Consider the following 57,101-nt stretch of genomic DNA (forward strand, 5'->3'; position numbering starts at 1 on the left):
GCGGCTAAGGAGGCTGCGCATGAGCCAGGCGCCGACGCCGATGATGATTAGGGCGCCCACCAGCCAGGCGACGTTGAGCAAGGTGCCGTGGGCCTCGGCGGCCTCGGCGGAGGTGAACGCGCGCTCGAGCACGCCCTTCCACGAGCTGTTGGACTGGTAGGCGGTGCCGACGCCGAAATCGTCGCCGGAACCCATGGCGAGCATCTTGCCGAAGAAGAACTCGACGAAGACATCCCAGCGCACGGCCGCCGCCAGGGCCGTGGCGACGACGCCGGAGACGGCAGCGGTGACAATCGGCTTGACTTCCTTGCGGACCAGGAAATACAGCAGCATGGCCGCAGGGGTCAGCTTGATGGCGGCCGCGACGCCGATGAGCCAGCCCTGCGGCAGGTAGCGCTTGCGCGGCACGAGGTCGAAGACCACCAAGGCCATGACGGCGATGTTGATCTGCGCGAAACCGTTGTTCAGCTCCACCGGCTCGAAGCCCAGCACCACGGCCCAGACCACGAAGACGACCGCGAGGAAGTTGCGGCGCGCCATCGCCGGCAGGATGGCGCGGGCGACGAAGTAGATGCACGCGAGCAGCAGCAGGTCGGACAGCACGATCATGATGTCGCCGGCCAGGTCGTCGCTCATCCACTCGAAGGCGGCCAGCGGCACCATCACTAGGGCGCCGAAGGGAGGGTAGATGAACGGCAGGGCGATGTCGCCGGCATACATCGGCTGCGAGTAGACCTCGCCGCCCGACAGGAAGGCCTTGACCCCTTCCCGGTAGATGATCATGTCGACGGGGAAGTCGGTGATCAGGGTGTGGGCGATGGTCTTCCCGATGCCGCCGAGGAGCCCGGCGGCGATGAGGAGATAGGCCAGTAGTGGCGGTACGCGGCGTTGGGTATTCACCCCGGAGAGTTTAGGCGAGACGCCCGCGCCCCGGGGCGATCGACGTGGCCTAGTGGACGTGGCCGTCGACCACGCGGACGGCGCCGCGGTCGGCGGAGGTCGCCAGGGCGGCGTAGGCGCGCAGCGCCTTGGTCACCGGGCGGTTGCGGTCCACCGGGGTGAACGGGTGCTCCCGCTCCATCTGGGCGGCGCGGCGGCGGGCCAGCTCATCGTCGGCGACGGCCAGCTCCAGGCGGCGGGAGCGCACGTCGATGTGGATGGTGTCGCCGTTTTCGATCAGCCCGATGAGCCCGCCGTGGGCGGCCTCGGGCGAGATGTGCCCAATGGACAGCCCCGAGGTGCCGCCGGAGAAGCGCCCGTCGGTGATCAGCGCGCACTTCTTGCCCAGCCCGGCGCCCTTGAGGAAGGAGGTCGGGTGGAGCATCTCCTGCATGCCGGGGCCGCCGGAGGGGCCTTCGTAGCGGATGACCAGCACCTCGCCTGCCTGTACCTCCTTGTTGAGGATGGCGGAGACGGCCTGCTCCTGAGACTCGACCACGCGGGCCGGGCCGCTGAACCCCCACAGCTCCTCCTCGACGCCGGCGGCCTTGATGACGGCTCCGTCGGGGGCCAGGTTGCCGCGCAGGACCACGAGGCCGCCGTCGGCGGAGTAGGCGTGCTCGGCCGAGTGAATGCAGCCGTCCTGCTGGTCGGTATCCAGCGAGGACCAGCGGTTCGACGTCGAGAAGGGCTCGGTGGTGCGCACCCCGCCGGGCGCGGCGTAGAAGAGTTCCTCGGCGTCCGGGATGTGGTTCCCGCCGCGGATGTCCCAGTCGTCGAGCCACTGGTTGGCGTCGTCGTAGCAGACCGTGTGGACGGTGGTGTCGAGGTGGCCGGCGCGGCGCAGCTCGCCCAGGATGGCGGGGATGCCGCCGGCGCGGTGGACGTCTTCGATGTGCCACACGCCGTTCGGCGCGACCTTCGACAGGCAGGGCACGCGGTCGGAGATGGCCTCGATGCCGCGCAGGGTGAAGTCGACGTCGCCTTCCTGGGCGGCGGCCAGCGTGTGGAGGATCGTGTTGGTGGAGCCGCCCATGGCCATGTCCAGCGCCATGGCGTTGGTGAACGCGGCCTTGCTGGCGATGCTCCGCGGCAGCATCCGGTCGTCTTCCTCGCCGTAGTAGCGCTGGCACAGCTCGACGATCTTTTCGCCGGCCTGCTCGAACAGGCGCCGGCGCTGGGCGTGGGTGGCCAGGGTCGTGCCGTTGCCGGGCAGGGCCAGGCCCAAGGCCTCGGTCAGGCAGTTCATGGAGTTGGCGGTGAACATGCCGGAGCAGGAGCCGCAGGTGGGGCAGGCGGATTCTTCGACGGTGGTTAGGGCGGCATCGGAAACCGCGTCGGAGGCCGAGGCCGTGATCGCGGTGATGAGATCGGTGGGCTGGTGGGCCACGCCGTCGACGACGACGGCCTTGCCAGCCTCCATCGGCCCGCCGGAGACGAAGATGGTGGGGATGTTCAGGCGCAGGGCGGCATTCAGCATGCCCGGGGTGATTTTGTCGCAGTTGGAGATGCAGACCAGGGCGTCGGCGGTGTGGGCGTTGACCATGTACTCGATGGAGTCGGAGATGATCTCGCGGCTGGGCAGCGAGTAGAGCATGCCGGAATGGCCCATGGCGATGCCGTCGTCGACAGCGATGGTGTTGAACTCCTTGGGCACCCCGCCGGCGGCGCGGACGGCCTCGGCGACGATGTCACCGACGTTTTTCAGGTGCACGTGGCCGGGCACGAACTGGGTAAAGGAGTTGGCGATGGCCACGATGGGCTTGCCGAAGTCGTTCTCGGCGGTACCGGTCGCGCGCCAGAGGGCGCGGGCGCCGGCGGCTTGACGGCCTACAGTGGTGGTTTTTGAGCGCAGCGGGTACATGGGGGTCTAAAGCCTTGACCTTTCTACAGGCACACGGGGATATCAGGAAAGAAGAGGCAAAGCCGTACCGCGTGCGCGGATGGGGTGGCCGCGCGCCTAGTTGGGGTTGGACTCAGTGTGGGTGGCCGAGTCGCCCTCGGTGGCTTGGTAGGCAGCATACTCCTCCTTGGACATGAGAACCTGCTGCCCGTCGCGGTGGATGACCACGACCTTGTCGTCGGCGGCCTTCTTACCTGCGCTGAGCGCGTCCGGGATGCGCCCGCGGGAGGCCCGCGCCAGGTCGGGGAGTGAATTAAAGGTTACCCCCGGAAGGTTGAATTTCCGGCCCGCGTGGGTCGCGGCGAAGGCGTGCGCGCGCTTGAAGCCGATGCCTGCGAACTCGTCCCAGGACAGCCGGGCATCCCCGCGGAAGGCGTAGCGGATGGCGATGCCGGCCTCGCCCACCGTGGTGCGCGCCCGCAGCACCCACCAGAAGGCCAGCGCGGGGATGATCAGCAGCCAGCCCAAGACCAGCGGCTTCCAGGAGATGATGAGGATTGCGATGGCGGTGAGCAAGACGATGGCGAGCAGATTGGTGCGCTCCGGTCGAAAGACCGTGGTTTGCTCGGCCGTCCCGGCGGGTGCCTGGTTGGTGCGATTTTTATTCGCTTCCTCCGGGCGGGCCGGGCGGTTGTTACGGGAAGGTCGGCGCTGGGGTGTGCTCATGGCTATCCATGCTAGTGGACGGGGGTTAGCGTGGGAAAACCCGCGACGCGTTTCATTGTATGGTCAATCGTGACGGAATTAATTTCAAAGCGTGAGATAACCCCGGCTAGGGGTAAGGGGGTTGTCGCAAATTTTCGGCTGTGTATGATGCAGGACATGATCATTATTCGACTTCAGCTAGTACTCGTACCCGAGCGGCGCTCGCCGTAGCGGCTAACTGTTGTCGTATACGCCAAGCGCCCTCGACGCGGAACCACCAGAGGCAGGTTCCCGCCGGGGGCTTTGTCGTATCGGCAGACCCCGGCCGGCAATGATCATCGCCTCGCACCCAGGAGGTGGTAGCCGACAATCACCAACCACAACGACCAACAACCCAGACAACCTAGTCAACCCAGTCAACACTTAAATGCAAAAAGGAGCGAATCTACCGTGGCAGCTTCACCCACTCCCACGCCCGCTTCCGTGGCCGCTCGAACCGGCACCCCTGTTCGTGAAAGGCTCACCGGAGCCGAGGCAATCGTCCGCACGCTAGAGGATCTCGGAACCGAGCTGGTATTCGGCATCCCGGGTGGCGCTGTGCTCCCGTTGTACGACGCGCTGGCCCATTCGAGCCGCCTGCGCCACGTGCTGACCCGGCACGAGCAGGGCGCCGGCCACGCGGCCGAGGGCTACGCCCAGGCCTCCGGGCAGGTGGGGGTGTGTATCGCTACCTCCGGCCCGGGCGCGACCAACCTGGTCACGCCGCTGGCCGACGCCATGCTGGATTCCGTCCCCGTGGTCGCCATCACCGGCCAGGTCGGGTCCAACCTGTTGGGCACCGACGCCTTCCAGGAGGCGGACATCCGGGGCATCACGATGCCGATTACCAAGCACAACTTCATCGTCGCCACGCCCGAGGAAATCCCCGGGGCTATCGCCGCCGCCTTCCACCTGGCGTCGACGGGCCGCCCGGGCCCCGTGCTGGTCGATATCCCGAAGGACGTGCAAAACGGCACGTTGGACTACACGGCCCCGACGCGCCTCGAGCTGCCCGGCTACAAGCCGGTCACCCGCCCACACGCGCGCCAGATCAACCAGGCGGTCCAGCTGATTTCGGAGTCCCGCAAGCCGGTGCTTTACGTCGGCGGCGGCGTTATTAAGGCCAACGCTGAAAAGGAACTGCGGGAATTCGCCGAGTTCACCGGCATCCCCGTGGTCACCACGCTGATGGCGCTGGGCGCGTTCCCCGAGTCGCACCCGCAGCACCTGGGCATGCCCGGCATGCACGGAACGGTGCCGGCGGTCGCGGCCATGCAGCGCTCCGACCTGCTGATCGCCATTGGCGCCCGGTTTGATGACCGGGTGACGGGCGATACGGCATCGTTTGCGCCGGGGGCCCGCGTCATCCATGCGGACGTCGACCCGGCCGAGATTGGGAAGAACCGCGAGGTGGATATCCCCATCGTGGGCGATGCCCGCGAGGTCCTCCACCAGCTGCTGCGGGGGTTCCAGGGCCCGCGCCAGCCCGAACTGCCGGAGCTGGACCGCTGGCGTACTTACCTGGATGACCTGTGCGAGCGCTACCCGCGCGGGTGGGAGCCGACCGAGGACGGCCTGCTCAACCCGCAGTTCGTGCTCGAGCAGCTGAGCAAACTGGCCGGCCCGGAGGCAATCTATTGCTCCGGCGTGGGCCAGCACCAGATGTGGGCCGCGCAGTTCATCGACTTCGAGCGCCCGCGCAGCTGGATTAACTCCGGCGGCGCCGGGACGATGGGCTACGCGGTGCCCGCCGCCCTGGGCGCCAAGGCCGCCAGCCCGGACCGCGAGGTTTGGGCCATCGACGGCGACGGCTGCTTCCAGATGACCAACCAAGAGCTGACGACCGCGGCCATCGAGGGCTTTCCCATCAAGGTGGCGGTCATCAACAACGGCAACCTGGGCATGGTGCGCCAGTGGCAGACGCTGTTTTTCGACGGCAACTACTCGCACACCAAGCTGCGCGAGGGCGGCACCTTCCTGCCGGACTTCGTGCAGCTGTCCCAGGCGCTGGGTTGCGAAGCCATCCGGGTCACCTGCGAGGAGGAGGTCGCCCCGGCTATCGAGCGGGCCCGCGCTATCAACGACCGCCCGGTCGTCATCGACTTCATCGTCGGCGAGGACGCCCAGGTCTGGCCGATGGTCGGCGGCGGGGCATCGAACGAGGAAATCCAATACGTCCAGGGGCTGCGGCCCCTGTTCGCGGAAGAGTCCAGTAAGGACTTGGACGCGACCGGAAAGGAGAGTTAACCATGGCAGCAACCGATGTCACCCGGCACACGCTGTCGGTGCTCGTCCAAGACGGGGAGGGGATCATCTCCCGCGTGGCGGGAATGTTTACCCGCCGCGGCTATTCCATAATCTCCTTCGTCTCGGCGCGCACGGAGACCGAAGGCATTAACCGCCTGACTATCGTGGCGGATGCCAACGAGATTGTTATCGAGCAGATTACCAAGCAGCTCAACAAACTCATCCCGGTCATCAAGGTCGTCGAGCTGGAAGAGGATTCCTCGGTCGCGCGGGCGATCATGTTGGTCAAGGTCGCAGCGAACAACGCAAACCGGCCCCAGGTGGTCGACGCGGTCAACATCTTCCGCGCCCGCGTGGTCGATGTGGCGCCTGAGTCCGTGGTTGTGGAGGCCACCGGCACCCCCGGCAAGCTGCAAGCGCTGCTGGACGTGTTGGAACCGTTCGGAGTGCGCGAGCTAGTGCAATCTGGACATGTGGCGCTCTCGCGCGGCCCCAAGGCGATGGCCCCACCCAAATAAACGAATAATCACCCTGGCCGTTTAGGCCACAGTTTTCCACCCATCATCATCATTTTTGGAAAGTAGGTAAATACCTCATGGCAATCCAGACCTTCTACGACGACGACGCCGATCTGTCCATCATCCAGGGCCGCAAGGTAGCCATCATCGGCTACGGCTCCCAGGGACATGCCCACGCGCAGAACCTGCGCGAGTCCGGCGTCGAGGTCACCATCGGCCTGCGCGACGGCAGCAAGTCCGCCGTCAAGGCGGAGGAGGCCGGCTTCCGGGTGACCTCCGTCGCCGAGGCCGCCGAGTGGGCCGACCTGGTCATGCTGCTGGCGCCGGATACCTCCCAGAAGGAGATCTACGACAACCAGATCGCCCCGCACCTGCACGACGGCGACGCCCTCTTCTTCGGCCACGGCCTGAACATCCACTTCAAGCTGATTGAGCCGGCCGAGAACATCACCGTCGGCATGGTCGCCCCGAAGGGCCCGGGCCACCTGGTGCGCCGCCAGTTCCTGGACGGCAAGGGCGTTCCCTGCCTGATCGCCGTCGAGCAGGATCCGAAGGGCAACGGCCAGGACCTGGCTCTGTCCTACGCCGCCGCCATCGGTGGTGCCCGCGCCGGCGTCATCCCGACCACCTTCGAGGCCGAGACCGTCACCGACCTCTTCGGTGAGCAGGCCGTCCTGTGCGGTGGCGCGGAGTTCCTCATCAAGACCGGCTTCGAGGTCCTGGTGGAGGCCGGCTACGAGCCGGAGATGGCCTACTTCGAGGTCCTGCACGAGATGAAGCTCATCGTGGACCTGATGTTCGAGGGCGGCATCGCCAACATGAACTACTCGGTCTCCGACACCGCGGAGTTCGGCGGCTACCTGTCCGGCCCGCGCGTCATCGACGAAGGCACCAAGCAGCGCATGCGCGACATCCTGTCCGATATCCAGGATGGAACCTTTACCAAGCGCCTGATCGCCAACGTCGAGGGCGGCAACAAGGAGCTGGAGGGCCTGCGCCAGGAGTTCGCCGACCACCAGATTGAAAAGACCGGCGCGCAGCTGCGCGACCTGATGAGCTGGGTTAAGGTCGAGCTGACCGACACCGCTCGCTAGATTTTCAATCTATTTTCAATAGCCGGTTTTTCGGCTATACTCATTGAGTATGACAAAGCACGGCCACGGTCACAGTCGTGGGCACAGCCACGACCACTCGCACGGCATCGACGCGCAGAACACCCCGCTGCGGGCGCTGGTCACAGCGCTCGCCATCACGGGCACGGTGTTCTTCGCGGAGATTGTCGGCGGGGTGGTTTCCGGCTCGCTGGCGCTGCTGGCCGACGCCATGCACATGCTCTCCGATGCCACCGGCCTCATCCTGGCCGTTATTGCCGTGGTGATTGGCCGCAAGGCGGCCTCGGCTCGGGCGACGTACGGCTATCGGGGAGTGGAGGCCCTTGCCGCCGCGGTCAACGCCGTGGCGGTTGTTGCCGTCTCCGTGTGGATCGTGGTCTCCGCGCTGCTGCGCCTGGGCAACGACCAGGCGGTGGACCCGCACGTGATGGGCGGGGTGGCCATCGTCGGCCTGCTAGCTAACGCGGCCAGCGCCTGGGTGCTGCACCGCCAGCGCAGCGCCTCCCTCAACGTCGAGGGCGCGTTCCTGCACGTGCTAACCGATCTCTTGGGCTCGGTGGCCGTGATCGCGGGCGCCGTCATCATCTACTTCACCGGCTGGCGCGCCGCCGACACGATCGCCTCGTTGGTGATCGCCGCCATCGTCGCCCCGCGCGCCATCAAGCTGCTGGGCGCTTCCTTGTCCGTGCTGCTGGCCCGAGTGCCGGCCGGCTACGACGTCGCGGACATCGCCGCGGCGTTGGAGGAAATCCCGCGGGTGCGCGCCGTCCACGACCTGCACGTCTGGTCGGTCAGCGGCACCGAGGCGCTGGCGACCTGCCACCTGGTGGTCAACGACGATTTCTCCACCGGGCCGGTGCTGGATAGGGCGCAGGAGATCCTGCACGAGATGGGCATCGAGCATTCGACCATCCAGCTCGAGCACCCCGGGCACCAGGCGCACGAGACGACCTGTACTGAGCACTCGCACGGCGATTAGGGCGGGGTTAAGCTAGGCGGCATGGGTTTCACCACGCCAAGCTATGACCTGCCCGACCTGTTCGCCCGCATCGATCGCGGGGATATCCAGCTGCCCGATTTTCAGCGATCCTATGCCTGGGACGAAGACCGCATCCGCTCGCTCATCGTGACCGTCCTGCGCGGCTATCCCATGGGGGCGATGATGGCCCTGGATACGCGCAACGAGCCGCAGCGCTTCCGCCCGCGCCGGATTAGCGGCGCGCCGGCCACCGACAACGCCCCCGGCATGTTGCTGCTGGACGGCCAGCAGCGCCTGACCAGCCTCTACCACTGCTTCCGGGGCTCGGGGGAGGTGGAGACCACCGATTTTCGCTCCAAGAAGATTACCCGCAGCTTCTTCGTTGACGTGCGCAGCGCCGTGCGCGGGGACCTCCTGCCCGACGAGGCGGTTTTCGCCGTCAACCAGGCCGGGGCAGTGCGCTCCCATTTCGGTCCCGACATCGAGAGCAACCTGCACGAGCGCAGCCAGCAGGTGGCGAACCTTTGCCTGCCGGTCGCCGCGTTGCTGGGGGAGGAGGGCCCCGCGCTGCTTTTCGACATGGCCGCTCAGGCCGGCGACGGCGACCGGGCGCTGCTGGCAGCCTTCCAGCATCGGGTGATGGCCCCGCTGACCGGGTACAACACGCCGATTATCCGGCTGGCCCGCCACACGGCGCGGGCGGGCGTGGGCTCAATTTTCGCCCAGGCCAACGCCGCGGGCCTGCAGATGGACGTCTTCGACCTGCTCACCGCGGTTTTCGCCGCCGAGGACCCGGACTTCCAGCTGGCCCGCGACTGGGAGGAAACTGAGCGGGTGCTGCGGGACTACCCGGCGCTGGACGGCATCGGCCGTACGCAGTTCCTGTCGGCGGTCTCCTTGCTGGTGACCGGCTCCCGCGGTCCCGCGCGCGGGCAGCGCGAGGACATTCTGAACCTGCGCCTGGCCGACTACCGAAAGGCCACGGAGACGCTGCGGATTACCTTCCGGGAGGTCGCCGAGTTCCTATCGCAGCGGTGCATCTTCGAGCTGGCGCAGGTGCCCTATAGCGCCCAGATCGTTCCCCTGGCGGTGATTCTGGCCCAGCTTTCCGAGGCCCGCGGCGAGCACGGCCGGGTCTTGAGCGCCCAGGCGGCCTGGGACAAGCTCAACCAGTGGTTCTGGTGCGGGGTGTTCGGGGAGCTCTACGGCTCCTCGGCGGTCAAGCTGCGCTCGGCCCGGGACGTCGACGAGGTCACCGCCTGGGTCGAGGGTAAGACCGACCGGGCGCCGAAGACGGTGCGCGACGCGCAGTTTAGCGAGTCCCGCCTGCTGTCCGCCGGCCCGGACGATGGGGTCTTCCATGCCATCTACGCTCTGCTCATGGGCAGGGGAGCGCGGGACTGGCGCACCGCCCAGCCTTTCAACCGGGGGACCATCGGGGACCTGCAGCCGGGCTTCGAGCCGGTCTTCCCCCTGGCCTGGGCGAAAAAGCACGCGGTGCCGGCCTCCCTGGCGGCCTCCGTGCTCAACCGTGCGCCCATGGGCAAGCGCACCGAGGTGGTTCTGGACGGCTATTCGCCCGCGCGCTACCTGCCCCGAGTACAATCCAAGTCTTTAATGGAAGACCACGAGTTCGCAGCCGTTTTGGCCAGCCACGAGCTCGACCCGGAGTACCTGTGGGCCGCCGATTTCGACGGTTTCCTGCGGGATCGCCGCCAGCGCCTGGTGGCGATGATCGAATACGCCATGGGCAAGCCGGTGCGTCGGGACGTGGATGAGGCCGATCTGACTGCCGGAGAAGAAGGACCGCAAGCCTTTGTTCGTTAAAGGTGTTCGCACCCGCACTGCAGTCGTCGCCGCCCATGTCGCGTCGGTGGCGCTGTGCCTGACGCTTTCTGGCTGCCACGACGTGCTCCACCAGCCGACGGCGGTGCTCACGGATTCGGTGACCCCGGCCGAATCCGACATCAACTTAGACGACGCGGCGGCCGAAAACCGCAACCGTATGGTCAAGGAGGAGTTCAAGGGGCACTTCCACGTCTTCGAGGACCCGTACGGGTTGGAAACGCTCCGGTATTTCTTCCCGGAGTCGCCGACCCTGGTCATCAGCGATCAACGGGATTCTTCTAAGCTGCGCGCGGCGTCCATCGCGGTGTCCCAGCGCGCGCCCATGCTGGTCTACGACGAGTCCATCCGCAACGATATCTATACCGAGATGGCCCGGCTCGGCGTGGACCGGGCGCTGATGGTCGGCCAGGTGCCGATGACGGCCTCGGCCGGCTCCGTGCGCCTCATCCAGGACCCGGGCACCACCTGGGCGCTGGGGCAGATCACCGCCTTCCAGTTTGAGAGCAAGGTGGTGGCCAACCGGGAGAACATGGCGCGCGCGGTGGCGCACCTGGACGGGCGGACCCGCACGGAGCTGAAGGCGGCCTGGGAGCCGCTCGAGCGGCTCGAGGACGAGGAGGCTGTGCCGCTGCCGGCCCAGTCGCGGCGCGACGCGGACATGGCGCCCATTGTGGTGGCCACGGAGGCGGCCTCGGTGGCATCGGTAGCTAACGCCCGATCCTATGGCGCGGGCGTGCGGATGATGCCCACGGCCGACCCGCGGGAGTCCAAGGTTTCGCAGGCCATGGTCGAGGGGATGGAAGACGGCCCGTTGGTGGCTCTTGGCCCCGAATTCGGGGATGAAAAACTGTTAGCCGATAGAATTAGGGAAGGCTGGTCGGAACCGCGCCCTGCCAGTGGCGTTCCCGCTGCATAGCCAGGGTACTACAGAAGGCCAGCCGGATCCCTCTTTCTAAAAGACAACAACCCCAGGAGCCTTCAATGACCAAGCCCCTTGTAGTGATAGCCGACAAGCTTGCCCAGTCCACCGTCGACGCGCTTGGTGAGTCCGTGGAGGTCAAGTGGGTTGACGGCCCGAACCGGGCCGAGCTGCTGGCGGCCGTCCCGGCTGCCGATGCCCTCTTGGTGCGCTCCGCGACCACCGTTGACGCGGAGGTGCTCGCCGCCGCGACCAACCTGAAGATCGTCGGCCGCGCCGGCGTCGGCCTCGACAACGTCGACATCGACGCGGCCACCGAGCGTGGCGTCATGGTGGTCAACGCGCCGACCTCGAACATCCACTCCGCCTGCGAGCAGGCCATCGCCCTGCTGCTGGCCACCGCCCGCCAGGTGCCTGCCGCCGACCGCAGTCTGCGCGAGGGGCGCTGGGCGCGCTCCGAGTTCAAGGGCGTGGAGGTCTACGGCAAGACCGTCGGCATCGTCGGCTTCGGCCACATCGGCCAGCTCTTCGCCCAGCGCCTGAAGGCCTTCGAGACCACCCTGTTGGCCTACGACCCGTACGCCAACCCGGCTCGCGCCGGTTCCCTCGGGGTCGAGCTGGTGGAGCTCGACGAGCTGATGGAGCGTTCCGATTTCGTGACCATCCACCTGCCGAAGACCCCGGAGACCGCCGGGATGTTCGACGCCGAGCTGCTGGCCAAGGCGAAGCCCGGCCAGATCCTGATCAACGCCGCTCGCGGCGGGCTGGTCGACGAGGCCGCGCTGGCCGAATCCATCCGCTCGGGCCGCCACCGCGGCGCCGGCTTCGACGTCTATGCCTCCGAGCCGTGCACCGATTCGCCGCTGTTCGAACTGGACGCGGTCACCGTCTCCCCGCACCTGGGCGCTTCCACGGTGGAAGCCCAGGACCGCGCGGGCACGGACGTGGCGGCGTCGGTCCTCAAGGCGCTGGCCGGCGAATTCGTCCCGGACGCGGTCAACGTCTCGGGCGGGCGCGTGGGCGAGGAGGTCGCCCTGTGGCTGGAGCTGGCCCGCAAGGTTGGCCTGGCGGCCGGCAAGCTGCTGGATTCCCCGGCGGTGGCCATCGAGGTCCAGGCCTGCGGCGAGCTGGCCAACGAAGACCCGGATGTGCTGGGGCTGTCCGCCGTGCGCGGCCTGTTTAGCGGCGTGGTGGACGAGCCGGTCACCTTCGTCAACGCTATGCAGATTGCCGAGAGCCGCGGCGTCGACGTGCAGGTCGGCACCGGCGAGGTCGCCCAGGGCCACAGCTCCGTGCTGCGCGTCAAGGTCATCGGCTCCAACGGTGAGGTCTCCGTGCTGGAGGGCGCGCGCACCGGCATCGACGGCGTAGAGAAGATCGTGCGCATCGATGGCCGCGGCGTCGACATGCGGGCCCAGGGCCGGAACCTGTTCTTCCGCTACGCGGATGCTCCGGGCGCGCTCGGCACGGTCGGCACGGTGCTGGGCGGGGCCCGCATCAACATCGAGGCCGCCGCGCTGACCCAGGGCAAGGTGGCCGACGACGCCGTACTCATCCTGCGCGTGGACAACCCGGTCTCCAGCGAGCTGACCGAGGAGATCTGCAACAAGCTGGGTGCCACCTGCCTGCAGCTGAACTTCGACGCCTAGGCGTCAAAGGACGCCTAGGCGAGAGAAGGAGGCCTAAGCGCCAAGAGGAGGCCTACGGGCCAAAAGGAGGCCTCCGCAAGAAGGGCCGAATCCGGCCGGCGCACAAAAATGGCCGCCTAGCCGCCGGGGTTTGCTACACTGAGTCAAAGTCCATTATGCGGAATAGGAGTCTCAGTATATGAAACTTGCGGTTATTGGCGGCGACGGAATCGGCCCCGAGGTTACGGCGGAGGCCCTCAAGGTGCTGAAGGCTGTGCGCTCGGACATCGAGGCCACCGACTTCGACCTGGGTGCCTCCCGTTATGTGCGCTCCGGCGAGCTGTTGACCGAGGACGACCTGGCGGCCCTGCGCGAGCACGATGCCATCCTGCTGGGTGCTATCGGCGACCCGGCCCGGGTGGCGCCCGGCGTGCTGGAGCGGGGATTGCTGCTCAAGCTGCGCTTCGCCCTCGATCACCACGTCAACCTGCGCCCGTTTACGGCTCGTGCCGACGCGGCCAGCAGCCCGCTGGCTAACCCGGGCGACATCGACCTGGTGGTCGTGCGCGAGGGTACCGAGGGCCTCTACTGCGGCAACGGCGGCACCCTGCGCGAGAACACCCCGCACGAGGTGGCCTCCGAGGTCTCCCAGAACACCCGCTTCGGCGTTGAGCGGGTGGTGCGCGACGCCTTCGCCCGCGCCCAGGCTCGCCGCGGGCACCTGACCCTGGTTCACAAGACCAACGTCTTGGTCAACGCCGGCGGCCTCTGGCATCGCACCGTCGACGAGGTGGCTCGCGAATACCCGGACGTCACGGTCGACTACAACCACGTCGACGCGGCCACCATCTACCTGGTCACCGATCCGGGCCGCTACGACGTTATCGTCACCGACAACCTCTTTGGCGACATCCTGACGGACTTGGCCGGCGCGGTTACCGGCGGCATCGGCCTGGCGGCCTCCGGCAACATCGACGCCTCCCGGGTAAACCCCTCGATGTTCGAGCCGGTCCACGGCTCCGCGCCGGATATCGCCGGTCAGGGCGTGGCCGACCCGACCGCGGCCATCCTCTCGGCTGCGCTCCTGCTGCGCCACCTGGGCGACGAGGCCAACGCCGAGCGCATCGAGAAGGCCGTGGCCGCCGATGTCGCTGCGCGCACGGGTGCCCCCATCGTGACCACCGAGGTCGGTGACCGCCTGGCCCGAGCCGTGTGCGCTGGCTAAACCCGCGGGTTAACCGAACCGCAGGCTGGGCGAGGAATTAAGAATGCAGGAAACTGCATACCAAGCCCGGCCGGCTTGTAAGATGATCACGATGGCTACCAAGGCACTGAATTCTTTGTCCCCACGCTCCCGCCGCACCCCGCGGGCGGCGGCAGCGCTCATCGTCGCCGCGACCGCGCTGGGGCTGGCCTCCTGCGCCGGCGGCGACGGATCCTCCGGCTCGGAAGGCGGCACGCACGGGCCCGAGGGCGCGAAGGAACTGGCGGCCGATTCCCGCGAGCTCGTCGCGGACGAGACCGGTAACGGCGTGGCCACCACGCAGGCCTTCTTCGACTCGGCCGCCGAGGTCTTCGTCGCCGGCGAAGACCGCAACGCCCAGGCCAGCGCCGCCGATGCCGCCGTGGCCGCCGGCGCCCCCATGCTCGTCGTGCGTGGCGAGGGCTCGGACGCGGCCGCTGTCGCCGAGGAGATCCAGCGCCTCGGGGCGGAGACCGTCCACGACTACGGTGCCGGGTTGTCGGAAGAGGACCTGGGCGAGGGAGTCTCGATCGAGGTCACCGAGGACTTTGAGACCCAGGCGGCGGACGCGCAGGACCCCTTCGGTGAGTTAAAGCGCATCGCGGGCCTGGATAGCGACTACGACGTGCCGGCCGCCGCGCTAATCTCGGCCCAGACCGCCGAGGACGCCGGGGCCTCCGCGCTGGCGGCGACGGCCCGCTCGGCCGGGGCCGACGTGCTGGGCGTGCCGGTGGCCGACCCGCGCGCGACCAGCGAATCCATGCAGGCACTCGAGGACGGCGCCGTCGTCGGCCTGGGCAAGGACTTCGACTCCCAGGACGAATTCGATGCCAGCGCCGAGCTGGCGGCCGCCGGCGAGCTGCCGGGCGGCGGCGGGCTGCTCTTCCCGGGCCGCCGCATGGTGGCCCTCTACGGTCACCCGTCCGGTGGGGCGCTGGGGCTGATGGGGGAGCAGCCCCCGGCAGAGGCCGTCGACCGCGTGCAAAAGCTGGTCCACGAATACCAGCCGCACACCGACTACCCGGTCATGCCCGCCTTCGAGATCATCGCGACGGTGGCCTCCTCGGAACCGGGCCCGGACGGCGATTTTTCCAACGAGGCGGACCCGGAAGAGCTCATCCCGTATATCGACGCCATCACCGAGGCCGGCGGGTATGCCTTCCTGGACCTGCAGCCGGGACGGGCGAACCTGCTGGACCAGGCGAAGCTCTACGAGGACCTGCTCAAGCGCCCGAACGTCGGGCTGGCCCTGGATCCGGAGTGGAAGATCGGCCCGGACGAGCAGCCCATGGGGCGCGTCGGCCACGTTGAGGCCCACGAAATCACCGAGGTCGGCGACTGGCTGGCCGAGCTGGTCCGCGACAACGAGCTGCCGCAGAAGGGCCTTATCGTCCACCAGTTCCAGCTGCAGATGATCCGCGACCGCGAGACCATCAACACGGATCACCCGGAGTTGTCCTTCATCCTGCACGCCGACGGCCACGGCGGCCCGGACCAGAAGTTCGATACCTGGAACACCATGCAGCAGGGCTTGAGCGACGATTACTTCATGGCGTGGAAGAACTTCATCGACGAGGACACACCCACTTTCACCCCCGAGCAGACTTATGACATAGAACCGCGCCCCTGGTTCGTCTCATACCAGTAACCTAGCTCACATGAGCGTGGAGATTACTGAGGTCCGCACCTTCCTAGCCGCCCACGAGCCCTTCGCCCGCCTGCCGGGCGGGGAGCTCGACGCCCTGCCCACCAGCCTGACCATGCGCTACGCCCGCCGCGGCGAGGTCTTCGTGGAGCCGGGCGGGCCCAACGATTTTCTCTACGTCATCCGCTCCGGCGCCGTCGACATCATGGACGCCGACGGGGTGCTTTTGGACCGACGCGACGCCGGCCAGTGCTTCGGCTATTCTACGCTGGTGGGAGAAAACTCCCCGCGCTACCGCATGGAGGCGGTCGAAGACAGCCTGGTGCTGGCCCTGCCACGCGCGGACTTTAGCGAACTGGCGCAGCGCCACCCCGACGTGGACCGCTATTTTTCCTCCCAGTCGCGCCGCATCCGGGCGGAGGCCGAGAAGCTCACCGACACCGAGCACGCCGAGATCCTGCGCCAGCGCGTGACCGACCTGCCGCTGCAGGAGCCGGTGACCGCCGCGGCCGAGGAGGGCATCGCCGCTGCCGCCCGCCGCATGACCGAGCACAACGTCTCCTGCCTGGTGGTCACCGATCCCGCCGACGGCAGCGCGCACGGGATCGTCACCGACCGCGACCTGCGCGCCCGCGTGGTGGCGGCCGGCGTGGACCCGGCCCAGCCGCTTTCGGCGGTGATGACCGCGCCGGTGGCCACGGTGCGCCCCGACAGCCTCGTCATGGAGGCCCTGCTGGTCATGGCAGAAAAGTCCATCCACCACGTGCCCGTGGTCGACGGTCGGAAGGTGGTGGCGGTCCTGCTGCAGGCGGATATCGCGCGCACGCTGCAGGAGGACCCGCTCTACGTCGCCGCGGATTTCCACCGCTGCGAGACGGGCGAAGAGCTGGCCGACGCCTTCGCACACTCGCGCCAGCTAGCCGCCCGCTACGTGCGGCGCAACGCCTCCCCGGAGGAGACCGCCGGGGTGCTGACCCTGGGCGCGGACGCGCTGGCTAGGCGCCTGTGCACCCTAGCCGAGCGCGAGCTCGGGGCCCCGCCGGTGGAGTACGCGTTCGTCGCCGTCGGCTCCCAGGGCCGCCGCGAGGTCGGCTTCGCCTCCGACCAGGACAACGCGCTGGTTGTGGCCGACGACTACGACGAGTCCCGCCACGGCCAGTACTTCGCGCAGTTCTCCGAGCTCGTCTGCCAGGGTCTCGCCGCGGCCGGGCAGCTGCTGTGCCCGGGTGACATGATGGCGAGCAATCCCGAGTGGCGAATGTCGGTGAGCTCCTGGGAGGCGACGTTCCGCCGCTGGGTCCAGGCCCCGCAGCCGGAGGCCCTCCTGCACGCCCAGGTCTTTTTCGACCTGCGGGCGGTGGCGGGCAGTACCGAGCTAGCCGCCGGGGTGCACCGCGGGGCCGTGGCCGCCGGGCAGGCCTCCCGCCGCACGCACGCGCACCTGGCCAGCCTGGCCGCCCGCCGTGAGCCACCGCTGACCTTTTTCAAAGGCTTCGTGGTGGATCGCTCCGGCGACTACGCGCACACCCTCGACGTGAAGAAAGGTGGGCTCGCCGCCGTGGTCCAGATGGCCCGGCTGTACGCGCTGGTCTCCGGCAGCCGGGCCGTGGATACCCGCAGCCGGCTGGCCGATGCCGCCGGCCAGAGCGTCAGCCAGCAGGGCGCGGCCGATCTGCGCGACGCCTTCGACTACCTGACCAGCATCACCCTGGCGCACCAGGCCGCCCAGCACGCCCGTGGGGAGGCCACGGACTACTACCTGTCGCCGAAGGAGCTCAGCCGCAACCAGCGCGAGCACCTGCGCGATGCCTTCCAGATCATCAAGAGCCAGCAAAACGCGCTGGCCACCAAGTATCCCGTCCGCAATATCTAGCCCGCGCGCGAGAAGACAAGGAGGTATCCCAGCATGGCGCTCTTTCGCCGTTCCCGCCTGGATTTGGAGGCGCCCGCCCGGTCCACGCCGCTGGATGAGCTGGAGTTGCTGGCCGTGGACATGGAGACCACCGGGCTGGATCCGCGCCGCGACCGGATCGTCTCGGTCGGCTGGGTGCCGGTGCGCGGTCAGGTCATCGACTTGGCCGGCGCCGGCTACCACGTCGTGCGCGGGGCATCGGTGGGGCAGTCGGCCACCATCCACCTGCTTACCGACGACGCCCTGGCCGCCGGCGAGGCCGAAGACGACGTCCTGGAGAGCCTCTTTGCTGCCCTGCGAGGGCGGGCGATGCTCGCGCACTTCGCCGGACTCGAGGTCGGTTTCTTAAACGCGGCGGCACGGCGTCACCGCGGCCGCGTGCCGCACCTGGAGGTAGTAGACACCTTCGGGCTCGAGCGCCGCCACATGGAGCGCATGGGCACCTACCCGCGTGGGGAGGACTTGCGCTTAGCAAACGTGCGTGCGCGCTACGGTTTGCCGGCCTACGGCAGCCACAACGCGCTGGGCGATGCCCTCGCCTGCGCCGAGCTCTACCTGGCGATTGTCAGCGGCATGCGGGCGGACACACTCAAAGAGATCCAGCGCGGCGTGCAGATCAAAGGAACCTAACAGGGGGGATTAACAAAGTTGCAAAGGCGTCCATGAGTACACTATGCGTCATGCGTTTAGGACGAATTGCACACCCAGAAGGAATCTGTTTCGCCATCATCGAGGGCGAGGACGAACTCGTCGCGAAGGAAATCGCGGACACCCCGTTTACCACCCCGAAGCCGACCGGCCGGGAGTGGAAGCTCGACGAGGTGCGCCTGTTGGCCCCGACGCTGCCGACCAAGGTGGTCGCCTTGGGCCGCAACTACGCGGACCACGTGGCCGAGGTCTTCAAGGAGTCCGCGGAGCACCTGCCGCCGACGATCTTCGTTAAGCCGTCGACCGCCGTCATCGGCCCGGACAACCCCATCAAGATCCCGGATTTCGCCACCCGCGTGGAATTCGAGGGCGAGCTGGCCGTGGTCATCTCCAAGCCGTCGAAGAATATTAAGGCCGAGAACTGGCGCGACCACGTGCTGGGCTACACCATCTGCAACGACGTCTCCTCCCGCGACCTGCAGTTCTCCGACGGCCAGTGGGCCCGCGCCAAGGGTATTGACACCTTCTGCCCGCTGGGGCCGTGGATCGAGACCGACCTGGACACGCTGGATCTGGACAACACCAAGATCAACGCCTACCTGACCCACGAGGGCCAGCGGGAGCAGAAGCAGGACTCGAACACCAACCAGATGATCGTCAAGATGGGCGGCATCCTGGAAGAGATCTCCGCCTCGATGACCCTGCTGCCGGGCGACGTCATCACCACCGGCTCGCCGGCCGGCACCGCCCCGATGACGCCGGGCGATCACATCGAGATCGAGATCCCGGGCATCGGCTCGCTGTCCAACCCCATCGCGCGCGCTTAAAACCGCGTCGTTCCGCCGTCGGTAGGCTGGGGGCATGCAGCACGACGACAGCCCCGCCCGACCCCATGGCCCGCACAGCCGCGAGCATTTCGCCGCGGTCTACCAGGAATCCGATCGGGTCTGGTCGGGTAACCCGAATGCGGCGTTGGTGAGCTTTGTTAGCGATGCCCCCGCGCCGCCGGCGGGCACCGCCCTCGATATCGGCTGCGGGGAGGGCGCCGACGTCGTCTACCTGGCCAGCCGCGGCTGGCACGTGGTGGGCATCGACTTAGTCGACGTGGCCATCGAACGCAGCCAGCAACTCCTAGCCGAACAGGTCCCCGACGTCGCCGCCCGCGTCCAGCTAGAGGCCATCGATTTCCGCGATTTTTCCGCGCGCGGGGAGACCTTCGACTTGGTCAGCTGCCACTACAGCACCCTGCCCGCCGAAGCGGAGACCCTCCACGCGCTCGAAGACGCGGTCGCCCCGGGCGGCTACCTGCTCTTTGTCCACCACTATGCCGAGGGCGAAGGCGTGGCCATGCCGGCGTGGGTCCGTGACCGTCTGTCCGCGCTCGAGGTCTTAAGCTTCGAGTCCCGCCCGCGCAACGTCAGCCACGGCGCGGGCGCGCACCACCACGAGGACGTGGTGCTCATCGCCCAGCGGCCCGCGGAGGAGTCCTTCTAGAGGCCCAGCGTGGCCAGGATGGTGCGCAGCTTAGCCGTGGTTTCTTCCAGCTCTGTCTCGGGGTCCGAGTCCGCGACGATGCCCCCGCCGGCCCAGGCCCGCGCGCTCAAGCCGTCGCCGGCGACCTCGGCGCAGCGAATAGCCACCATGTATTCGCCGTCGCCGGACGAGTCGCACCAGCCGACCGCACCGGCGTAGAAGCCGCGGTCAGTCTCCGCGGTGTGGATGAGGGCTTCGGCCGCGGCCGTCGGGGTCCCGCAGATGGCCGGGGTGGGGTGCACCCGCAGGGCCAGTTCCAGCGCGTTGGTGGAAGAATCCGCCAGCGTGCCGGTAATCGGGGTGCCCAGGTGCCACATCTCGGTCGTGCTCAGCAGCTGCGGGGTCTCCGGGCAATCCAGGTGCGAGCACAGCGGCTCCAGGATGCGCCGCAGGTGGTCGACCACGAAGGCGTGCTCGGCCTGGTCCTTGGCAGAACCGCGCAGGGTCTCGGCGGCGCGGGCATCGGCGGCGGCATCGGCGTGCCGGGCCGCGGAGCCGGCCAGGGGGAAGGCGGAAACCGTCGAGCCCTGCTTCTTGATGAGGACCTCCGGGGAAGAACCGACCAGCATGGCGCCGGTGCGGCCCGCCGGGGTCAGATCCGCGATGAAGCCGTCGCGGTGGGAAGAATTATCGATAAGCCGCGCGGCGACCAGCCGCGGGTCGACCGGTTCCGCGAACGCGATATCGACGGCGCGGGCCAAAACGACCTTCTCCAGGCGGGAGTTCTGGATGGTGGATACGGCGGCCTCGACCCGGCGCAGGTGCTCCTGCGGCTCCGGGTCCACCCCGGAGATCTCCGCGTTGAGGTGGCCGCGCCGGTAGTAGGCGTGCGGCTCGAGGGGCCCGTCCTCGCGGATGATGGACCGCGGCACCGTCAGAGCGGCGGGTTCATCCGCGTTGAAGGGGATAGCCCCGACCACCATCTCGTGGCGGGACTCGCGCAGAGCCTGCGCCGCCTCCCACGGGTCCGTGTAGGACTGCGCGCAGCCCTGGGTGCGCACGGACCCCGTGGCGCGCGAGAGGAGGAAGTCGGGCGCGGTCGATGGCCGGTTTTCATGCATGAAAAAATATTTTAGTCATCCGGCTGCGCGACCGCGGAATCAGCTCATCGGTCCCGCGCCGGTAAGCGAATAGGACGTGAGCGGATTCGGCGTGCAGGCTTAGCGAAAAGGCGGGCGGCGCCTCGTCTACGATGGTGGGCATGAGTGATGTACGTGTACGATTCTGCCCGTCGCCGACCGGCACCCCACACGTGGGGATGGTGCGCACGGCCCTGTTTAACTGGGCCTATGCGCGCCACACCGGTGGCAAACTGATTTTCCGTATTGAGGATACGGACGCCTCCCGCGACTCCGAAGAGTCCTACCAGGCGATTATTGACTCCCTGACCTGGCTGGGGCTCGGCTGGGACGAAGGCATCGACGTGGGCGGCCCGCACGAGCCGTACCGCCAGTCCCAGCGTAAGGACATCTACGCCGACGTTCTGCAGAAGCTCAAGGACGCCGGCCTGGTCTACCCGGCCTATTCCACCGCCGAGGAGGTCGAGGAGCGCCACAAGGCCGCCGGCCGCGACCCGAAGCTCGGCTACGACAACTACGACCGCGAGCTCCCCCAGGAGCAGATCGATGCCTTCGAGGCCGAGGGCCGCAAGCCCGTCTGGCGCCTGCGCATGCCGGAGCAGGACTGGTCCTGGACCGACCTGGTCCGCGGCGAGATGACCTTTAAGGCCGAGACCCAGCCGGACTACGTGGTGGCCCGCTCCAACGGTGAGCCGCTCTACACGCTGGTTAACCCGGTCGACGATGCCCTGATGGGCATCACCCACGTCCTTCGCGGCGAGGATCTTCTGTCCTCGACCCCGCGCCAGCTGGCCCTTTACGAGGCCCTGAAGCAGATCGGCATTGCCGAGTTCACCCCGCAGTTCGGCCACCTGCCGTTCGTCATGGGGGAGGGCAACAAGAAGCTGTCCAAGCGCGACCCGCAGTCCAACCTGTTCAACCACCGCGACAATGGCATCATCCCGGAGGGCATGCTCAACTACCTGTCCTTGCTGGGCTGGTCCCTGTCCGCCGACCAGGACATCTTCGGCATGTACGAGCTGGTCAAAAACTTCGACGTGACCGACGTGCTGGGTAATCCAGCCCGTTTTGACCAGAAGAAGCTCGAGGCCATCAACGCCGACCACATCCGCCTGCTGGAGCCGGAGGAATTCGCCTTCCGCCTGCGCAACTACCTGACGGAGTACACCGACTTCCCGGCCGACTACGACCCGGAGAAGTTCGCCTTCGCTGCCGACCTCGTCCAGACCCGCATCAAGACGCTGTCCGATGCCTACGGCCTGCTCAAGTTCCTCGTCACCGCCGACGAGGACCTAGAGCTCGACGAGAAGTCCGCCCGCAAGAACCTCAAGGAGGAGGCCGTCCAGCCGCTCGAGGTCGCCATCGCGACGCTGGAGCCCATCGAGGACTGGACCACCGAGCCCATCGAGGCGGCCCTGTCGAAGGCCCTCATCGACGATCTGGGGCTCAAGCCGCGCAAGGCCTACGGCGCTCTCCGCGTGGCCGTCTCCGGCGCTGCTGTGTCCCCGCCGCTGTTCGAGTCCATGGAGCTGCTCGGCAAGGAGTCCACGCTGAACCGTCTGCGGGCCGCCCTTGCCAAGACCCCGTGGGAGAGCGCGTAAGCCTAAATCCACACGCTGTAATTCATCCGCGGTAGGCACACTTAAAATAGCGCTAAAAACCGCCTCTACCCAGGCGATTTGCTAGTGTGCCGCCAGGGTGGTTATAGTTATTAACCGTTGCAGCGAGCGGTTGCGAGAGATTAAATAATCTTCCAGTCGAAAAGCACGGCAACAATTGGCCTATGGTGTAATTGGCAACACAGCGGTTTCTGGTACCGTCGTTCTAGGTTCGAGTCCTGGTAGGCCAGCAGTGATAAAGGGTTAAAAATCCGGAGTCACAGTTCTATGCCCCGTTCGTCTAGCGGCCTAGGACGCCGCCCTCTCACGGCGGTAACACGGGTTCAAATCCCGTACGGGGTACAAATCATGAAGGCAGTCAGTTTCTACTGGCTGCCTTTTCTTCGTTTCCAGGGTGGTATTAACCTACCCCAGACCACCGCCGGGAAAGCTCAAGTTGCCGGGCCCGGTGGGGTAGGACCACCCGCCATTTTCGGGACTTTCCTCCAGTCGCTTCCATCCCCTCTGAGCTGGTCGTATACTAGGCCTCAAGACGTTCACCGAAAGAAAAGGAGATTGGATGAAAGCTTCTTTCCGTCTTAAGCGCAACGAAGATTTGTAGCTCGTGAAGATGCGGCATTGCCATAATTCATAACTTCCCACCGCGACTATTGCACGAAGTACAGGAGCTAAACGAGGATGAATCTCGACGCAGAAACGAAATCCCAGTGCAGCGTAGCCGAGGATCCTTCGGGCCACTGACAGTCAGACAGACTGCAAGCGAAATAACCACTGATTCGATTCGCATCCGGCCGGACAGAAGGAACTGTCACTACCGCACTGGGATTTTTATGTCTTTAGCTGCGGATTTGTTGATGTTTCGCGCATAGTTTAGAGTAATTCAAGTCCGCAACGCACAGCGTGCGCTGCTGTGGACAAGCTAGGCCCCGTTCGTCTAGCGGCCTAGGACGCCGCCCTCTCACGGCGGTAACACGGGTTCAAATCCCGTACGGGGTACAACCTAAAAGCCCAACCCAGCCCGGGTTGGGCTTTTTCTTTTGCCGCCAGCTGGCTGTGAATGTTCTGGGGACTTGCCCGCAACGGCGTCTCTGCCTTGGTCGAGCGGGGTGCAGGGGAGTAAAACTAAAACGTTCTATCTATTCCTGCCACAGAAGGGATGCGCCGTGCATCTTAGCGATCTTATGGACGCGGGCGTTTTGCTCCAGAACTTTGGGGGCTAGGCGCTCGCGGGCCTGGGCCTGGTCATCTTCATCGAATCGGGCGTTCTCTTCCCGTTCCTGCCCGGCGATTCCCTCTTGGTCACCGCCGCCATCCTCCGTGACGATTTGGGCCTGAGCGTCCCGCTCATCCTGCTCGTCGGTACGGTGGCGGCCTTCCTGGGCGACCAGGTGGGCTTCTGGCTGGGGCATACCTTCGGCCGCCGGCTGTTCAAGCCGGATGCGAAGATCCTGAAGACGGAGTACCTCGAGCGCGCCGAGGCCTTCTTCCGCAAGCACGGGCCGTTGGCGTTGGTGCTGGGTCGCTTCGTGCCCATCGTGCGCACCTACGTGCCGGTCTCGGCAGGCACGGCCGCCATGCCGTATAAGAAATTCGTGGGTTGGAACGTCCTCGGCGCGGTCGCTTGGATCGTCACCATGACCATGGTGGGCGTCCTCCTGGGCGGCATCCCGGGGATTGCTGACCGCATCGACGCCATCGTCGTGGTCATCGTGGGCGTTTCGGTCCTGCCGGTGGTCATCTCCGGCGCGCGCAGCTGGCGCCACAAGCCGGACGCCCCGGCTAACGATGCCGAACCCGCCCGGTAGCCTACAGCAGCGCGCCCAGCTTCCGGGCAGCGTCTTTTAGGGGCTCGCCGAATTTAGCGGTGGGGTCCGGGCGGAAGCGCTGCGCCGATCCAGAGACGGACAGCGCGGCGATAAACGTGCCGGACGGGTCGAGGACCGGCACAGAAACCGACGAGAGTCCGGCCTCGCGCTCCTCGACGGACTCGGAGATGCCGTCGCGGCGGGCGGCCTCGATATCGTCCTCGCTGAAGGAGGCGCCGCTAACGCTGGTGGGGGTAAACGCCGCGATGATGCGCGCCGCCGACCCCGAGGTAAGCGGCAGCTGGCGTCCCACCGGGACGACGTTGTGGAGGCCGGCCTCCGGCTCCCGGGTGGCAATGCAGGTGCGGGTGGCTCCCGTCAGCTCGTAAAGCTGGACCGATTCGCCGGTTTGCTCGAGCAATTTATCCATGATCGGCCCGGCCGCGGTGAGTAGCCGGTCGCGGTTGCCCGGCAGGGCGGGGCCGGCCGTCCATTTACCCTCATCCGTGCGGGTTAAAATTCGGTGTGCTTCCAGTGCCGTTGCCAAACGATGCGCCGTAGCCCGCGGCAAACCAGTGGTCTCGCACAGGTCGTTGAGGCTCGAGGGCCGGTTGGCGGCCGCCATCATGATGGCGACGGCCCGGTCCAGTACCTTGATCCCGGAAACTGCGCTATAATCTCCCATACTTTGAAATTTACGTCTCAAATTCTGAGATTTCAAGTGTGGAGGAAGAGTATGAGTCAAAAACTGACCTTGGCAGAAAAGATCTGGCGCGACCACGTCGTCACCCGCGGTGAGAATGGGGCACCGGACCTCATCTACATTGACTTCCAGCTCCTCCACGAAGTTACCAGCCCGCAGGCCTTCGAGGGGCTGCGCCTCAACGGCCGCAGCCTGCGCCACCCAGAGCTGCACCTGGCGACCGAGGATCACAACGTGCCCACCACGGGCATCAAGATCGGGGGCTTGAACGAAATCGCCGACACGACCTCGCGCACCCAGGTGTCCACTCTGCGGAAAAACTGCGAGGAGTTCGGCGTCCGCCTGCACTCGATGGGCGACGAGCAACAGGGCATCGTCCACACGGTCGGCCCGCAGCTGGGCATTACCCAGCCGGGCATGACCATCGTCTGCGGCGACTCGCACACCTCGACCCACGGCGCTTTCGGCTCCATTGCCATGGGCATCGGGACTTCCGAGGTCGAGCACGTCATGGCCACCCAGACGCTGTCGCTGAAACCGTTCAAGACCATGGCCATCGAGGTCAAGGGCCAGCTGGCCGAAGGCGTCAGCGCGAAGGACCTCATCCTGGCGATCATCGCCAAGATCGGGACCGGCGGCGGCCAGGGACACATCATCGAATACCGCGGCGAGGCCATCCGCGCGATGTCGATGGAAGCCCGCATGACCATCTGCAACATGTCGATCGAGGCCGGCGCCCGTGCGGGCCTGGTCGCCCCCGACGAGACCACCTTCGAGTACGTCCGCGGGCGCGAGTTTGCCCCGCAGGGCGCGGACTGGGACGCGGCCGTCGAGTACTGGAAGACCCTGCCGACCGACGAGGGCGCCGAGTTCGACACCGTCGTCGAAATCGACGCCTCTGAACTGACCCCGTTCGTGACCTGGGGGACCAACCCGGGCCAGGGCCTGCCGCTGGGGGCAAATGTGCCGAGCCCGGAGGACTTCGGCGACGACAACTCCCGCGCCGCCGCCGAGAAGGCCCTGGACTACATGGACCTTACACCGGGCACCCCGCTGCGCGAACTCGCCATCGATACCGTCTTCCTGGGCTCGTGCACCAACGCGCGCATCGAGGACCTGCGCGCCGCCGCCGACGTCGTGCGCGGCCGCCGCATTGCGGACGGAACCCGCATGCTGGTCGTGCCGTCCTCGACCGTCGTCAAGCAACAGGCCGAGGCTGAGGGCCTCGACCGCGTCTTCGCCGACTTCGGCGCGGAGTGGCGCACCGCGGGCTGCTCGATGTGCCTGGGCATGAACCCCGATCAGCTGCGGCCGGGCGAGCGCTCCGCGTCCACCTCCAACCGCAACTTCGAAGGCCGCCAGGGCCCCGGCGGGCGCACCCACCTCGTTTCGCCGCTGGTGGCCGCCGCCACCGCCGTGACCGGCCACCTGGCCTCCCCGGCCGACCTGCCCGCCGCCCCGTCCGCCGAATAGCGCCCGAGCCGAAAACCCTAGAAGGAGAAGATTCCGATGGAGAAATTCACCACCCACACCGGCACCGGGGTGCCCCTGCCGTATTCCAACGTGGACACGGACCAGATCATCCCGGCCGTCTACCTGAAATCGGTCAAGCGCACCGGCTTTGCCGATGCCCTGTTCGCCAACTGGCGCAAAGACCCCGCCTTCGTCCTGAACCAGGAGACCTTCCGCGACGGCTCCGTCCTGTTCGCCGGCGCCGACTTCGGGACCGGCTCGTCGCGCGAGCACGCCGTCTGGGCGCTCAACGACTACGGCTTCAAGGCCGTCTTTTCCTCCCGCTTCGCCGACATCTTCCGCGGCAACGCGGGCAAGGCGGGCCTGCTGGCAGGAATCATGGCCCAAGAAGATATCGAGCTCATCTGGAAGCAGCTGGAGGGTGGGGAGACCGCCGTCCGCGTCGACCTGGGGGCCCGCACCGTCACCGTCGGCAGCAACGTCTACAGCTTTGACGTCGACGACTACACCCGCTGGCGCCTCATGGAGGGCCTCGATGACATCGGGCTGACGCTGCGCGACGAGGACGCCATCGCAGCGTACGAGGGTACCCGCCCGTCGTTTAAGCCAGCGGTGCGCTAATAATTCGCATAAGCTCAGGTGTCATGACAACACCTGAGTGGAACAACTCCGAATCCCGCAACTACGGACAAGGCTACGGCTACCAAAACCAGAACCCGAACCAGGGCACGCCCTACGGCCAGCCGGGCTACGCCGGTGCCGGCCCGCAGGCTGGCTTTCAATCCGGCACGGTCTACGCGCCCACCCCGCCGGACGCGCCCGGGGCCGTCGGCCAGGGCTTCAAGGGCTACTTCCAGAACTTCGGCCCCTGGTTCGGCGCGGCGGTGGTCTACCTGGTGCTGCAGTTCCTCCCGATGATCCCGTTTGCGTTGGTCGTCGCGCTTACCGGCATCCTCGAAACCGAAGGCACCGCGAGCACAGGGTCGGCCACCATGGGTGCGGCTTTTATCGTTTTGCTGCTGCTGGGCGCCTGCGTTTTTCTGGTGGGCCTGTGGATGTACGTGAACTTCTACCACGGGGCCGTCGAGGAGGCTAACGGGCAGCGCGTGAGCTTCCGCGGGCTGTTCCGCTTTGACGGAGGCCGCGTCGGCACCATGGTCACGGTCGCCGTCTACGGGATCCTGGTCTGGCTGGGCTGCTTCTTCTTTATCATCCCGGGCCTTTTCATCGCTTTCCTGCTGTGCTGGGTCCCCGTGATTAAGGCCGAGGACCCGTCCAAGGGCATCGGCGCGGCGATGTGGGAGTCCTACCGCCTGTCCACCCAGAATATTGGCACCACGCTGCTGCTGGTCGTCCTGCTGGTGTTGCTGCAGATGGCCGCGAGCCTCATTCCGATTGTCGGCAGCCTCGTGGTGCTGCCGGTGCTCTTCTTCGCCTGGGTCCTGACCTACCGCTCGCTGACCCAGCGCCCGGCCGCGCGCTGGTAGGCGTTAGCGCACGGGCAGCGGGCTGGCCAGGTAATCCGCGCCGGTCAGCTCGCCGCCGTTAAAGGACAGCACCCACACTGAGGACTTTTTGACCTTCAGGTCGTCGACGTCGTACTTCAAAAACACCGGGTCCAGGCTGGCGATCATCTCGGGGATGGCCAGGCCCTGGCTGACGATGACGGGCGTGCCGCCCTGCTCAACGATGCCATCGAAGGCCTCCCGCGCCGCCTCCTTGTCGCGCAACCAGCCGTCGTCGCCCAAGCGCTCGTCTACCGTGACGTCGAAGCCGAGCTCGGCCGCCAGGGGAGCGGCGGTCTGCTGGCAGCGGTCCGGCAGCGCGGAATAGATGGCGGTCGGTTGGTAGGGCGCGAGCATCGGCACGAGCATCTCCGCCTGGCGCAGGCCCTTCTTGTCCAGCGGGCGCAGGTTGTCGTCGCCGCTAAAGCCCTTGCGCGGTAGGGCGCGGGCGTGGCGGACATAGAGCACGCGGGTGGTCGGGGCCAGCCGCAGGCGCTTTTTTGCCTTCCGGAGCACGTCGGCGTCCACCTGGTAGGACAGCAGGTTGATGGCCGCGTCCACGGTCATCCAGTGGATCTGGTCGACCTCGTCGTTGGGCGTGAACTCGCCGTCCTCGACCTTGCCCAGCCAGTAGTAGACCACCTTGGTCCGGCCCTGGACCGGGTAGGTGACCTTGCCGATGAGCTTGCCCAGTTTGATGCGGTAGCCGGTTTCCTCGGCGACTTCGCGCACGGCGGTAGTCGGCAGGGACTCGCCCGGGTCGACCTTGCCCTTGGCTAGCGACCAGTCGTCGTAATGCGGGCGGTGGATGACGGCCACCTCCGGATCGTGGGGGTTGCCGCGCCAGAGCACCGCGCCCGCCGCCAGGGTGGTCCGGGAAAATTCCTTGGCCGGATCGGGGCTAATTTCCTGGTGACGCCCAGAAATGAAGACCTCGGACTGGCTGTCTTTGTCGTTTTCGTGCATGTTCTTGGGCTTGGGCATGGGCGCGCGCCTACTCCTTGCAACTGGTCTCAAACGGATATTTCTCGCCGTCCATCATAGTCCCGCGGTGGGCCCGGCTACACTACTATTGTTCGTGATGTCTAAGGAGGAGCGCTTAATGGTCCGAGTTGCAGTGATGGGGGCTGGTTCGTGGGGCACCACGCTGGCCAAGGTCTTCGCCGATGCCGGCAACAGCGTCCGGCTCTGGGTCCGCCGGCCGGAGCTGTCCGCCACCATCCGGGAGACCCACCGCAACGCTGATTACCTGCCGGATATCGAGCTGCCCGCCACCATCGCCCCGACGACCGAGCCGGAAAACGCGCTTGCCGATGCCGACATCGTCGTCCTCGCCGTGCCCTCCCAGACGTTGGGCGAAAACCTGGATGCCTGGTCGCAGCACCTGCCTAACGATGCCACCGTCGTCTCCATCTCCAAGGGCGTGGAGTCGACCTCGCTGCGGCGGATGAGCCAGGTGATTGCGGCTTCCGGCGTGGACGCCGAGCGGATCGCGGTGCTCTCGGGCCCCAATCTGGCCAAGGAGATCGCGCTGGAGCAGCCGGCGGCCACCGTCATCGCCTGCGAGGACGAGTCCCGCGGCCAGCTGGTCCAGGCTGCCGTGGCCACTAACTACCTGCGTCCGTACACCAACACCGACGTCATCGGCTGCGAGATCGGCGGCGCCTGTAAGAACGTCATCGCCCTGGCCTGCGGCATCGCCTCCGGCAAGGGGCTGGGCAACAACACGCTGGCCTCCTTGATTACCCGCGGCCTGGCCGAAATCAGCCGCCTGGGCGTGGAATTGGGCGCCGATCCGCGGACCTTCGCGGGGCTGGCCGGCCTGGGCGACCTGGTCGCGACCTGCAGCTCCGAGCTGTCGCGTAACCGCACCTTCGGCTACCGCCTGGGCCAGGGCGGGACCCTGGAGGAAGCCAAGGCTGCTACCAACGGCCAGGTCGCGGAGGGCGTAATTTCCTCGGACTCGGTCTTCCGCCTAGCGCAGCAGCACAACATCGACATGCCCATTACCCATTCGGTCTACGGGGTATGCCACCGCGGGGTCGCGGTGGAGGAAATGATCGTCGCATTGATGGGTCGGTCCAAGAAGTCGGAGTAGGCAACCGGTATGCTAGCTGCCTATGAGTTCCCGAAAGATCCGCGTGGCGGTCGTCTACGGTGGCCGCAGCACTGAACACTCCGTGTCCTGTATCTCCGCCGGGGCGGTGATGAGCCACCTCCCGCACGACAAATACGAGGTCGTGCCCGTCGGTATTACCCGCGAGGGCCTGTGGACCCCGGGAACCACCGAGGGCCTGCAGCTCAACGATGGCGTCCTGCCCGAGGTCACCGCCGGCGACGAGCTTTCGCTGTCGCTGACCCCCAGCTCCCGCGGGCGCTTTGTCAACGTCACCCGCGGCGAGGTCTACGCCGACGTGGACGTCATCTTCCCCGTCCTGCACGGGCCTTTCGGCGAGGACGGGACCATTCAGGGCCTGTTTGAGATGTCCTCGGTGCCGTACGTGGGCACCGGGGTGCTGTCCTCGGCCACCGGCATGGACAAGGAGTTCACCAAGAAGCTCATGGTCGCCGAAGGCCTGCCGGTCACCCCGGAGGTCATTCTCCGCGACCGCTCCGAGCTCACCGAAGAGGAAAAGTCCGTGCTGGGCCTGCCGGTCTTCGTGAAGCCGGCGCGCGGCGGTTCCTCGATCGGTATCTCCAAGGTCACCGACTGGGAGCAGCTGCCCGAGGCCATCCGCCTGGCCCGCGAATCCGACGAGAAGGTCATCGTGGAAAAGGAGATCGTCGGCTCCGAGGTCGAGGTCGGCGTCCTGCAGTACCCGGACGGAAAGCTGCTGGCCTCGGTGCCGGCGCTGCTCAACGGCACCGGCGACTCGGAGGAAGGCTTCTACGGCTTCGAGACCAAGTACCTGGACAACGTCGTCTCCGCCACCATCCCGGCCCCGTTCGAGACAGAAGTCATCGACGAGCTCAAACAGCTGGCCCTGGAGACCTTCCAGGCGCTGGACTGCAAAGGCCTGTCCCGTGTGGACTTCTTCGTCACCGACCAAGGCCCGGTCCTCAACGAGATCAACACCATGCCGGGCTTTACCCCGATCTCGATGTACCCGCAGGTGCTCGCCGCCAGCGGCGTCGACTACGAGACCCTGCTCGACACGCTCATCGAAACCGCGCTGGCAGGCGCCTCGACGCCGGAGCCCTAGTCGGCGGCTGCGAGGGCATCGCCGAGCTCTACCAGCACGCTGTCGGCGACGTCCTGGGGCAGGTGCGCGGCGATGTCGGTGTCCTGGCCCAGCGCGAACCAGGTGCTGGCCGTAGTACCCGGCGCCAGGGTCGTGTCCTCGAACCAGGGCACGTCGTTGACCTGTTGGACCTGCTCGCCGGCCGCATAGCCCGGCGCCGGCTCCACCCCGCAGCGCAGGACGACGGCCTCGCGGCCGGGCGCGGTCCACACGGCCGTGCCTGCAGCGGTGCCCTCCGGCAGCTCGCGCAGGCGCCGGTAGTCCTCGGCCAGCGTGTCCGGCAGGGCGGCATCGAGGGCGCGGCAGGGGGTGCGGGTCTCACCGTCTGCGGCCTGGAGCTGGGACAGGGGAGCCGCGTGCGGTTTCTGGTCCTTGTGCTCGAGCTGGCCCAGGGCCTCCTCCAGGCCTTCGGGCTCGCCGTCGTCGTGGGTGGTCACCGCCACGACCGGGGCGCGGTCAACGGTGTACCACGTGGTCAGGGTCGACCCCGGCGTCATGTCGCGGACCTGCAGCCACTGAGCGCCGCTGGCCTCGGTGGTCTCGGAATAAGGCGTGTACTGCAGCGGCAAGTCGACGCCACAGCGCAGCGTGGTCGCCTCGGAAGAAATGGTCGCCCAGGCGGCCACCCCGTCCGGCACGGGCTCGACGATCTCGGAGCGCTCGTGCCCGTAGAACTTGCCCGGCAGGTTGTCCACCACCGCCGCGCACTCGGCCGACGATGCCTCCTGCGACGGCACCGGCGACATCGCCACCGGCTCCCGCGCCACCGTGGAAAAGTAGTACTTGGCCCCGAACAGGACCACCACGATAAGAATTAAGGAGATAGCCAGCAGCGCGTAGACTGCGGTGCGGTTAAATTGGTTACCCTGAGAGTCCATAAACTGCAATCTTATCGAAAGGTATTCGGTGAACTTAACCCCGACTCTGACCGATGTGGGCGAACACGAGGTCATCGGCGAGATCATCGCGGCCGCGCCCAGCGCGCTGAACGGCGACGACGCGGCGGTGATGTTTCCGGCCGCCCCCAACACTCGCACGGTCGCGGCCACGGACATGATGGTCGAAGGCCGCCACTTCCGACGCGATTGGTCGACGCCTAACGAGATAGGGCAGAAGGCCATCCTGGAAAACTTCGCCGACGTCGAGTCCATGGGCGCGCGGCCGATTGCCGCGCTGCTGGCTATTAGCGCCCCGGCCGACACCCCGGTGGCGTTCGTGCGGGGGATTGCGGAGGGCATCGCCCAGCGCTGCGAGCCCTACAACGCCGAGCTGGTGGGCGGCGATCTCACCCAGGGCGCCCAGGTCACTGTCACAGTCACCGCGATTGGGCACCTGGGCGGGGACCGGCCCGCGATGACCCTGGACCGCGCCCGGCCTGGCCAACAGCTGGTCGCGCACGGCAAGATCGGCTGGTCGGCCGCCGGTCTGGCCCTGCTCGAGCGCTTTGGCCGCGATCTGCCCGCCGAGCTGGCCCACCTCAACCCGCTTATCGATGCCCATTGCTGCCCCTGGCTAGAGCCCAGCCGGGGCATGATCGCGCGGGCGGCGGGCGCGACCGCCATGACGGATATCTCCGACTCGCTCATCCGCGACGTCGGCACCATCGCGGCGCGCTCCGGAGTCAACATCGACTTGGATTCGGCGGCCATCGCCCCGCACGAGCTGCTGGTCGAGGCCGGCAACGCCCTGGGCGTCGATCCGTGGCGTTGGGTGCTTACCGGCGGCGAGGACCACACCCTGGTGGGCACCACGGCGAAGGAGGCACCGTCGGGGTTCCGGGTCATCGGCAGCGTTAACAAGGGCGCGGCGGCTACGGTGGATGGGAAAGAATCCGCCTACGATGCCGGCTGGGAGGCCTTCTAAACCCATGAGCGATATCCCCACGTGCACGCCGACCTACCACCCGTCCTGGGAGGAGGTCTTGGGCCCGGCCCTCGATGAGCACTGGCTGCAGATTCAGTCCCTGCTGGACGCCGGGCCGTTTCTGCCCGCCGCCGAAAACCTCTTCCGCGCCTTCTGGCAGCCGCGCGACCAGGTGCGCGTCCTCATCCTGGGCCAGGACCCGTACCCGACCCCGGGCCATCCGATGGGCCTGGCATTTTCTACCCAGCCGGGCGTCAAGCCGCCGAAGTCGCTGGTCAATATCTACAAAGAGCTCCACGACGACTTAGGCATTGCCCCGCCCGCGGACGGGGACCTGTCGGCCTGGAACGACCAGGGGGTCATGCTGCTCAACCGAGTGCTGAGCGTGGCGCCCGGCAACGCGGGTTCGCACCGCGGCCACGGCTGGGAGGCGGTCACGGAGGCCGCCATCCGCAGCCTGGATAGCGAGCAGCTGGTGGCCATCCTGTGGGGCCGGGACGCGCAGAAGTGCGCGACGTTCCTCCCGCGCGCCCACAAGCTGGCCGCCCCGCACCCGTCGCCGCTGTCGGCGCACCGCGGTTTCTTCGGGTCGCGACCGTTTTCTCGGGCGAACGAGTACCTTCGGGCGGCTGGCGCGCGCGAAGTGGACTGGCGCTTGTAAGATAACGGCCATGTCATTTCTAGGGTCCTTAGATGCGGCCGGTCTGCGCGGGTGGGCCGGCCGGGCCACCGGCGAACTGTCGCGCCGGCGCGCGGAGATCAACGCCCTGAACGTCTTCCCGGTGCCGGACTCTGACACCGGCTCCAACATGGCCTACACCATGGAGGCCGCGCTGCGAGAGGCCGACCAGCACCCGGAGGCGGACCTGGCCGGGGTGGCCCAAGCGCTCGCCGTCGGATCAGTGCGCGGGGCCCGCGGTAACTCCGGGCTCGTGCTCTCCCAGGTCCTGCGCGGGGTGGCGGAGACCGTCCACGACGGCCCCCTGGACGGGCAAGTGCTCGCCGATGCCCTGACGCTCGCGGTCCGGCTCGTCAGCCGGGCCATCGCGCAGCCGGTGGAGGGCACCGTGGTCACGGTCCTGCGGGCGGCCGCGGAGGCCGCCGAGGACGCGGCCGAAGACGACCCGCGCCTGCAGCCGGTGGCGCAGGCGGCGGTGGAAGCCGCGCGCATCGCTTTGCAAAACACGCCCTCGCTGCTGCCGGAGCTGGCCGCGGCTGGCGTCGTCGACGCGGGTGGGGCCGGCCTAGTCGTCCTGCTCGAGTCCCTGCTGTCCACCGACACCCAACCCGCGCCGGTGGCCGCGGCGGCCCCGGATGCCGACTGGCTCGAGGTCATGTTCTTCTTCCGCGGCGATCTCGACGCCCTGCAGGCCCGCCTCGACGCGATGGGCAACTGCCTGGTCGTCGCCCCGGCGGCCGACGATGCCGCCACCGTCCACCTGCACACCACCGTTGCCGGCCCGGTCATCGAGGAGGCCTTCGCCGCCGGCGCTGTCAGCGACCTGCGCCTGGAGGTCCTGCCGAGCCCCGCCGAGCCCGCGCCGGAGCGCGGGCAGGTGCGCCGGGTCATCGCGGCCGCCCCCGACGGCGCGGTCGCCCAGCTTTTTGCCGCCGCCGGCGTGGATGTCGTCGCGCCTGGTCAGGGCGCGGGCGAGACGCAGGACAACGATATCTTCCTCACCAACGGCACTGAGTCCGAGACCGGCCGCTGCCAGGTGGTGCCGACGGGATCCTTCGTCGCCGGGCTGGCCGCGCTGAGCGTCTACGAACCCGGCAACCCGGACACCGCGGCGATGGTGCAGGCCATGCAGGAAGTCGCCGACTCCATGCGCGTGGAGATCCTAGATGAGGAGAGCCCGGAAGCCGTCGAGGCGGCGTGCCGCCGGCTGTTGGCCGCGGGCGGGGAACAGGTCACCGTCCTGTCTGCCCAGCCGATTGACTCGGCGGAGCTGGGGGCAAGGCTCGGCGCGGAGGTCGCGGCCCTCCAGGTCCCCGGGATCGCCACCGAAGTTGGGGTAGAGTAGCGGGCATGCTGGGGTGGCGCGATGAACGAAAGCTCTCGGAGGTTCTAGACCCGAAGCAGGCGCGCCGGTTGGAGGCGGCCTTCGGGTACACCACCTGCGGGCAGCTGCTGGAGCACTACCCGCGCGACTATATGCGCCACGGCTACGACGTGGGCATCGCCGATGCCGACGAGGGCGACCACGTCACCCTCTCGGGCGTTATCACCCGCACCGATTTCCGGCCCACCAGCCGCCGCGGGGTGCTGCGCGTCTTCCTGGACAATGGCCTGGTCGTGAGCTTTTTCAACCCGACGTTCCAGCGCAAGTTTCTGCAGCGCGGGCGCCGGGCGATGTTTTCCGGTAAGCTGCAGTTTTTCCGCGGGACTCCGCAGCTGCAGCACCCGGACTTCGTGATGCTCGATAGCCACGACGGCACGGTGGCCGGCTCCGGCGCCCTGCGGGGGCTGGCCAGCGCCGGCGAGCTCGAGGAGGTTCTGAGCCAGTGGGAGTGGATCCCGGTCTACCCGGCTTCGGAGAAGGCGCCTTCCTGGCTCATCATGATGGCGGTCAAGCGCGTCCTTGACACGCTGCCTCCCGTGCCCGAGCCGCTGGATCAGCGGCAGATGGTCAGCTTCGACACCGCGCTGCGCCAGGTCCACCAGCCGGGCCCGGCCGGCCCGCAGCGCGCCATCCAGCGGCTTAAGTACAACGAGGCGCTGGGCATCGGGCTGGTGATGGCGCTGCGCCACCGCGACGCGCAAACGCACCGGGCCAAGCCTCTGCCGCCGCTCGACGACGGCTTCCGCGCCGAGCTTTTAGATAACCTGCCCTTCGAGCTGACCAACGGGCAAAAGCGCGTGACCGCGGACATCTCCCACGACATGACCCAGGACGCGCCGATGGCCCGGCTCCTGCAGGGCGAGGTCGGCTCCGGCAAGACCATGGTCTCCGTGCTGGCAATGCTGCAGGCCGCCGATGCCGGCTTCCAGGCCGCCCTGCTCGCCCCCACGGAGGTGCTGGCCGCACAGCACTTCGAGTCCGTGACCGCCACCGTCCCCGCGGATGTCAAGGTAGTCTGCTTGACGGGCTCGATGAAGGCCGCCGAGAAGCGCCAGGCGCTGCTGGATATCGTCTCCGGGGACGCGGACATCGTCATCGGCACGCACGCGATCATCCAGGACAAGGTGGAGTTCTTCGACCTGGGGCTGGTCGTCGTCGACGAGCAGCACCGCTTCGGCGTCGAGCAGCGCGAGGCCCTGCGTACCAAGTCGCACCCGGGCTTTAGCCCGCACCTGCTGGTGATGACGGCGACGCCTATCCCGCGCACGGTGGCGATGACCGTCTTCGCCGATCTGGCTGTGTCGACGCTGACCGAGCTGCCGGGCGGGCGTAAGCCGATCCAGACTTCGGTGGTGCCGGAGTGGATGCCGTCCTGGGTTTCGCGGGCGCTTGAGCGCATCCGCGAGGAGGTCGCGGCCGGCCACCAGGCCTATATCGTCTGCCCGCAGATCGAGGGAGACGGCGGCGTCGAAGCCGTGGCCGCGCAGCTGGCCCACGGGCCGCTGAAGGATTTGCGCGTCGGTCTGCTGCATGGCCGCATGCCGGACAAGGACGAGCGGATGGCCGCCTTCGCCCGCGGCGAAATCGACGTGCTCGTGGCAACCACCGTGGTGGAGGTCGGCGTCGACGTGCCGAACGCCACCGTCATGCTTATCCGCAACGCGGAGAACTTCGGCGTCTCGCAGCTGCACCAGCTGCGCGGGCGCGTCGGCCGCGGCGGCAACGCCTCGGTCTGCCTGCTGCACACGCTCGCCGAGGAGCATACCCCGGCCTTTAACCGCGTCCAGGCGGTCGCGGCCACGAATTCCGGCTTCGAGCTGGCCGAACTGGACCTGGCTCAGCGCCAGGAAGGCGACGTGCTGGGCACCGAGCAATCCGGCACCCGGCGCAGCCTCAAGCTGCTCAACCTTCTGCGCGACCGCGACATCATCGAGCGCAGCCACGCCGACGCCTTCGCCTTGGTCGAGCGCAACCCGGATCTGGCGCTGGAGCTGACGCAGGAGATGAACGCGGAGAAACTAAGCTACCTGGAAAAGAACTAACCAGCCGCGGTGCTAGGGTATGGGGCATGGAAATTTGCGCGCCCTTCGCGGGCATCGTCCGCTACCACGTGGCGGAAGGGGACACGGTGGACGCCGGTGCCCCCGTCGCTACTGTGGAGGCTACCAAGCTGGAGATTCCGGTGGTGAGCCCGGCGCCGGGCATCGTGAGCCGGGTGCTGGTCCCGGATTTTTCGACCGTGGCCGGTGGCGACCGCCTGGCCGAGATTGGAGAGCGCCCATGACGCGGATTATTGCTGGACAAGCCCGGGGACGCACCATCGTGGTGCCGGACACGGGTACCCGCCCGACCGCCGACCGCGCCCGGGAGGGCCTGTTTTCCTCCCTCAATGCCCGCTGGGGTTTTGCCGGCTCCCGCGTGCTGGACCTGTTCGCCGGCTCCGGCGCCCTAGGACTAGAGGCCGCCAGCCGCGGCGCCGAGGAGGTCGTCCTCGTCGACGATGCCGCCGTCGCCTGCCGCGCCATGGAACACAACGTCGGCGTCGTCGGGCACCCGCGGGTGACCATCCGGCAGCAGAAGGCCTCGGCCTACCTGGCGGGCGCCCCGCGCGGATTCTTCGACATGGTCCTGGCCGACCCGCCCTACGCCTTCGATGCCGTCGACGAGCTCGTTGCCGCCATCGAGCCGGTGCTAGCCGACGATGCCATCGTCGTCATCGAGCGCCACGTCGACTCCCCGCAGACCGAGTGGCCCGCCGGCTTTGAGCCGACCGGCCAGAAGCTGAAGAAGCGTACCTTTGGTATTGCGCGGATGGACATGGCGCTGTACCACCGCGCCGGATAGAACCGCTACAGGAAGGACCCCTACTGCCATGACGAAGGCCGTGTGCCCGGGCTCTTTTGACCCGATGACCTTGGGACACCTCGATATCTTTACCCGGGCTAACCAGCTGTTCGACGAGGTCACCGTGCTCGTGACCGGCAACCCGGACAAGCCCTCGGGGTTGTTTAGCATCGACGAGCGCATGGAGCTCATCCGCCAGAGCGTGCCCGCCGACATCAAGGTCGACAGCTGGGGCGGCTTGCTGGTTGACTACACCAGCGAGCACGGCATCGATTGCCTGGTCAAGGGCCTGCGTTCCTCGCTGGACTACGAATACGAGCTGCCGATGGCGCAGATGAACCGGCGGCTGACCGGCATCGACACCATGTTCTTGCTCACCGATGAGAAGTACGGCTATATTTCGTCTTCCCTGTGCAAGCAGGTCGCTAAGTTCGGCGGGGACGTGCAGGGCATGTTCCCCGAGGCCGTCGCCTGCGCCGTGATGGACAAGTACCGCGCATGATGCTGCTGGCCGTTTTCGCTGTCGTCCTTTTCGGCTCCTGCATGCAGCGGGTCTCCGGCATGGGGCTGGGTCTTATCGGCGGGCCCGTCCTCATGCTGCTGATGGGGCCGGTCGAAGGCATTCTGGTCATCAACGTGCTGGCCTGTATCAACGCCGCGCTGACGACGATATCCGTGCGCCACGACGTGGACTGGAAGGTCTTCGCGCAGATTGGGGCGGTGATGGTGCTCGGATCCATCCCGGCCGGGCTGCTGGTCGCGCGCACGGATACGGCGCCGCTGCTGGTGATCGTCGGCGGCGCACTGCTGGTTGCGCTGGGCGTGGTGACCTTCGGCAAGCGCTTCGTGCCGCAGATGCAAGGCACCGGTCCGGCTGTCTCCGCCGGCATCCTGGGCGGGTTTACCAACACGCTGGCCGGCATCGCGGGTCCGGTCATCACCGTCTACGCCCAGGCTGCACGCTGGCCGCAGCAGATGTATACCGCCACGTTGCAGCCCATCTTTATGGTGGGCGGGTTTATCTCCGTCACGGCCAAGCTGCTGGTGGGCGCCGGTGGCTTCGACGGGGTGAGCGGCTGGCTGTGGCCGGTGGGCCTGCTCGCGATGTTGCTGGGCATTAGCACCGGCACCGCGCTGGCGCGCCGAGTACCCCGCGGGGCGGCGCACAAGTTCTCACTCTTTATCGCCTCGGTCGGCGCCGCCAGCGCCGTAATCCGCGGCCTCACCAGCCTTTAAGGCACGGCACCCAGGCGCGCAAGCTAGATACGCCGAGTAGGCACGCTGAATGGGCGTTCACGGTCTGTTCCGTGGACGCCTCTTCGCGTGTTCTTGCTGCGCTTGCCGCAGGGGGCCGCCGGCGTTTTAAGCCGGCACGCGTTCGGGTGGTATCCACACCACCCGGCCACCAACCCTAGCCATCCGGCCCCGAGTCTGCGCCGGGCCCGGCCCGTCCTCGTTGGCACCATTATGGTGCGGACACAACGTGGCCAGGTTCGCCGCATTCGTCGGGCCACCTGAGTCCCAGGACTGCAGGTGATGGACCTGGCACTCATCGGCACCGGCCAAACACCCCGGCCAGGCACACACCGGGTGCTCCATCAACGCCAAGCGCCGCTGCTTCCAGGAGGCCAAACGCGCATCCCGGTAACAGTTAACCGGTCCGGCCACCGGGTCGAAGACCCCGACGTAGCCGACCTGCTCAAACGCCCGGGTCACCAGCTCGGCGCCACTGATCACTGCGCCGTTGGTCAGCTGCACCGTGATATCCGCGGCGTCCTGGCCGCCGACGAGGTGGCCGAAATCCTGAAGGTTGAGGACCACGTTGGTCGTCACCGACGCGCGCACACCGGCACCATCACCGGTACCGTCGCCGTCACCGCCGCCGGTGAAGACCGCGCGGGCATCCTCGACGGTGCGTACTTGGGCTTTGATATCGGCGACGAGGCCGGCGTCGGCGATAAGGCGCATCGACCACAAGCCCTCAGCCGAACGCCGGAAGATCACCCCTGGCTGCGGCGCCGGGGCGGGGCGGGCCTCCTGGATTTTGCGCCGGGCGGTCGCCGCCATTTGCTTGGCGTCAACCGGCTGGGCGGAGAGTTCTTCCATGATGCGCCAGGCATCGTTTTTGTTTTTGACCCGCCGCAGCACCCCACGTAGTACGTCGAGTACGGGTAGGCAGTGCCCGTGGCGGGCGGCATTCGCGCGCACTCGGCGCTGGCGGCCGGCGTGCTTGACCGGGCCGAAAAACACGCCGGCCAGGTCGAAGAGGCGCTCCAGCTCGTCGCGGCCGGAGCCGGCGGCCGCGCGCTCGGCATCCCAATCGGCGTGCCAAGCGCCCTCCACAATGTCGATTCCGGGCTGGGTTACGGCAGCCACGAACCTAGAAAAACAATCCCCCGATGTCATGCCCCACACACTAAATGAGCCCCTGCCAGCCTGCAACTGGAAGGGGCATCGGGAGCGCGAAGCTACTGGTAGGACTTGGCCTTGCGGCGGTCGAGGTAGATGAACACAGAGACGATCGCCGCGCCGAGGACGAACATGCCGAGGATGGCCGGCGTCCCGGCGTCCTGGCTCTCGCCCCAGGGCCAGAGGGCGCGCAGGGAGCCCAGCATGAAGCCGGCCATCGCGGCCAGGGTCACGGAGTGGTGATTGTCCAGCAGGTAGTTGAGAACCTTGACGAAGGCGGCCAGGCCGCACAGGGCGCCAAGAGCGAAAACGGCGATGGTGCCCATCTCGCGATCGCTGACGGCGCCGATGATGGGCTGGTAGAGGCCCATCGTGAGCAGGATGAGAGAGCCGGACACGCCCGGCAGGACCAGCGCGCACACGGCGATGGCGGCGGCGAAGAAAACAACCACCAGCGACGGGTCCTCATGCGGGGCGGAGGTAAAGCCGGTGATGAAGAAGATGAGTACGGCTGCCACCGCGAAAGCGATGAGGGAGGGGGCCTTGAAGCGGTCGGCCTTGTCCATCATGGACACCGGCACGATGATGGAGACGGCGACCATGCCCAGAAACAGGGCCTTCGACAGGGAGACGTGGCCCTCGACGAAGCTGGACATGACAGACGAGAGGCCGAAGACCGCGGCGAGCATACCGATGGCCACGGCGATGATGAAGCCCCACTCGACTTCCTTGAAGCGGGCTTTGAGGATCTTGTCGGCGTTGTGCAGGGCTCGCTCGTAGATACCCACGATGAGGGCGACTGTGCCCCCGGAGATGCCGGGGACCAGCTCGGCGGAGCCGATGAGCCCACCGCGGATTGCGTTGGCAAGATGATTCATTCTTTCCAGACTAGTGGCAATTCAGCCCGCGGTGGTCGCGCCACCCCGGCGCTTAGAGCAGGGAAGACAGGAACTCCTGCGTACGCGGCTGCTGCGGGTTGTCGATGACTTGGGCAGGCGGGCCGGCCTCGACGACGCGGCCGTCGGCCATGAAGACGATCTTGTCGGCGACTTCGCGGGCGAAGCCGATTTCGTGGGTGACCACGAGCATCGTCATGCCGTCGGCGGCCAGCTCCTTCATCACGCGCAGGACCTCGCCGACGAGCTCGGGGTCAAGCGCGGAGGTGGGCTCGTCGAAGAGCATCAGCTTCGGGTCCATGGCCACCGCGCGGGCAATGGCCACGCGCTGCTGCTGGCCGCCGGAAAGCTGGACCGGGTAGGCGTTGGCTTTCGATGCCAACCCGACCTGGTCGAGCAGCTCCATAGCGCGCTGCTTGGCGGCCTCCGGATCGACCTTCTTGACGTGGATGGGGGCCTCGACGACGTTTTCGAGGACCGTCCGGTGGCTGAACAGGTTGAAGTTCTGGAAGACCATGCCGATGTCGGCGCGCTGGGCGGCGGCTTCCTTCTCGGAGATCTCGTAGAGGACGCCGTTGCGCTCCTTGTAGCCGATGAGATCACCGTCGACGTAGAGGCGGCCGGCATCGATAGTTTCCAGGTGGTTGATGCAGCGCAGGAAGGTCGACTTACCGGAGCCCGACGGCCCCAGCAGGCAGACGACCTCGCCGTGCTGGACCTCCAGGTCGATGCCGCGCAGAACCTGCAGGGAGCCGAACTTCTTGTGGATCTGCTGCGCCTGCACCATGGGTTGGCGGGTATCTTTAGCGTTCATTGCGCGGGGCCTCCTGGACGACGTTGACATTGTTGGGGATAACACCTTCGGCATCGGCGAGCGCGGCCAGCTGGCGGGCGGTCAGCTCGCGGGTGGCGCCGCGGTCGAAGTAGCGCTCGAGGTAGTGCTGGCCGACCATCAGCAGCGAGGTGATGACTAGGTACCAGGTGGCGGCGACCATCATCAGCGGGATCGGCTCGAAGAGGGCGGCGGAGATGTCCGTCGCGCGGCCGAAAATCTCGTGGGTGTACGGGATGGCCACGACCAGGGAGGAGGTCTTCAGCAGGGAGATGAACTCGTTGCCGGTCGGCGGGATGATGATGCGCATCGCCTGCGGCATGACCGTGCGGTACATGGTCTGCCACCAGCTAAGCCCCAGCGCCTTCGATGCCTCCCGCTGGCCCTCGCCCACGGAGTTGATGCCGGAGCGCACGATTTCGGCCATGTAGGCGGCCTCGTTGAGCCCCAGGCCGATGACGGCCAGGAAGAAGGCGTTGGACAAAAGCTCCTCGAGGGAGATTTCCGCAAAGCCCAGGTTGATGGACTGGTAGATGGCGCTGAGCAGACCCCAGAAGACCAACTGCACGTAGATCGGGGTACCGCGGAAGATCCAGAGGAAGACCCAGGAGACCGCGCGCAGCACCGGGTTGGGGGACATGCGCAGGATGGCCAGGATGGCGCCGCCGACGACGCCGATGATCATCGCCAGGATGGTAATCGCGATGGTGTGCAGCGAGGCGATGGCAATCCGCGTATCCAGCAGGTAGCTGAAGTAGGTCGACCAGCCGTAGGCCTCGTTGTTGGCGGCGGCGATGACGAACCAGGCGGCCAGCACGAGCAGTACGACGGCGAAAGCCCAGCGCCACGGGTGGCGCAGCGGCTTGGCGTGGATTTCCGGGGGAGTGGAGGGGGTGTCCTGTGTCATTTCACTGGCCTTTCATTGATGAGAGCCTCGTCGACGAGCCCGTCTTCGACGCCCCATTGCGCGAGGATTTCGGCATATTGCCCGTTGTCGATGAGGTGCTGCAGCGCGGCCGCGGCAGCCGGGCCCAGTTCTGAGCCCTTGGGAACGGCCATCCCGTAAGGGGCAGCCTGCGAGATGCCTCCGACGAGCTCCAGGCGGCCGTCGGAGCGGTTGACCGCCCAGCCGGCGGCGGGGGAGTCGGCCGAGAGGGCATCGGCCCGCCCCATGAGCACGGCCAGTGCGGCGTTGTCGGCGGTGTCGTACGCCAGGACCTGCATGTCGCCGTCGCAGGCCTCCGCCTTGGGGCGGACGTCGTCGGTGTCGGAGACGGTGGTGCGCTGGACGGCCACGGTCAAGCCGCAGGGGTTGTCCGGGTCGATCTCTTTGGAAGAATCCGTGCGCTTGGTCCACTGGATACCGGCGTAAAGGGTGTCGACGAAGTCGAAGTTCTCGCGGCGGTCCGGGGTATCGGTGAAGCCGGAAACGCCCATATCGATCTGGCCGGACTGCACGGCCGGCAGGATCATCGCGAAGTCCTGCTCCTCAATGCGGAAGTCGAGCCCGAGCACGTCAGCGACGGCCTGGGCGAGGTCCATCTCCAAGCCGACGATCTGGCCGTCGGCGTCCTTGAGCTGGAAGGGGGCGAAAGGCGGGTTGACGCCGATGCTGAGCACGCCGTCATCGTCGTCGTACATTGCGGCGATCTCGTCGACCTTGTCCGCGCGGATGGGTTGCCACCCGTCGGGCGTGGATTTTTCCACGTTGGTCACGCAGCCGCTCAAGCCCAGCGTGGCTATCGTCACTGCGGCAACCGTGGCCCGGCGGGCGCGGCGCGCGGCGGTGACTTTGCCTGTTGCAGGCACAACCATAGTCGTGTGGTCCTTTGGGAAAACTTGCGAATGAATAGTTACCCCTCAAATGTATAATATTCGCTCGCATTTAAGAAATTACCGCGCCGGAACGCGCGAAACCCCGCTCCCACTGGGGTGATAACGGGGATTTAAAGTGGTGCCCCTGGTGAGACTCGAACTCACACTGGACGGGTTTTGAATCCGTTGCCTCTGCCAATTGGGCTACAGGGGCGCGCGGGTTGTTCCGCACTGGGGAAATACTAGCGCATGGAAAGCGGCGAAGAGAAATCGCCCTCCGGCCTACGCAGTAGTGCGGCTATTGCCTAGACTGGGGAGCCGTGACTGATTCCAAACAACGCCTTTTGCTCATCGACGGACACTCTATGGCCTTCCGCGCTTTCTATGCGTTGCCGGCGGAGAATTTCTCCACCTCGGGCGGCCAGCACACCAACGCGGTCTATGGGTTCTTGTCGATGCTGTCGAGCATCGTGAGCGAGGAACGCCCCGACAAGATGGCCGTGGCCTTCGACGTGGGGCGCAAGACCTTCCGGACGGAGAAGTTCCCGGAGTATAAGGCCCAACGCGAGGCCGCGCCTGAGGAATTCAAGGGTCAAGTGGACATCATCCGCGAGGTGCTTAACACCTTGGGCATTACGACGCTGTCGCGGGAGAACTTCGAGGCCGACGACATCCTGGCCACCCTGGCCACCGAGGCCACGGCCGCGGAGGATTTTGATACCTATATTGTTACTGGCGACCGCGACTACCTGCAGCTGGTTAACGAGTCGACGACGGTGCTCTATCCCATGCGCGGGGTGAGCAACCTGCACCGGTTCACCCCGGAGGCGGTGGAAGAAAAATACGGCCTGACCCCGCGGCAGTACCCGGACTTCGCGGCGCTGCGCGGCGATCCCTCCGATAACTTGCCCGGCATCCCGAAGGTCGGGGAGAAGACGGCGACCAAGTGGATCACCCAGTACGGCAGCCTTGACGAGCTGGTCGCCCACGCCGACGATATTAAGGGCGTGGCCGGCCAGAACTTTAGGGACCGCGTCGAACAGGTCCAGCTCAACCGCGAGCTGACCCAGATGATTACGGACATGGACCTGGAGGTCAGCTCGGCCGATCTGGACTTTAAGGGCGCGGTGGTCAGCGAGGTCGCCGATCACTTCGACAACCTCGAATTCGGCACCAACCTGCGCGACCGGGTGCTCAAGGCCATCCCGAATGACGGCGGTGAGGCCACCGCGCAGGACGAGGACGTGCAGGTGCCGGAAGTGAGCATCGTGAGCGAGAAGCTGGCGGACTGGCTGCCCGGCCGCGAGCACGTGGCCGTCTTCGTGCAGGGTGACGGGCGTCCCGGGCAGGGCGATGCCGCCGCCATGGCCTTCGTCGACACCGACTACCACGGCCTGCAGGTCGAGCTGGCCGAACTCGACGCCGACGACGACAAGGCGCTGGCCGAATGGCTGGCCGATGCCGACTGCGCCAAGTACCTGCACGAGGCCAAGGCGGCCTACCACATGCTGTTGGGCCGCGGCATCGAGCTGGCGGGCATCGCCCACGACACCGCGGTGGCGGCCTACCTGCTGCGCCCGGGCCAGCGCACCTACGAGCTGCCGGACGTCTACCAGCGCCACCTGCACAAGACCCTCGGGGCGACCAGCGGCCAGCTGAGCCTGCTGGACGAGACCTCCCTGGTGGATTCGGCCGCGGCGATTATGGAGCTGGCCGCGGAGCTGACCCGGCAGCTGCACGATATCGATTCCTTCCAGCTGTACACGGACCTGGAGCTGCCGCTGATTTCCATCCTGGCGCGGATGGAGGCCACCGGCATCGCCGTCGATATCGACACGCTGGATTCCCAGCTGGAATCCTTCGTCGCCCAGGTCAAGGAGCAGGAGGACGCCGCCCGCGAGCTGGCCGGCGACCCCTCGCTGAACCTGAACTCGCCGAAGCAGCTGCAGGCGGTGCTCTTCGATACCTTCGACCTGCCGAAGACGAAGAAGACCAAGACCGGCTATTCGACCGCGGCCAAGGAGATTGAGGCCCTGGCGGTTAACCACCCGCACCCCTTCCTGGATCACCTGCTGGCCCACCGCGAGTACCAGAAGCTCAAGTCCACGCTGGAAGGTCTCATCAAGACGGTCCAGCCGGACGGGCGCATCCACACCACCTTCAACCAGACGGTGGCGTCGACGGGCCGGTTGTCCTCGGCGGATCCCAACCTCCAGAACATCCCGGTGCGCACGCCGGCGGGGCGTAAGATTCGCTCCGGCTTCGTGGTGGGCGAGGGCTTCGAGACCCTGCTGACCGCGGACTACTCCCAGATTGAGATGCGCGTGATGGCCCACCTGTCCCAGGACCCGGGGCTCATCGAGGCCTACCAGGCGGGCGAGGACCTGCACAACTACGTCGGCTCCAAGGTTTTCGACGTCCCCGTCAACCAGGTCACCTCCGAGCTGCGCCGCCGCGTCAAGGCCATGTCTTACGGCCTGGTCTACGGCCTATCCGCCTTCGGGCTGTCCCAGCAGCTGGGCATTAGCCCGAAGGAGGCCAAGGAGATTATGGAAAGCTACTTCGAGCGCTTCGGCGGGGTCAAGACTTACCTGGACGAGGTCGTCGACACCGCCCGCAAGGACGGCTACACCTCGACCATCTTTGGGCGCCGGCGCTACCTGCCTGAGCTGGCCAGCGACAACCGGCTGGCCCGCGAAAACGCCGAGCGCGCCGCCCTCAACGCCCCCATCCAGGGCACGGCGGCCGACATCATCAAGGTCGCGATGATCCGCGTCGATGCCGCGCTCAAGGAAAAGAAGTCCCGCGTCCTGCTGCAGGTCCACGACGAATTGGTCGTCGAAATCGCCCCCGGCGAGCTGGACGAGGTCCGCGCCATCCTGGAAAAGGAGATGGATTCCGCCATTGAGCTGCGCGTGCCGCTGGAGGTCTCCGCCGGCGCCGGCGCCAACTGGGACGCCGCGGCGCACTAGCGCGGAGCCTGGCCTTTCCCTAGACCTCTTCCATGGGGTCGAAGGGATCGAGGCGCCGGTCCACACGGGCGTGGGCGGCGAAGTCGCCCGGGTGGCGGCCCAGCAGCAGGACGCTGAGCGCGACCAGGCCGATGACGATCTCGTCGAGGATGGCCGGCCCGACGGCGGCCAGCATGGTCAGCAGCACCCAGCTGTTGCGGATCGCGGCGCCGGTATATCCGCGTGCGCCCTCGTAGACCTGCAGGCCCAACGACCATTTGCCGAGGCTGGTGCGGTAGCGTCCCTCGACCACCACGCGGTAGGCGAAGAAGCCGAGGGCCAGGCCCACGACGTTGTAGACCTCGGCGGCCTGCCCGGTCAGCGGCTCCGAAAACATGAGGTTGATAAGGCCCCGGAGCAGCACTAGAACCGCGGCGACCGCGAAGGCGTCAACCCACCAGGCGACGGCCCGGCGGAGCAATACGGCAATTCTTTCCGTCCACATAGCCTTCCACCTTAGAAGAAAACCGCCGGTATTTGCGCAAGTAGCTGCACGGATGTAGTGTGTAGCAGGTGCGTCTATGCTCTCAAGCGGTCGTTCGGCTCTGGTAGGAAAGTCGAATGGCGCTTGGGGCGGGATTGCGTCCCTCCCTTCATCAATACTCTCAGCAGCATTAATGCGGTGGCGCAAGAGACGTGCGATTGTCCAAATTCGATTTCCTACGTTATTTCGGAGCATTTTTACGCATGCCATCTTCTAACACCCCTCAGGTTGCGATCAACGACATCGGAACCGCTGAGGACTTCCTCGCAGCCGTTGACGCGACCATCAAGTACTTCAACGATGGTGACATCGTTGCCGGTACCGTCGTCAAGGTTGACCACGACGAGGTGCTGCTCGACATCGGGTACAAGACCGAGGGCGTTATCCCTTCCCGCGAGCTGTCCATCAAGCACGACGTCGACCCGGATGAGGTCGTCGAGGTCGGCGACGAGATCGACGCTCTGGTCCTCACCAAAGAGGACAAGGAAGGCCGCCTGATCCTGTCCAAGAAGCGCGCTCAGTACGAGCGTGCTTGGGGCGCCATCGAGGAGCTGCAGGCCAAGGAAGAGCCTGTCACCGGTACCGTCATCGAGGTCGTCAAGGGCGGCCTCATCCTCGACATCGGGCTGCGCGGCTTCCTGCCGGCTTCCCTGGTCGAGATGCGCCGCGTTCGCGACCTGGAGCCGTACATCGGCCAGGAGCTGGAAGCCCAGATCATCGAGCTGGACAAGCAGCGCAACAACGTTGTCCTGTCCCGCCGTGCATACCTCGAGCAGACCCAGTCCGCGGTCCGCTCCGAGTTCCTGCACCAGCTGCAGAAGGGCCAGGTCCGCAAGGGCGTTGTGTCCTCCATCGTCAACTTCGGCGCCTTCGTCGATCTCGGCGGTGTCGACGGCCTGGTTCACGTCTCTGAGCTGTCCTGGAAGCACATCGACCACCCGTCCGAGGTTGTCACCGTGGGCGACGAGGTCACCGTCGAGGTGCTCGACGTCGACCTGGACCGCGAGCGCGTGTCCCTGTCCCTGAAGGCAACCCAGGAAGATCCGTGGCGCGTCTTCGCCCGCACCCACGCTGTGGGCCAGATCGTCCCGGGCAAGGTCACCAAGCTGGTTCCGTTCGGCGCCTTCGTCCGCGTCGAGGAGGGCATCGAGGGCCTGGTTCACATCTCCGAGCTGGCTCAGCGCCACGTGGATGTCCCGGACCAGGTTGTCACCGTCGGCGAAGAGGTTATGGTCAAGGTCATCGACATCGACCTCGAGCGTCGCCGCATCTCCCTGTCGGTCAAGCAGGCTGACGAGGACTATACCGACGAGTTCGATCCGTCCAAGTACGGCATGGCCGACTCCTACGACGAGCAGGGCAACTACGTCTTCCCCGAGGGCTTCGACCCGGAGACCAACGAGTGGAAGGAAGGCTTCGACGAGCAGCGTCAGGCCTGGGAGGCCCGCTACGCCGAGTCCGAGCGCCGCTTCCAGCTGCACTCCGCTCAGATCGAGCGTCACCGTGCCGCTGCCGCCGAGGCAGCCGAGGCCGGCGAGTCCTCCAACTACTCCTCCGAGTCCGCAGATGCAGCTCCGGCATCTGAGGCTCCGGAAGAAGAGGCTGGCTCCCTGGCTTCCGACGAGCAGCTCGCTAAGCTGCGCGACAAGCTGGCCGGTAAGTAAACCGCGCTAGTTAGCCGCTAGAGCCCCCAGTCCGCACCCGCGGGCCGGGGGCTTTTTCGATCCCCTTAAGCCCAACTGTTCTATCCTTGCCACGCTGCGCGAAGCCGGCAAGGCGCCCCGAAAAGTGGGATATGTCATAGGACGGCGGAACTATTAGGTTTCGGACTGTGCACCCCTTTATACTGGCCTGGTAATAACCACTGCCGCGGCGGTGGTCCGGTTCATTAGGAAGGGGCTTTCGTCGTGGCGTCTACACAAGACACGGCGCGGCACATCGTGGACAACCTCGGTGGCGCCGACAACATTACGTCCTTGACCCACTGTGCGACGCGTCTGCGCTTCCAGCTGGCAGACACCTCGCTGGTCGACAACGCCAAGCTGGACGAAGACCAGGCGGTGCTCGGCACCGTCCCACAGGGCGACCACGGTTTCCAGGTCGTCATGGGCGGCGGGGTAGCGGAGTACTACAACGCGATTATCAAGCAGCCGGGCGTCTCGGCCTCGGCCGGGGACAAGGCCAGCGGCCAAAAGAAGCAATACGACGGCGTGCGCGGGAAGTACTCCTGGGTCGACTACTGCTTCGAGTTCCTCTCGGATACCTTCCGCCCAATCCTGTGGGCGCTTTTGGGCGCGTCGCTCATCATCATGCTGCTCATCCTGGCCGATACCATCGGCTGGCAGGACTTCCGCGCGCCGATGGAGGAGCAGCCGCCGGCCTACCAGCTGGGCCACGCCATGTGGCGCAGCGTCTTCTACTTCCTGCCGATTATGGTCGCGGCCACCGCGGCGAATAAGCTCGGCGCGAATATGTGGGTCTCCGCGGCCATCCCGGCGGCCCTGCTGACCCCGGAGTTCCTCGCGATGGGCGAGCAGGGCGACGTCGTCGACGTCTTCGGCCTGCCGCTGGTCATCAACTCCTACGGCTCGCAGGTCTTCCCGCCGATCCTGGCGGCCATCGGCCTGTACTGGCTGGAAAAGGGCCTGAAGAAGATCATCCCGTCGGCGGTGCACATGGTCTTCGTGCCGTTCTTCTCCCTGCTCATCATGATCCCGGCCACGGCGTTCCTGCTCGGTCCCTTCGGCGTCGGTGTGGGTAACGGGATCTCCTGGCTGCTGCACAGCATCAACGAGTTCTCGCCGTTCATCCTGGCTATTGTCGTGCCGCTGCTGTACCCGTTCCTGGTACCGCTGGGCCTGCACTGGCCGCTGAACATCATCATGGTCCAGAACATCGCGACCTATGGCTACGACTTCATCCAAGGCCCCATGGGCGCCTGGAACTTCGCCTGCTTCGGCGTCGTCGCCGGCGTCATGGTTATCTCCTTCCGCGAGCACAACGACCAGATGCGCCAGGTCTCCATCGGCGGTCTGGCCGCCGGCCTGCTCGGCGGCGTCTCGGAGCCGTCGCTCTACGGCATCCTGCTGCGCTTCCGTCGCAGCTACTACCGACTGCTGCCGGGCTGTGCTATCGGCGGCGCGGTGATGGGCCTGTTCAACGTCAAGGCCAACGCCTTCGTCTTCACCTCGGCCCTGACCGTCTTCGCGATGGAGCCGGCCGCCGGCTACGCGCTGGGCCTTTTGGTCGCGTTCATGACCTCGTTCCTGTTGACGGTCTTCTTCGGCTACCGCACCCCGGAGGAAAAGGCTGCGGATTTGGAGCGCATCGCCCAGCGCCGCGCCGCCGAGGGCAAGGAGACTCCCGCCCCGCAGCCGGCTACGTCCAACGCGGCAGCCGCCCCGGCCGCCGTCGCCGTCGCCGCCCCGGCCCAGGAGGGCGCCGTGGCTATCGATGCGCCCCTGGCCGGCGAGGCCGTGGATCTCAGCGAGGTCCCCGATCCGATCTTCGCCGGCGCGAAGCTGGGCGAGGGCGTGGCCATCCTGCCGACCGGCACCACGGTCTACGCCCCAGCGGACGGCAAGGTGCTCACCGTCCAGAAGTCCGGCCACGCGGTGGGGCTGAGCTTGGATAGCGGCGTGCAGCTGCTCGTCCACGTCGGCCTGGACACCGTCGAGCTGGGCGGGGAGGGCTTTACCGTCCACGTGGACAAGAAGCAGCGGGTGGCCGCCGGCGACAAGCTCATCAGCTTCGACCCGGAGTTCATCAGCTCCCGCGGCTACAACCTGATTACGCCGGTGGTGGTGACCAACACGAAGAAATTCGCGCACGTCAACCCGACGCTGGGTACAGTCGATACCACCACTCCGGTCATCGAGGTGGTGCCGCGAGACAAGCAAGACGATAAGAAGGAGGACGCTTAATGCGGCTGGTGGGGCTGACAGGAGGCATCGGCAGCGGTAAGTCGACCGTGGCGAAGATGCTGGAGGAAGCCGGCGCTACGGTGGTGGACGCCGACCAGATCGCCCGCGACATCATGGAGCCGGGCCGCCCGGCCCTCCAGGACGCCGCCTACGCCTTCGGCAGCGATATCCTCAACCCGGATGGGAGCCTGGACCGGGGCAAGCTCGCCGAGCGGGCTTTCGCCAGCCGGGAGGCAACCGATAAGCTCAACCGGATCACCCACCCGCGCATCGGGGAGCAGACCCGCAAGGCCTTCCGCAAGGCCCGCGAGCGCGGCGACGAGGTCGTCGTCTACGACATGCCGCTGTTAGTCGACAAGGGCCTGGACAAGGACATGGACCTGGTACTCGTCGTGGACGTGGAGCCGGAGGAGCGGGTTAACCGGCTGGTCGGCCGCGGCCTGACGGCTGACGATGCCCGTGCCCGCATCAAGGCCCAAATCCGCGACGATAAGCGCCGCGCGGCGGCCGATATCGTCATCGACAACAACGGCAGCCTCGAGGACCTGCGTGAGCGGGTAGAGGCCATCCGGGAGCGCGTTTTCGCCTAGGGACCCCGCGGGCGGGCGGGTAGACTGGCCGGCATGGCCTTTGCAGCGGAACACCCCATCCTGTCCGAGTCCGAACACCGCCCCGTGGGCGAGGTGGAGCGCACCCCCGGCGAGTTCAAGGTCGAGTCCGAATACGAGCCCGCCGGCGACCAGCCCGCGGCCATCGCGGAGCTGGATAAGCGGCTGGATCGCGGCGAAGCCGACGTGGTGCTCATGGGCGCGACCGGTACCGGTAAATCGGCCACGGCGGCGTGGCTCATCGAACAGCAGCAGCGCCCGACGCTGGTGATGGCGCCGAACAAGACCCTGGCCGCGCAGCTGGCCAACGAGCTGCGCCAGCTTCTGCCGCACAACGCGGTCGAATACTTCGTCTCTTATTACGACTACTACCAGCCGGAAGCGTATATCGCGCAGACGGATACCTACATCGAGAAGGACTCCTCGATCAACGAGGACGTCGAACGCCTGCGCCACTCGGCGACCTCGGCGCTGCTCTCGCGGCGCGACGTCGTGGTGGTCAGCTCCGTGTCCTGCATTTACGGCCTGGGCACGCCGCAGTCCTACCTGGACCGCTCGGTGGTGCTCGCCGTGGACGACGAGGTCGAGCGCGACCGTTTCCTGCGCCTGCTGGTCGACATCCAGTACGAGCGCAACGACGTCGGCTTTACCCGCGGCACCTTCCGCGTCAACGGCGATACCGTCGACATCATCCCCGCCTACGAGGAGCGGGCGGTGCGTATCGAGTTCTTTGGCGACGACGTGGACTCGCTCTACTACATCCACCCGGTCACCGGGGACGTGCTCGAGCAGGTCGACGAGCTGCGGATCTTCCCGGCCACCCACTACGTGGCCGGCCCGGAGCGCATGGAAAAGGCCGTCGCGGACATCAAAGAGGAGCTGGCCGAGCGCCTGGCGGACTTGGAAAACCGCGGCAAGCTGCTGGAGGCCCAGCGCCTGCGCATGCGCACCGAATACGACCTGGAGATGATCGAGCAGGTCGGTTTCTGCTCGGGCATCGAGAACTACTCGCGGCACATCGACGGCCGCGAGGCCGGCTCCGCGCCGGCGACGCTGCTGGACTACTTCCCCGAAGACTTCCTGACGATCATCGACGAGTCCCACGTGACCGTGCCGCAGATCGGCGGCATGTTCGAGGGCGACATGGCCCGCAAGCGCAACCTGGTCGAGTTCGGCTTCCGCCTGCCCTCGGCGGTGGACAACCGCCCGCTGACCTTCGACGAGTTCGAGCAGCGCGTGGGGCAGACGGTCTACATGTCGGCGACCCCGGGCGATTACGAAATGACCGCCGCGGGTGGCGAGTTCGTCGAGCAGGTCATCCGCCCGACCGGGCTGGTGGACCCGAAGGTCACGGTCAAGCCCACGAAGGGCCAGATCGACGATCTTATCGATGAGGTGCGCACCCGCGTCGACAAGCAGGAGCGCGTGCTCGTGACCACGCTGACCAAGCGCATGGCCGAGGATCTCACGGACTACCTGCTCGAGCACGGGATCAAGGTGCGCTACCTGCACTCGGACATCGACACCCTGCAGCGCGTGGAGCTGCTGCGGCAGCTGCGGCTGGGCGAGTTCGACGTGCTGGTGGGCATCAACCTCCTGCGCGAGGGCCTCGACCTGCCGGAGGTTTCCCTGGTGGCCATCCTGGACGCGGACAAGGAAGGCTTCCTGCGCTCGACGACGTCGCTCATCCAGACCATCGGCCGCGCGGCCCGTAACGTCTCCGGCGAGGTCATCATGTACGCGGACAAGGTGACCGAGTCGATGAACAACGCCATCGAGGAGACCGAGCGCCGCCGCGAGAAGCAGATCGCCTACAACACCGAGCACGGCATCGATCCGCAGCCGCTGCGCAAGAAGATCGCCGACATCCTGGACCAGGTCTACGACAACGACGGCGACGGCGACGGGGAATCGGCCGCGGCCAGTGACCCGGCGGCGATGGTGGACAAGCCGGACGTGTCCTCGATGGCGGTCGAGGAAGTCGAGAAGCTCATCGACGATCTGACCGCCCAAATGGGGGAGGCCGCCCGCGAGCTCAAGTTCGAGCTTGCAGGACGTCTGCGCGACGAGATTGCGGACCTGAAAAAGGAAGCGCGAGGCCTCAAAGAGGCGGGCATTTAGAGGCTATACTAGGGCGGAAGCAAGCTGAATCTGCAAGAAAGAAAGAACATGCTTACCTATTCGAACATCGTCGTCGGCACCGACGGCTCGGCTACCTCCCTGCGCGCCGTGCGCACCGCCGCCTCCTTGGCGCGCGTCTACGAGGCCCGCCTCATCATCGTCTCCGCGTTCTTCAACCACTCCAGCTCCATGCTGGGGGCCACCGGCTCGGACAACACCGGCGTGCCGGTCATCAGCGAGGACATGGCGAAGGACTTCCTGGCTACCGCGCTGAAGGTCGCGGAGGAGGAAAAGGCCGACAACGTCGAGATCGTGGGCCGCTCCGGCGATCCGGTCAAGGCGCTGCTGGCGGCCGGCGAGGACTTCGACGTCGATCTCTTCGTCGTGGGCAACAAGGGCTTCAACTCCATGCGCGGCCGCGTCTTCGGCTCCGTGGCGAAGGATCTGACCCGCCGGGCACACGTCGATGTGCTTGTGGCAGATACCACTGACTAGCTCGCTGCACCAAAGCCCCGCCGGCTGGTTGTTACGCTAGAATAGGGTAAATACCAGAAGAATATTTTGCGGACTAAGAGTCCACAGAAAGGTCACCATGAGCGATTACAACACCATTGTTGTCGGCACCGACGGCTCCAACTCCTCCCTGCTGGCAGTGGAGCGGGCGGCCAAGATTGCCGCTGCGTTCGACGCAACCCTCATCATCGGTTGCGCCTACTACGAGAACAAGGAAGAGGCCTCCAAGACTCTGCGTCAGGAGTCTGTGACCATCCTGGGTGATGACAAGGCCGAGGCTAACCTCGTGGCCGGCCGCGAGCACGCTGAGAAGTTCGGCGTCAAGGACGTCAAGACCGCCGTCCGCCCGGGCACCCCGGTCCAGGCCCTGATGTCGATTGTCAACGACAACAAGGCTGACCTGCTCATCGTCGGTAACCGTGGCATCAACTCCCTGACCGGCCGCCTGCTGGGCTCCGTCCCGGCCGACGTTGCCCGTCAGTCCGACTGCGACGTCATGATCGTTCACACCGTCGCCTAAGCTGCGGCTAGCCGCCGGAGATTAAAAGGCCCTCCCCGCTGCGTCCCTTGCGATGCGGTCGGGGAGGGCCTTTCGCGTGCCCGGGCCACGGGCGCCGGAGGAGGGCCTAGTGAGTGCGGTGCTTTTCGACGCGCTCGAAGGGGTTGCGGCGGTAGACCGCCAGGAGGCTGTGGCCGTTGTCGCCCTGGATGAGCGGGACGTCGCTGCGCGCGCTGTCGCCGGCCTCGGCGAGCGGGGCGGCGGTTCCGTGCGAGAGCACGTGCTCCTGCGGCGACAGGTTGCGGATGGCCACGCCGGCGATGCGCTCGGGGTGCTCGTTGACTATGTCACGGTAGGTCAGCGGATCGTGCTGGCCGTCGTCGCCGACCAAGACCCACTGGATGTGGGGGAAGTCGATAATCAAATTTCGGAGCTGGACCTTCTTGTGTTCCACGCCGTTGCGGAAGAGCCCGGTGGGGGTGGGACCCCAGTCGGTCAGCAGCATCGGGCCGCGCGGCAGGCGGTGCGCGCGGACGAAATTCATCAGGGTGTCGAAGGTGTTCCACGCCCCGGTCGAGAGGTAGAAGACGGGTGCGTTCGGGTGGGCATCGATAAGCTCCGAGTAGAACGCGCCCATGCCCGGCACGGGCTGGCGGCGGTTGGTGCGCTTGAACCAGGAATTCCAGGTTGCCAGTAGGGCGCGCGGCAGCCAGGTGACCATGATCGTGTCGTCGACGTCGCTGATGATGCCGACGCGGGTCTTCTCGTCGACGATGAGGACTTCCGCGGTCACCGGCTCGGCGCCCTCGGCGGCAATGGTTACCTCGTGCCACCCGGGAGGCAAGCCGTGGTCCTTGACGAGCACGTCGATATAGCCGTTGTCGTTGGTGGAGGCGTGCACGGTCTGATCCCCGGCGGTGACCGTGATATCGATGCCCGCGACCTGGATGGTGAAAAATTGGCGGTAGCCGCGCTCGGCCCAGTTGCGGGCCGGTTTCTCGGGGTTTTCCATCAGAACGCGGCCCAGCACGCGGACTCGGTCCGGGCTGCCGTAGCCCAGGTAGCCGGTCACCGTGGGGACCCAGCCCCGAGCGTCGGATCGCTTCACGCTCCAGCGGTTGATATGGCGCTCGCAAAGGCGGGCAAAATCAGATAAAGCCATAATGACCAATCTATCCTAAGCGGGCAGCTCGCCGTAGACCGTAAGCGTCTGGGTGGCCCGTGTCAGCGCCACGTAGAGGTTCTGCAGCCCCTGCGGGGAGGCCGCGACGATAGCCTGCGGGTCGACGATGACCACGTGGTCGAACTCCAGGCCCTTGATCTCCTCGACGTTGCTGGCATCAATCACCGCGCGCAGGCGTCCGTCCGCCGTGCTGCCGATGCCGGCTGCCGGCCGGTCTGCTTCCTCCTCCGGCAGGCAGTGGTAGGCCACCGGCTCGCCGGGGCGGATGGCGGTGGCGGGCTCGGCGTGCGGGTCGATGAGTGTAAGCAGCCGGTTGGCGACCTCGGCGATGGGCTCCGGCGTGCGGTAGTTGACGGTCAGGCGGTGGTGGCGGAAGCGGCCGCCGACGAAGGGCTCGAGCGTGTCCGCCCAGGCGTCGACGCCGGCCGGGGCGCTGGTCTGGGCGGTGTCGCCGACCAGGGTGACCCAGCGCGAGGGGCTGCGGCGGAAGACCATCCGCCACTCCATGGCGCTAAGCTCCTGGGCCTCGTCGACGACGACGTGACCGAAGGCCCACGTGTGGTCGGCACGAGCGCGCTCGGCGGTGGTGCGGTGGTCCTGGACCTGCTGGCGCCGCGCCAGGGTCTCGGCGTCGATGACGTCGTGCGCGGAGAGGATCTCCGCGTCGAACATGTCGTCGTCGTTGTCGGTGGACTCGGAACTGCTGAGGATGTCCAGGGCGTCCTCGGCTTCGGCGACCTGCTGCTTCCAGGCCTCGCGTTCGGCCTCCTCGACGGCGGCCGGGTCGGGCATGCCGATTAAGACGGCGAGCTCGTCGAGAAGCGCAGCATCGCTGGCCGTCCAGGCCGTACCG

Annotated in this window: 50 protein-coding genes and 4 tRNA genes (2 of these 54 cut by a window edge); 38 read left to right on the forward strand and 16 right to left on the reverse strand. The window is 66.7% G+C overall.

All coding sequences use genetic code 11. The features are described from left to right. The 3 genes from VVS03_RS04460 to VVS03_RS04470 all read right to left on the reverse strand — a co-directional run. On the reverse strand, positions 1-900 hold the 5' portion of the coding sequence (locus tag VVS03_RS04460) for a glycosyltransferase 87 family protein (RefSeq protein ID WP_368519718.1). 375 nt of this gene lie to the left of the window's left edge; the window shows 900 of its 1,275 coding nt (coding positions 1-900); it begins with the start codon at positions 898-900; its stop codon lies off the left edge, out of view. A 49-nt stretch (positions 901-949) separates the two neighbouring features. Then, the gene (gene ilvD / locus VVS03_RS04465; RefSeq protein WP_368534082.1) at positions 950-2,803 is read right to left on the reverse strand and encodes a dihydroxy-acid dehydratase; all 1,854 of its coding nucleotides are present in this window, start codon (positions 2,801-2,803) and stop codon (positions 950-952) included. Between the two features lie 96 nt (positions 2,804-2,899). Further along, positions 2,900-3,508 (reverse strand): PH domain-containing protein, encoded by a 609-nt coding sequence (locus VVS03_RS04470; RefSeq protein WP_368519720.1) that lies wholly within the window; start codon positions 3,506-3,508, stop codon positions 2,900-2,902. Between the two features lie 429 nt (positions 3,509-3,937). On the opposite strand from VVS03_RS04470, the gene VVS03_RS04475 reads away from it, so the two are divergent. From VVS03_RS04475 to VVS03_RS04535, 13 genes are all read left to right on the forward strand, one after another. Beyond that, complete coding sequence (locus VVS03_RS04475; RefSeq protein WP_368521082.1) at positions 3,938-5,773, forward strand: acetolactate synthase large subunit; 1,836 nt, start codon at positions 3,938-3,940, stop codon at positions 5,771-5,773. Between the two features lie 2 nt (positions 5,774-5,775). Continuing rightward, on the forward strand, positions 5,776-6,291 hold the full coding sequence (ilvN, locus tag VVS03_RS04480; RefSeq protein WP_368519722.1) for an acetolactate synthase small subunit: 516 nt from the start codon (positions 5,776-5,778) through the stop codon (positions 6,289-6,291). 77 nt (positions 6,292-6,368) lie between these two features. After that, positions 6,369-7,385, forward strand: a complete 1,017-nt coding sequence (gene ilvC / locus VVS03_RS04485) for a ketol-acid reductoisomerase (protein ID WP_368519723.1) — start codon at positions 6,369-6,371, stop codon at positions 7,383-7,385. A gap of 49 nt (positions 7,386-7,434) precedes the next feature. Continuing rightward, positions 7,435-8,382 carry a cation diffusion facilitator family transporter gene (locus VVS03_RS04490; RefSeq protein WP_368519724.1) on the forward strand — a complete coding sequence of 316 codons (948 nt, stop codon included), beginning with the start codon at positions 7,435-7,437 and terminating at the stop codon, positions 8,380-8,382. A gap of 21 nt (positions 8,383-8,403) precedes the next feature. Continuing rightward, positions 8,404-10,209 (forward strand): DUF262 domain-containing protein, encoded by a 1,806-nt coding sequence (locus VVS03_RS04495; protein ID WP_368519725.1) that lies wholly within the window; start codon positions 8,404-8,406, stop codon positions 10,207-10,209. After that, positions 10,199-11,146 carry a hypothetical protein gene (locus tag VVS03_RS04500; RefSeq protein WP_368519726.1) on the forward strand — a complete coding sequence of 316 codons (948 nt, stop codon included), beginning with the start codon at positions 10,199-10,201 and terminating at the stop codon, positions 11,144-11,146. Before VVS03_RS04495 ends, VVS03_RS04500 begins: the two co-directional genes overlap by 11 nt. 65 nt (positions 11,147-11,211) lie before the next feature. Further along, positions 11,212-12,798, forward strand: coding sequence for a phosphoglycerate dehydrogenase (serA, locus tag VVS03_RS04505; protein WP_368519727.1), 1,587 nt, complete (start codon positions 11,212-11,214; stop codon positions 12,796-12,798). 178 nt (positions 12,799-12,976) lie between these two features. Further along, positions 12,977-14,002, forward strand: a complete 1,026-nt coding sequence (locus VVS03_RS04510; protein WP_368534081.1) for a 3-isopropylmalate dehydrogenase — start codon at positions 12,977-12,979, stop codon at positions 14,000-14,002. A gap of 91 nt (positions 14,003-14,093) precedes the next feature. Further along, positions 14,094-15,668, forward strand: a complete 1,575-nt coding sequence (locus VVS03_RS04515) for a cell wall-binding repeat-containing protein (RefSeq protein WP_368534080.1) — start codon at positions 14,094-14,096, stop codon at positions 15,666-15,668. A 10-nt stretch (positions 15,669-15,678) separates the two neighbouring features. Next, positions 15,679-17,538: a DUF294 nucleotidyltransferase-like domain-containing protein gene (locus VVS03_RS04520; RefSeq protein WP_368519730.1), complete on the forward strand. Its 1,860-nt coding sequence runs from the start codon at positions 15,679-15,681 to the stop codon at positions 17,536-17,538. 33 nt (positions 17,539-17,571) lie between these two features. Beyond that, the gene (locus VVS03_RS04525) at positions 17,572-18,207 is read left to right on the forward strand and encodes an exonuclease domain-containing protein (protein ID WP_368519731.1); all 636 of its coding nucleotides are present in this window, start codon (positions 17,572-17,574) and stop codon (positions 18,205-18,207) included. A 50-nt stretch (positions 18,208-18,257) separates the two neighbouring features. Then, complete coding sequence (locus VVS03_RS04530) at positions 18,258-19,052, forward strand: fumarylacetoacetate hydrolase family protein (RefSeq protein ID WP_368519732.1); 795 nt, start codon at positions 18,258-18,260, stop codon at positions 19,050-19,052. Between the two features lie 34 nt (positions 19,053-19,086). After that, positions 19,087-19,719, forward strand: a complete 633-nt coding sequence (locus tag VVS03_RS04535; RefSeq protein ID WP_368519733.1) for a class I SAM-dependent methyltransferase — start codon at positions 19,087-19,089, stop codon at positions 19,717-19,719. On the opposite strand, the gene VVS03_RS04540 is transcribed toward VVS03_RS04535, so the two are convergent. Next, positions 19,716-20,819: an isochorismate synthase MenF gene (locus tag VVS03_RS04540; protein WP_368519734.1), complete on the reverse strand. Its 1,104-nt coding sequence runs from the start codon at positions 20,817-20,819 to the stop codon at positions 19,716-19,718. The genes VVS03_RS04535 and VVS03_RS04540 overlap by 4 nt on opposite strands. Before the next feature lie 131 nt (positions 20,820-20,950). Between VVS03_RS04540 and gltX the strand changes: the two genes are divergently transcribed. The 5 genes from gltX to VVS03_RS04565 all read left to right on the forward strand — a co-directional run bounded on the left by gltX (position 20,951) and on the right by VVS03_RS04565 (position 24,261). Continuing rightward, a complete protein-coding gene (gene gltX, locus VVS03_RS04545; protein WP_368519735.1) occupies positions 20,951-22,438 on the forward strand; it encodes a glutamate--tRNA ligase in 1,488 nt (495 codons plus the stop codon). Between the two features lie 176 nt (positions 22,439-22,614). After that, positions 22,615-22,686 (forward strand) — tRNA-Gln (locus VVS03_RS04550). 39 nt (positions 22,687-22,725) lie between these two features. Beyond that, positions 22,726-22,798: transfer RNA gene (locus VVS03_RS04555), tRNA-Glu, on the forward strand. Between the two features lie 581 nt (positions 22,799-23,379). Next, positions 23,380-23,452, forward strand: a tRNA-Glu gene (locus VVS03_RS04560). Between the two features lie 236 nt (positions 23,453-23,688). Next, positions 23,689-24,261 (forward strand): DedA family protein, encoded by a 573-nt coding sequence (locus VVS03_RS04565; protein WP_368534144.1) that lies wholly within the window; start codon positions 23,689-23,691, stop codon positions 24,259-24,261. 1 nt (position 24,262) lies between these two features. On the opposite strand, the gene VVS03_RS04570 is transcribed toward VVS03_RS04565, so the two are convergent. Further along, the gene (locus VVS03_RS04570) at positions 24,263-24,946 is read right to left on the reverse strand and encodes an IclR family transcriptional regulator (RefSeq protein WP_368519736.1); all 684 of its coding nucleotides are present in this window, start codon (positions 24,944-24,946) and stop codon (positions 24,263-24,265) included. Positions 24,947-24,997: 51 nt separating this feature from the next. Between VVS03_RS04570 and leuC the strand changes: the two genes are divergently transcribed. Genes leuC through VVS03_RS04585 form a run of 3 tightly spaced genes read left to right on the forward strand, consistent with a single transcriptional unit; the run spans position 24,998 to position 27,924 of the window. Beyond that, positions 24,998-26,437 (forward strand): 3-isopropylmalate dehydratase large subunit, encoded by a 1,440-nt coding sequence (gene leuC / locus VVS03_RS04575; protein WP_368519737.1) that lies wholly within the window; start codon positions 24,998-25,000, stop codon positions 26,435-26,437. A 36-nt stretch (positions 26,438-26,473) separates the two neighbouring features. Then, positions 26,474-27,058, forward strand: a complete 585-nt coding sequence (gene leuD, locus VVS03_RS04580; protein WP_368519738.1) for a 3-isopropylmalate dehydratase small subunit — start codon at positions 26,474-26,476, stop codon at positions 27,056-27,058. A 23-nt stretch (positions 27,059-27,081) separates the two neighbouring features. Further along, positions 27,082-27,924 (forward strand): hypothetical protein, encoded by an 843-nt coding sequence (locus VVS03_RS04585; RefSeq protein ID WP_368519739.1) that lies wholly within the window; start codon positions 27,082-27,084, stop codon positions 27,922-27,924. 3 nt (positions 27,925-27,927) lie between these two features. Here VVS03_RS04585 and VVS03_RS04590 read toward each other — a convergent pair whose 3' ends face one another. Then, positions 27,928-28,926, reverse strand: coding sequence for an NUDIX domain-containing protein (locus VVS03_RS04590; RefSeq protein WP_368519740.1), 999 nt, complete (start codon positions 28,924-28,926; stop codon positions 27,928-27,930). Between the two features lie 118 nt (positions 28,927-29,044). Between VVS03_RS04590 and VVS03_RS04595 the strand changes: the two genes are divergently transcribed. Both VVS03_RS04595 and VVS03_RS04600 read left to right on the forward strand, forming a co-directional pair. Then, positions 29,045-30,040 carry an NAD(P)H-dependent glycerol-3-phosphate dehydrogenase gene (locus VVS03_RS04595; protein WP_368519741.1) on the forward strand — a complete coding sequence of 332 codons (996 nt, stop codon included), beginning with the start codon at positions 29,045-29,047 and terminating at the stop codon, positions 30,038-30,040. Between the two features lie 22 nt (positions 30,041-30,062). Further along, a complete protein-coding gene (locus VVS03_RS04600) occupies positions 30,063-31,145 on the forward strand; it encodes a D-alanine--D-alanine ligase family protein (protein ID WP_368519742.1) in 1,083 nt (360 codons plus the stop codon). On the opposite strand, the gene VVS03_RS04605 is transcribed toward VVS03_RS04600, so the two are convergent. Next, positions 31,142-32,062 (reverse strand): DUF3515 domain-containing protein, encoded by a 921-nt coding sequence (locus tag VVS03_RS04605; RefSeq protein WP_368519743.1) that lies wholly within the window; start codon positions 32,060-32,062, stop codon positions 31,142-31,144. The genes VVS03_RS04600 and VVS03_RS04605 overlap by 4 nt on opposite strands. Positions 32,063-32,117: 55 nt before the next feature. Between VVS03_RS04605 and VVS03_RS04610 the strand changes: the two genes are divergently transcribed. The 8 genes from VVS03_RS04610 to VVS03_RS04645 are packed head-to-tail and all read left to right on the forward strand — an operon-like array spanning position 32,118 to position 39,190. Beyond that, positions 32,118-33,047 (forward strand): thiamine-phosphate kinase, encoded by a 930-nt coding sequence (locus tag VVS03_RS04610; RefSeq protein ID WP_409338172.1) that lies wholly within the window; start codon positions 32,118-32,120, stop codon positions 33,045-33,047. 4 nt (positions 33,048-33,051) lie between these two features. Beyond that, positions 33,052-33,708, forward strand: a complete 657-nt coding sequence (locus VVS03_RS04615) for a uracil-DNA glycosylase (RefSeq protein WP_368519745.1) — start codon at positions 33,052-33,054, stop codon at positions 33,706-33,708. 10 nt (positions 33,709-33,718) lie between these two features. Then, positions 33,719-35,071, forward strand: coding sequence for a DAK2 domain-containing protein (locus VVS03_RS04620; RefSeq protein WP_368519746.1), 1,353 nt, complete (start codon positions 33,719-33,721; stop codon positions 35,069-35,071). A 5-nt stretch (positions 35,072-35,076) separates the two neighbouring features. Then, positions 35,077-37,152 (forward strand): ATP-dependent DNA helicase RecG, encoded by a 2,076-nt coding sequence (locus tag VVS03_RS04625; protein ID WP_368534078.1) that lies wholly within the window; start codon positions 35,077-35,079, stop codon positions 37,150-37,152. 26 nt (positions 37,153-37,178) lie between these two features. Beyond that, positions 37,179-37,394, forward strand: a complete 216-nt coding sequence (locus VVS03_RS04630; RefSeq protein WP_296205180.1) for an acetyl-CoA carboxylase biotin carboxyl carrier protein subunit — start codon at positions 37,179-37,181, stop codon at positions 37,392-37,394. Beyond that, entirely contained in the window at positions 37,391-37,954 is a 564-nt protein-coding gene (gene rsmD / locus VVS03_RS04635) for a 16S rRNA (guanine(966)-N(2))-methyltransferase RsmD (RefSeq protein WP_368519748.1), read from the forward strand. The genes VVS03_RS04630 and rsmD overlap by 4 nt, the downstream gene beginning before the upstream one ends. A gap of 28 nt (positions 37,955-37,982) precedes the next feature. Beyond that, a complete protein-coding gene (gene coaD, locus VVS03_RS04640) occupies positions 37,983-38,456 on the forward strand; it encodes a pantetheine-phosphate adenylyltransferase (protein ID WP_368519749.1) in 474 nt (157 codons plus the stop codon). After that, positions 38,453-39,190: a TSUP family transporter gene (locus VVS03_RS04645; protein WP_368521089.1), complete on the forward strand. Its 738-nt coding sequence runs from the start codon at positions 38,453-38,455 to the stop codon at positions 39,188-39,190. The genes coaD and VVS03_RS04645 overlap by 4 nt, the downstream gene beginning before the upstream one ends. 126 nt (positions 39,191-39,316) lie before the next feature. Here the strand turns inward: VVS03_RS04645 and VVS03_RS04650 are convergent, their stop codons facing one another. The 6 genes from VVS03_RS04650 to VVS03_RS04675 all read right to left on the reverse strand — a co-directional run bounded on the left by VVS03_RS04650 (position 39,317) and on the right by VVS03_RS04675 (position 44,120). Then, positions 39,317-40,330: an HNH endonuclease signature motif containing protein gene (locus VVS03_RS04650; protein WP_368534625.1), complete on the reverse strand. Its 1,014-nt coding sequence runs from the start codon at positions 40,328-40,330 to the stop codon at positions 39,317-39,319. A 92-nt stretch (positions 40,331-40,422) separates the two neighbouring features. Continuing rightward, on the reverse strand, positions 40,423-41,241 hold the full coding sequence (locus VVS03_RS04655) for a DUF368 domain-containing protein (RefSeq protein ID WP_368534076.1): 819 nt from the start codon (positions 41,239-41,241) through the stop codon (positions 40,423-40,425). Positions 41,242-41,293: 52 nt separating this feature from the next. Next, positions 41,294-42,073: an amino acid ABC transporter ATP-binding protein gene (locus VVS03_RS04660; RefSeq protein ID WP_368534075.1), complete on the reverse strand. Its 780-nt coding sequence runs from the start codon at positions 42,071-42,073 to the stop codon at positions 41,294-41,296. Next, positions 42,063-42,998, reverse strand: coding sequence for an amino acid ABC transporter permease (locus VVS03_RS04665; RefSeq protein ID WP_368534074.1), 936 nt, complete (start codon positions 42,996-42,998; stop codon positions 42,063-42,065). Before VVS03_RS04665 ends, VVS03_RS04660 begins: the two co-directional genes overlap by 11 nt. After that, positions 42,995-43,906 (reverse strand): ABC transporter substrate-binding protein, encoded by a 912-nt coding sequence (locus tag VVS03_RS04670; RefSeq protein ID WP_368534073.1) that lies wholly within the window; start codon positions 43,904-43,906, stop codon positions 42,995-42,997. The genes VVS03_RS04665 and VVS03_RS04670 overlap by 4 nt, the downstream gene beginning before the upstream one ends. A 137-nt stretch (positions 43,907-44,043) precedes the next feature. Next, positions 44,044-44,120 (reverse strand) — tRNA-Leu (locus VVS03_RS04675). A gap of 151 nt (positions 44,121-44,271) precedes the next feature. On the opposite strand from VVS03_RS04675, the gene polA reads away from it, so the two are divergent. Further along, positions 44,272-46,878 (forward strand): DNA polymerase I, encoded by a 2,607-nt coding sequence (polA, locus tag VVS03_RS04680; RefSeq protein ID WP_409338391.1) that lies wholly within the window; start codon positions 44,272-44,274, stop codon positions 46,876-46,878. 19 nt (positions 46,879-46,897) lie between these two features. On the opposite strand, the gene VVS03_RS04685 is transcribed toward polA, so the two are convergent. Next, positions 46,898-47,362 (reverse strand): RDD family protein, encoded by a 465-nt coding sequence (locus VVS03_RS04685; protein ID WP_368534626.1) that lies wholly within the window; start codon positions 47,360-47,362, stop codon positions 46,898-46,900. Between the two features lie 242 nt (positions 47,363-47,604). Here VVS03_RS04685 and rpsA point away from each other — a divergent pair, with 242 nt between their 5' ends. The 6 genes from rpsA (at position 47,605) to VVS03_RS04715 (ending at position 55,086) form a co-directional block, all read left to right on the forward strand. Further along, complete coding sequence (gene rpsA / locus VVS03_RS04690; RefSeq protein ID WP_368534070.1) at positions 47,605-49,065, forward strand: 30S ribosomal protein S1; 1,461 nt, start codon at positions 47,605-47,607, stop codon at positions 49,063-49,065. Between the two features lie 243 nt (positions 49,066-49,308). Beyond that, entirely contained in the window at positions 49,309-51,324 is a 2,016-nt protein-coding gene (locus VVS03_RS04695; protein WP_368519758.1) for a glucose PTS transporter subunit IIA, read from the forward strand. Further along, positions 51,324-51,914 carry a dephospho-CoA kinase gene (coaE, locus tag VVS03_RS04700; RefSeq protein WP_368521095.1) on the forward strand — a complete coding sequence of 197 codons (591 nt, stop codon included), beginning with the start codon at positions 51,324-51,326 and terminating at the stop codon, positions 51,912-51,914. The genes VVS03_RS04695 and coaE overlap by 1 nt, the downstream gene beginning before the upstream one ends. Before the next feature lie 33 nt (positions 51,915-51,947). Then, positions 51,948-54,053: an excinuclease ABC subunit UvrB gene (gene uvrB / locus VVS03_RS04705; RefSeq protein ID WP_368519760.1), complete on the forward strand. Its 2,106-nt coding sequence runs from the start codon at positions 51,948-51,950 to the stop codon at positions 54,051-54,053. 48 nt (positions 54,054-54,101) lie between these two features. Continuing rightward, complete coding sequence (locus tag VVS03_RS04710; RefSeq protein ID WP_368521096.1) at positions 54,102-54,548, forward strand: universal stress protein; 447 nt, start codon at positions 54,102-54,104, stop codon at positions 54,546-54,548. Positions 54,549-54,645: 97 nt separating this feature from the next. Next, positions 54,646-55,086 (forward strand): universal stress protein, encoded by a 441-nt coding sequence (locus tag VVS03_RS04715; protein ID WP_368519762.1) that lies wholly within the window; start codon positions 54,646-54,648, stop codon positions 55,084-55,086. A gap of 106 nt (positions 55,087-55,192) precedes the next feature. Here VVS03_RS04715 and VVS03_RS04720 read toward each other — a convergent pair whose 3' ends face one another. Both VVS03_RS04720 and VVS03_RS04725 read right to left on the reverse strand, forming a co-directional pair. Next, the gene (locus VVS03_RS04720) at positions 55,193-56,227 is read right to left on the reverse strand and encodes an App1 family protein (protein WP_368534069.1); all 1,035 of its coding nucleotides are present in this window, start codon (positions 56,225-56,227) and stop codon (positions 55,193-55,195) included. Between the two features lie 15 nt (positions 56,228-56,242). Then, positions 56,243-57,101, reverse strand: partial view of a UvrD-helicase domain-containing protein gene (locus tag VVS03_RS04725; RefSeq protein WP_368519764.1) — the 3' portion only. The gene runs 1,367 nt beyond the window's last position; 859 of the gene's 2,226 nt are visible here — the last part of the coding sequence; its start codon lies off the right edge, out of view; its stop codon occupies positions 56,243-56,245.

Source organism: Corynebacterium sp. LK2537 (assembly GCF_040946485.1).
GTDB lineage: Bacteria > Actinomycetota > Actinomycetes > Mycobacteriales > Mycobacteriaceae > Corynebacterium.

Excerpts from the sequence above, each read along its gene's own strand:
- VVS03_RS04595 (WP_368519741.1), top strand. The coding sequence starts at position 29,045 with ATGGTCCGAGTTGCAGTGATGGGGGCTGGTTCGTGGGGCACCACGCTG.
- VVS03_RS04520 (WP_368519730.1), top strand. The coding sequence starts at position 15,679 with ATGAGCGTGGAGATTACTGAGGTCCGCACCTTCCTAGCCGCCCACGAG.
- VVS03_RS04715 (WP_368519762.1), top strand. The coding sequence starts at position 54,646 with ATGAGCGATTACAACACCATTGTTGTCGGCACCGACGGCTCCAACTCC.
- serA (WP_368519727.1), top strand. The coding sequence starts at position 11,212 with ATGACCAAGCCCCTTGTAGTGATAGCCGACAAGCTTGCCCAGTCCACC.
- VVS03_RS04540 (WP_368519734.1), bottom strand. The coding sequence starts at position 20,819 with ATGCATGAAAACCGGCCATCGACCGCGCCCGACTTCCTCCTCTCGCGC.
- VVS03_RS04710 (WP_368521096.1), top strand. The coding sequence starts at position 54,102 with ATGCTTACCTATTCGAACATCGTCGTCGGCACCGACGGCTCGGCTACC.
- coaD (WP_368519749.1), top strand. The coding sequence starts at position 37,983 with ATGACGAAGGCCGTGTGCCCGGGCTCTTTTGACCCGATGACCTTGGGA.
- VVS03_RS04490 (WP_368519724.1), top strand. The coding sequence starts at position 7,435 with ATGACAAAGCACGGCCACGGTCACAGTCGTGGGCACAGCCACGACCAC.
- uvrB (WP_368519760.1), top strand. The coding sequence starts at position 51,948 with ATGGCCTTTGCAGCGGAACACCCCATCCTGTCCGAGTCCGAACACCGC.
- VVS03_RS04510 (WP_368534081.1), top strand. The coding sequence starts at position 12,977 with ATGAAACTTGCGGTTATTGGCGGCGACGGAATCGGCCCCGAGGTTACG.
- VVS03_RS04585 (WP_368519739.1), top strand. The coding sequence starts at position 27,082 with ATGACAACACCTGAGTGGAACAACTCCGAATCCCGCAACTACGGACAA.
- VVS03_RS04630 (WP_296205180.1), top strand. The coding sequence starts at position 37,179 with ATGGAAATTTGCGCGCCCTTCGCGGGCATCGTCCGCTACCACGTGGCG.
- VVS03_RS04535 (WP_368519733.1), top strand. The coding sequence starts at position 19,087 with ATGCAGCACGACGACAGCCCCGCCCGACCCCATGGCCCGCACAGCCGC.
- VVS03_RS04625 (WP_368534078.1), top strand. The coding sequence starts at position 35,077 with ATGCTGGGGTGGCGCGATGAACGAAAGCTCTCGGAGGTTCTAGACCCG.
- ilvC (WP_368519723.1), top strand. The coding sequence starts at position 6,369 with ATGGCAATCCAGACCTTCTACGACGACGACGCCGATCTGTCCATCATC.
- leuD (WP_368519738.1), top strand. The coding sequence starts at position 26,474 with ATGGAGAAATTCACCACCCACACCGGCACCGGGGTGCCCCTGCCGTAT.
- rpsA (WP_368534070.1), top strand. The coding sequence starts at position 47,605 with ATGCCATCTTCTAACACCCCTCAGGTTGCGATCAACGACATCGGAACC.
- VVS03_RS04655 (WP_368534076.1), bottom strand. The coding sequence starts at position 41,241 with ATGAATCATCTTGCCAACGCAATCCGCGGTGGGCTCATCGGCTCCGCC.
- VVS03_RS04515 (WP_368534080.1), top strand. The coding sequence starts at position 14,094 with ATGGCTACCAAGGCACTGAATTCTTTGTCCCCACGCTCCCGCCGCACC.
- VVS03_RS04530 (WP_368519732.1), top strand. The coding sequence starts at position 18,258 with ATGCGTTTAGGACGAATTGCACACCCAGAAGGAATCTGTTTCGCCATC.
- polA (WP_409338391.1), top strand. The coding sequence starts at position 44,272 with ATGGCCTTCCGCGCTTTCTATGCGTTGCCGGCGGAGAATTTCTCCACC.
- leuC (WP_368519737.1), top strand. The coding sequence starts at position 24,998 with ATGAGTCAAAAACTGACCTTGGCAGAAAAGATCTGGCGCGACCACGTC.
- VVS03_RS04600 (WP_368519742.1), top strand. The coding sequence starts at position 30,063 with ATGAGTTCCCGAAAGATCCGCGTGGCGGTCGTCTACGGTGGCCGCAGC.
- VVS03_RS04495 (WP_368519725.1), top strand. The coding sequence starts at position 8,404 with ATGGGTTTCACCACGCCAAGCTATGACCTGCCCGACCTGTTCGCCCGC.
- VVS03_RS04670 (WP_368534073.1), bottom strand. The coding sequence starts at position 43,906 with ATGGTTGTGCCTGCAACAGGCAAAGTCACCGCCGCGCGCCGCGCCCGC.
- VVS03_RS04570 (WP_368519736.1), bottom strand. The coding sequence starts at position 24,946 with ATGGGAGATTATAGCGCAGTTTCCGGGATCAAGGTACTGGACCGGGCC.
- VVS03_RS04620 (WP_368519746.1), top strand. The coding sequence starts at position 33,719 with ATGTCATTTCTAGGGTCCTTAGATGCGGCCGGTCTGCGCGGGTGGGCC.
- VVS03_RS04645 (WP_368521089.1), top strand. The coding sequence starts at position 38,453 with ATGATGCTGCTGGCCGTTTTCGCTGTCGTCCTTTTCGGCTCCTGCATG.
- rsmD (WP_368519748.1), top strand. The coding sequence starts at position 37,391 with ATGACGCGGATTATTGCTGGACAAGCCCGGGGACGCACCATCGTGGTG.
- coaE (WP_368521095.1), top strand. The coding sequence starts at position 51,324 with ATGCGGCTGGTGGGGCTGACAGGAGGCATCGGCAGCGGTAAGTCGACC.
- VVS03_RS04720 (WP_368534069.1), bottom strand. The coding sequence starts at position 56,227 with ATGGCTTTATCTGATTTTGCCCGCCTTTGCGAGCGCCATATCAACCGC.
- VVS03_RS04590 (WP_368519740.1), bottom strand. The coding sequence starts at position 28,926 with ATGCCCAAGCCCAAGAACATGCACGAAAACGACAAAGACAGCCAGTCC.
- VVS03_RS04665 (WP_368534074.1), bottom strand. The coding sequence starts at position 42,998 with ATGACACAGGACACCCCCTCCACTCCCCCGGAAATCCACGCCAAGCCG.
- VVS03_RS04605 (WP_368519743.1), bottom strand. The coding sequence starts at position 32,062 with ATGGACTCTCAGGGTAACCAATTTAACCGCACCGCAGTCTACGCGCTG.
- VVS03_RS04660 (WP_368534075.1), bottom strand. The coding sequence starts at position 42,073 with ATGAACGCTAAAGATACCCGCCAACCCATGGTGCAGGCGCAGCAGATC.
- VVS03_RS04525 (WP_368519731.1), top strand. The coding sequence starts at position 17,572 with ATGGCGCTCTTTCGCCGTTCCCGCCTGGATTTGGAGGCGCCCGCCCGG.
- ilvD (WP_368534082.1), bottom strand. The coding sequence starts at position 2,803 with ATGTACCCGCTGCGCTCAAAAACCACCACTGTAGGCCGTCAAGCCGCC.
- ilvN (WP_368519722.1), top strand. The coding sequence starts at position 5,776 with ATGGCAGCAACCGATGTCACCCGGCACACGCTGTCGGTGCTCGTCCAA.
- gltX (WP_368519735.1), top strand. The coding sequence starts at position 20,951 with ATGGTGGGCATGAGTGATGTACGTGTACGATTCTGCCCGTCGCCGACC.
- VVS03_RS04470 (WP_368519720.1), bottom strand. The coding sequence starts at position 3,508 with ATGAGCACACCCCAGCGCCGACCTTCCCGTAACAACCGCCCGGCCCGC.
- VVS03_RS04685 (WP_368534626.1), bottom strand. The coding sequence starts at position 47,362 with ATGTGGACGGAAAGAATTGCCGTATTGCTCCGCCGGGCCGTCGCCTGG.
- VVS03_RS04615 (WP_368519745.1), top strand. The coding sequence starts at position 33,052 with ATGAGCGATATCCCCACGTGCACGCCGACCTACCACCCGTCCTGGGAG.